At 72.3% G+C, this 57,545-nt stretch carries 49 protein-coding genes and 1 tRNA gene (1 of these 50 running past the window's edge); 39 read left to right on the top strand and 11 right to left on the bottom strand.

The genetic code is table 11. The features are described 5' to 3' along the window. From coaBC to pyk, 14 genes are all read left to right on the top strand, one after another. Positions 1–12: the 3' portion of a bifunctional phosphopantothenoylcysteine decarboxylase/phosphopantothenate--cysteine ligase CoaBC gene (gene coaBC / locus V1260_RS10720; protein ID WP_329746808.1), read on the top strand. Its footprint begins 1,263 nt before the window's first position; 12 of the gene's 1,275 nt are visible here — the last part of the coding sequence; its start codon lies off the left edge, out of view; it ends in the stop codon at positions 10–12. Then, a complete protein-coding gene (metK, locus tag V1260_RS10715) occupies positions 9–1,220 on the top strand; it encodes a methionine adenosyltransferase (protein ID WP_329746807.1) in 1,212 nt (403 codons plus the stop codon). Before coaBC ends, metK begins: the two co-directional genes overlap by 4 nt. After that, positions 1,217–1,597: a phosphoribosyl-AMP cyclohydrolase gene (gene hisI / locus V1260_RS10710; protein WP_329746806.1), complete on the top strand. Its 381-nt coding sequence runs from the start codon at positions 1,217–1,219 to the stop codon at positions 1,595–1,597. Before metK ends, hisI begins: the two co-directional genes overlap by 4 nt. Further along, positions 1,594–3,216: an anthranilate synthase component I gene (locus V1260_RS10705; protein ID WP_329746805.1), complete on the top strand. Its 1,623-nt coding sequence runs from the start codon at positions 1,594–1,596 to the stop codon at positions 3,214–3,216. The genes hisI and V1260_RS10705 overlap by 4 nt, the downstream gene beginning before the upstream one ends. Further along, positions 3,213–3,923 (top strand): Trp biosynthesis-associated membrane protein, encoded by a 711-nt coding sequence (locus V1260_RS10700; RefSeq protein ID WP_329746804.1) that lies wholly within the window; start codon positions 3,213–3,215, stop codon positions 3,921–3,923. The genes V1260_RS10705 and V1260_RS10700 overlap by 4 nt, the downstream gene beginning before the upstream one ends. Before the next feature lie 71 nt (positions 3,924–3,994). Then, the gene (locus V1260_RS10695; protein WP_329746803.1) at positions 3,995–4,264 is read left to right on the top strand and encodes an HGxxPAAW family protein; all 270 of its coding nucleotides are present in this window, start codon (positions 3,995–3,997) and stop codon (positions 4,262–4,264) included. After that, a complete protein-coding gene (locus tag V1260_RS10690; RefSeq protein WP_329746802.1) occupies positions 4,261–4,776 on the top strand; it encodes a DUF2752 domain-containing protein in 516 nt (171 codons plus the stop codon). Before V1260_RS10695 ends, V1260_RS10690 begins: the two co-directional genes overlap by 4 nt. 62 nt (positions 4,777–4,838) lie before the next feature. Beyond that, positions 4,839–5,672, top strand: a complete 834-nt coding sequence (gene trpC, locus V1260_RS10685) for an indole-3-glycerol phosphate synthase TrpC (protein ID WP_329746801.1) — start codon at positions 4,839–4,841, stop codon at positions 5,670–5,672. Next, positions 5,669–7,012, top strand: a complete 1,344-nt coding sequence (gene trpB / locus V1260_RS10680; RefSeq protein WP_329746800.1) for a tryptophan synthase subunit beta — start codon at positions 5,669–5,671, stop codon at positions 7,010–7,012. Before trpC ends, trpB begins: the two co-directional genes overlap by 4 nt. Further along, on the top strand, positions 7,009–7,842 hold the full coding sequence (gene trpA, locus V1260_RS10675) for a tryptophan synthase subunit alpha (protein WP_329746799.1): 834 nt from the start codon (positions 7,009–7,011) through the stop codon (positions 7,840–7,842). The genes trpB and trpA overlap by 4 nt, the downstream gene beginning before the upstream one ends. 110 nt (positions 7,843–7,952) lie before the next feature. Continuing rightward, on the top strand, positions 7,953–8,885 hold the full coding sequence (gene lgt, locus V1260_RS10670) for a prolipoprotein diacylglyceryl transferase (protein WP_329746798.1): 933 nt from the start codon (positions 7,953–7,955) through the stop codon (positions 8,883–8,885). 113 nt (positions 8,886–8,998) lie between these two features. Next, positions 8,999–13,579 (top strand): glutamate synthase large subunit, encoded by a 4,581-nt coding sequence (gltB, locus tag V1260_RS10665; RefSeq protein WP_329746797.1) that lies wholly within the window; start codon positions 8,999–9,001, stop codon positions 13,577–13,579. Next, complete coding sequence (locus V1260_RS10660) at positions 13,572–15,059, top strand: glutamate synthase subunit beta (protein ID WP_329746796.1); 1,488 nt, start codon at positions 13,572–13,574, stop codon at positions 15,057–15,059. Before gltB ends, V1260_RS10660 begins: the two co-directional genes overlap by 8 nt. Before the next feature lie 106 nt (positions 15,060–15,165). After that, positions 15,166–16,638, top strand: coding sequence for a pyruvate kinase (pyk, locus tag V1260_RS10655; protein ID WP_329746795.1), 1,473 nt, complete (start codon positions 15,166–15,168; stop codon positions 16,636–16,638). Positions 16,639–16,753: 115 nt separating this feature from the next. Here pyk and V1260_RS10650 read toward each other — a convergent pair. Further along, a tRNA-Leu gene (locus V1260_RS10650) sits at positions 16,754–16,836 on the bottom strand. Positions 16,837–16,946: 110 nt separating this feature from the next. Here V1260_RS10650 and V1260_RS10645 point away from each other — a divergent pair. Beyond that, positions 16,947–17,594 (top strand): ANTAR domain-containing response regulator, encoded by a 648-nt coding sequence (locus tag V1260_RS10645; protein WP_329746794.1) that lies wholly within the window; start codon positions 16,947–16,949, stop codon positions 17,592–17,594. A 56-nt stretch (positions 17,595–17,650) separates the two neighbouring features. Continuing rightward, on the top strand, positions 17,651–19,012 hold the full coding sequence (locus tag V1260_RS10640; RefSeq protein ID WP_329746793.1) for an ABC transporter substrate-binding protein: 1,362 nt from the start codon (positions 17,651–17,653) through the stop codon (positions 19,010–19,012). 78 nt (positions 19,013–19,090) lie between these two features. On the opposite strand, the gene V1260_RS10635 is transcribed toward V1260_RS10640, so the two are convergent. Continuing rightward, a complete protein-coding gene (locus tag V1260_RS10635) occupies positions 19,091–19,567 on the bottom strand; it encodes a PaaI family thioesterase (RefSeq protein ID WP_329746792.1) in 477 nt (158 codons plus the stop codon). A 92-nt stretch (positions 19,568–19,659) separates the two neighbouring features. Between V1260_RS10635 and polA the strand changes: the two genes are divergently transcribed. The 7 genes from polA to aroD all read left to right on the top strand — a co-directional run bounded on the left by polA (position 19,660) and on the right by aroD (position 28,877). After that, positions 19,660–22,371: a DNA polymerase I gene (gene polA / locus V1260_RS10630; RefSeq protein ID WP_329746791.1), complete on the top strand. Its 2,712-nt coding sequence runs from the start codon at positions 19,660–19,662 to the stop codon at positions 22,369–22,371. 258 nt (positions 22,372–22,629) lie between these two features. Next, entirely contained in the window at positions 22,630–24,114 is a 1,485-nt protein-coding gene (gene rpsA, locus V1260_RS10625) for a 30S ribosomal protein S1 (protein ID WP_329746790.1), read from the top strand. Between the two features lie 115 nt (positions 24,115–24,229). Then, positions 24,230–25,060: an HAD-IIA family hydrolase gene (locus tag V1260_RS10620; protein ID WP_329746789.1), complete on the top strand. Its 831-nt coding sequence runs from the start codon at positions 24,230–24,232 to the stop codon at positions 25,058–25,060. A 91-nt stretch (positions 25,061–25,151) separates the two neighbouring features. After that, the gene (gene aroC, locus V1260_RS10615; protein WP_329746788.1) at positions 25,152–26,390 is read left to right on the top strand and encodes a chorismate synthase; all 1,239 of its coding nucleotides are present in this window, start codon (positions 25,152–25,154) and stop codon (positions 26,388–26,390) included. Beyond that, entirely contained in the window at positions 26,387–26,926 is a 540-nt protein-coding gene (locus tag V1260_RS10610) for a shikimate kinase (protein WP_329746787.1), read from the top strand. Before aroC ends, V1260_RS10610 begins: the two co-directional genes overlap by 4 nt. Next, entirely contained in the window at positions 26,923–28,005 is a 1,083-nt protein-coding gene (gene aroB / locus V1260_RS10605) for a 3-dehydroquinate synthase (protein WP_329746786.1), read from the top strand. The genes V1260_RS10610 and aroB overlap by 4 nt, the downstream gene beginning before the upstream one ends. 5 nt (positions 28,006–28,010) lie before the next feature. Beyond that, positions 28,011–28,877 carry a type I 3-dehydroquinate dehydratase gene (gene aroD / locus V1260_RS10600; RefSeq protein WP_329746785.1) on the top strand — a complete coding sequence of 289 codons (867 nt, stop codon included), beginning with the start codon at positions 28,011–28,013 and terminating at the stop codon, positions 28,875–28,877. Between the two features lie 83 nt (positions 28,878–28,960). On the opposite strand, the gene V1260_RS10595 is transcribed toward aroD, so the two are convergent. Further along, positions 28,961–29,854 carry a trimeric intracellular cation channel family protein gene (locus V1260_RS10595; protein WP_329746784.1) on the bottom strand — a complete coding sequence of 298 codons (894 nt, stop codon included), beginning with the start codon at positions 29,852–29,854 and terminating at the stop codon, positions 28,961–28,963. Positions 29,855–29,932: 78 nt separating this feature from the next. On the opposite strand from V1260_RS10595, the gene coaE reads away from it, so the two are divergent. Both coaE and uvrB read left to right on the top strand, forming a co-directional pair. Next, the gene (gene coaE / locus V1260_RS10590; RefSeq protein WP_329746783.1) at positions 29,933–30,568 is read left to right on the top strand and encodes a dephospho-CoA kinase; all 636 of its coding nucleotides are present in this window, start codon (positions 29,933–29,935) and stop codon (positions 30,566–30,568) included. A gap of 77 nt (positions 30,569–30,645) precedes the next feature. Then, the gene (gene uvrB, locus V1260_RS10585; protein WP_329746782.1) at positions 30,646–32,748 is read left to right on the top strand and encodes an excinuclease ABC subunit UvrB; all 2,103 of its coding nucleotides are present in this window, start codon (positions 30,646–30,648) and stop codon (positions 32,746–32,748) included. A gap of 21 nt (positions 32,749–32,769) precedes the next feature. Here the strand turns inward: uvrB and V1260_RS10580 are convergent, their stop codons facing one another. Beyond that, positions 32,770–33,075, bottom strand: coding sequence for a helix-turn-helix domain-containing protein (locus V1260_RS10580; RefSeq protein WP_329746781.1), 306 nt, complete (start codon positions 33,073–33,075; stop codon positions 32,770–32,772). Between the two features lie 112 nt (positions 33,076–33,187). Beyond that, a complete protein-coding gene (locus tag V1260_RS10575; protein WP_329746780.1) occupies positions 33,188–34,048 on the bottom strand; it encodes a LysR family transcriptional regulator in 861 nt (286 codons plus the stop codon). 81 nt (positions 34,049–34,129) lie between these two features. On the opposite strand from V1260_RS10575, the gene V1260_RS10570 reads away from it, so the two are divergent. Then, a complete protein-coding gene (locus V1260_RS10570) occupies positions 34,130–35,107 on the top strand; it encodes an EamA family transporter (RefSeq protein WP_329746779.1) in 978 nt (325 codons plus the stop codon). Continuing rightward, positions 35,104–35,556 (top strand): NAD(P)-dependent oxidoreductase, encoded by a 453-nt coding sequence (locus V1260_RS10565; protein ID WP_329746778.1) that lies wholly within the window; start codon positions 35,104–35,106, stop codon positions 35,554–35,556. The genes V1260_RS10570 and V1260_RS10565 overlap by 4 nt, the downstream gene beginning before the upstream one ends. A 7-nt stretch (positions 35,557–35,563) precedes the next feature. Here the strand turns inward: V1260_RS10565 and V1260_RS10560 are convergent, their stop codons facing one another. Continuing rightward, positions 35,564–36,010, bottom strand: a complete 447-nt coding sequence (locus V1260_RS10560) for a pyrimidine dimer DNA glycosylase/endonuclease V (RefSeq protein ID WP_329746777.1) — start codon at positions 36,008–36,010, stop codon at positions 35,564–35,566. 204 nt (positions 36,011–36,214) lie between these two features. On the opposite strand from V1260_RS10560, the gene V1260_RS10555 reads away from it, so the two are divergent. The 3 genes from V1260_RS10555 (at position 36,215) to V1260_RS10545 (ending at position 38,624) form a co-directional block, all read left to right on the top strand. Continuing rightward, the gene (locus V1260_RS10555) at positions 36,215–36,664 is read left to right on the top strand and encodes a hypothetical protein (RefSeq protein ID WP_329746776.1); all 450 of its coding nucleotides are present in this window, start codon (positions 36,215–36,217) and stop codon (positions 36,662–36,664) included. A gap of 103 nt (positions 36,665–36,767) precedes the next feature. Further along, on the top strand, positions 36,768–37,985 hold the full coding sequence (locus V1260_RS10550) for a VOC family protein (protein WP_329746775.1): 1,218 nt from the start codon (positions 36,768–36,770) through the stop codon (positions 37,983–37,985). Positions 37,986–38,069: 84 nt separating this feature from the next. Next, complete coding sequence (locus tag V1260_RS10545) at positions 38,070–38,624, top strand: AAA family ATPase (RefSeq protein ID WP_329746774.1); 555 nt, start codon at positions 38,070–38,072, stop codon at positions 38,622–38,624. Here the strand turns inward: V1260_RS10545 and V1260_RS10540 are convergent. Together V1260_RS10540 and V1260_RS10535 are read right to left on the bottom strand one after the other, a co-directional pair. Beyond that, on the bottom strand, positions 38,599–40,338 hold the full coding sequence (locus V1260_RS10540; protein ID WP_329746773.1) for a bifunctional 3'-5' exonuclease/DNA polymerase: 1,740 nt from the start codon (positions 40,336–40,338) through the stop codon (positions 38,599–38,601). The two genes, V1260_RS10545 and V1260_RS10540, sit on opposite strands and share 26 nt — an antisense overlap. Positions 40,339–40,343: 5 nt before the next feature. Next, positions 40,344–41,066: an MBL fold metallo-hydrolase gene (locus V1260_RS10535; protein WP_329746772.1), complete on the bottom strand. Its 723-nt coding sequence runs from the start codon at positions 41,064–41,066 to the stop codon at positions 40,344–40,346. A 75-nt stretch (positions 41,067–41,141) separates the two neighbouring features. Here V1260_RS10535 and uvrA point away from each other — a divergent pair, with 75 nt between their 5' ends. The 9 genes from uvrA (at position 41,142) to secG (ending at position 52,743) form a co-directional block, all read left to right on the top strand. Then, the gene (uvrA, locus tag V1260_RS10530) at positions 41,142–44,009 is read left to right on the top strand and encodes an excinuclease ABC subunit UvrA (protein ID WP_329746771.1); all 2,868 of its coding nucleotides are present in this window, start codon (positions 41,142–41,144) and stop codon (positions 44,007–44,009) included. Positions 44,010–44,012: 3 nt separating this feature from the next. Then, positions 44,013–46,025, top strand: a complete 2,013-nt coding sequence (gene uvrC / locus V1260_RS10525; protein ID WP_329746770.1) for an excinuclease ABC subunit UvrC — start codon at positions 44,013–44,015, stop codon at positions 46,023–46,025. A gap of 169 nt (positions 46,026–46,194) precedes the next feature. Continuing rightward, entirely contained in the window at positions 46,195–47,040 is an 846-nt protein-coding gene (rapZ, locus tag V1260_RS10520; RefSeq protein ID WP_329746906.1) for an RNase adapter RapZ, read from the top strand. Further along, the gene (locus V1260_RS10515) at positions 47,037–48,116 is read left to right on the top strand and encodes a gluconeogenesis factor YvcK family protein (protein ID WP_329746769.1); all 1,080 of its coding nucleotides are present in this window, start codon (positions 47,037–47,039) and stop codon (positions 48,114–48,116) included. Before rapZ ends, V1260_RS10515 begins: the two co-directional genes overlap by 4 nt. Continuing rightward, complete coding sequence (whiA, locus tag V1260_RS10510; protein ID WP_329746768.1) at positions 48,100–49,098, top strand: DNA-binding protein WhiA; 999 nt, start codon at positions 48,100–48,102, stop codon at positions 49,096–49,098. The genes V1260_RS10515 and whiA overlap by 17 nt, the downstream gene beginning before the upstream one ends. 105 nt (positions 49,099–49,203) lie before the next feature. After that, positions 49,204–50,208, top strand: a complete 1,005-nt coding sequence (gene gap / locus V1260_RS10505; RefSeq protein ID WP_329746767.1) for a type I glyceraldehyde-3-phosphate dehydrogenase — start codon at positions 49,204–49,206, stop codon at positions 50,206–50,208. Between the two features lie 157 nt (positions 50,209–50,365). Next, on the top strand, positions 50,366–51,568 hold the full coding sequence (locus V1260_RS10500; protein WP_329746766.1) for a phosphoglycerate kinase: 1,203 nt from the start codon (positions 50,366–50,368) through the stop codon (positions 51,566–51,568). Beyond that, positions 51,565–52,338, top strand: a complete 774-nt coding sequence (gene tpiA, locus V1260_RS10495; RefSeq protein WP_329746765.1) for a triose-phosphate isomerase — start codon at positions 51,565–51,567, stop codon at positions 52,336–52,338. The genes V1260_RS10500 and tpiA overlap by 4 nt, the downstream gene beginning before the upstream one ends. A gap of 162 nt (positions 52,339–52,500) precedes the next feature. After that, entirely contained in the window at positions 52,501–52,743 is a 243-nt protein-coding gene (secG, locus tag V1260_RS10490; RefSeq protein WP_329746905.1) for a preprotein translocase subunit SecG, read from the top strand. A gap of 189 nt (positions 52,744–52,932) precedes the next feature. Here the strand turns inward: secG and pgl are convergent, their stop codons facing one another. From pgl to tal, 3 genes are all read right to left on the bottom strand, one after another. Further along, positions 52,933–54,651, bottom strand: coding sequence for a 6-phosphogluconolactonase (pgl, locus tag V1260_RS10485; protein ID WP_329746764.1), 1,719 nt, complete (start codon positions 54,649–54,651; stop codon positions 52,933–52,935). Continuing rightward, positions 54,648–56,210, bottom strand: a complete 1,563-nt coding sequence (gene zwf, locus V1260_RS10480; RefSeq protein WP_329746763.1) for a glucose-6-phosphate dehydrogenase — start codon at positions 56,208–56,210, stop codon at positions 54,648–54,650. The genes pgl and zwf overlap by 4 nt, the downstream gene beginning before the upstream one ends. A gap of 83 nt (positions 56,211–56,293) precedes the next feature. Continuing rightward, positions 56,294–57,406 carry a transaldolase gene (tal, locus tag V1260_RS10475; RefSeq protein ID WP_329746762.1) on the bottom strand — a complete coding sequence of 371 codons (1,113 nt, stop codon included), beginning with the start codon at positions 57,404–57,406 and terminating at the stop codon, positions 56,294–56,296. Positions 57,407–57,545: the final 139 nt, after the last annotated feature.

Below are 57,545 nucleotides of genomic sequence, written 5' to 3'. Positions count from 1 at the left end.
TCGACCCCATGACCTCGAGCGAGCTGCGCACCTTCACGTCCGAATCGGTCACCGAGGGGCATCCCGACAAGATCTGCGACCAGATCTCCGACGCCATCCTCGACGACCTCCTCGCCCAGGACCCCGGAGCCCGGGTCGCCGTCGAGACCATGGTCACCACCGGACTGGTGCACGTCGCGGGCGAAGTCCGCACGAGCGGCTACAGCGACGTCTCCACGATCGTGCGCGACGTGATCCGCGAGATCGGCTACGACTCCTCGGAGAAGGGCTTCGACGCCGACTCCTGCGGCGTCGAGGTCTCGATCGGTGCGCAGTCCCCGGACATCGCCGCGGGGGTCGACGACTCCTTCGAGTCCCGCTCCGGCACCGGCGACCTCGAGGACTTCGCCCGCCTCGGTGCGGGCGACCAGGGACTGATGTTCGGCTACGCGTGCCGGGACACCGCCGAGCTGATGCCGCTGCCGATCCACAGCGCGCACCGCCTCACCCAGAACCTCGCCCGCGCCCGTCGCGACGGCGTGCTGCCGTACCTGCGCCCGGACGGCAAGACCCAGGTCTCGATCGGTTACGACGAGTCCGGTGTCGCCCGGTCCGTCGAGGCGGTCGTCGTCTCGACGCAGCACAGCGCCGACGTCGACCTCGTCTCGCAGCTCGCCCCCGCCATCGACCGCGTGGTCATCGCCCCGGTCCTCGAGGACCTCGCCGCCCAGGGCCTGGACATCTCAGGGGTGGTCAAGCACATCAACCCCTCGGGCCGCTTCGTGCTCGGCGGCCCCAAGGGTGATGCCGGCCTCACCGGCCGCAAGATCATCGTCGACACCTACGGCGGCATGGCCCGCCACGGCGGCGGAGCCTTCTCCGGCAAGGACCCCAGCAAGGTCGACCGCTCCGGCGCCTATGCGATGCGCTGGGTCGCGAAGACCATCGTCGCGGCGGGCCTCGCCGACCGCTGCGAGGTGCAGGTCGCCTACGCCATCGGCGTCGCGGAGCCGGTCGGCCTGTACGTCGAGACCTTCGGCACCGGGAAGGCCCCCGCGCACCAGATCGCCGCCGCCGTGCGGAAGGTGTTCGACCTCCGCCCTGCGGCGCTCATCCACGAGCTCGACCTGCTGCGTCCGATCTACTCCCTGACCTCGGTGCACGGCCACTTCGGCCGGGAGCTGCCCGAGTTCACCTGGGAGCGCACGGATCGCGCCGAGGAGCTGGAGCGCGCCCTGTGAACGTCCCCTCACCGCTGCCCGCCGAGCTCGCCGCGCGCCTCAAGCGCGACGGCGCCGGCCTGATCACCGCCGTCGTCCAGGACGCCTCGACCGAGCAGGTGCTCATGGTCGGCTGGATGGACGACGAGGCGCTGCACCGCACCCTGACCACCGGCCGCGCCACCTACTGGTCCCGCTCCCGGGGCGAGTACTGGCGCAAGGGCGACACCAGCGGCCACGTCCAGTGGGTGCGATCGGTCGCCCTGGACTGCGACGGCGACACCCTCCTGGTGCGGGTGGACCAGGTCGGTGCGGCCTGCCATCGCGGCACCATTACGTGCTTCGACGGCACGGACCTCGGAGCCGTCGTGCTCGACGCCGCGGAGCGCACCGCATGAGCGCGCCGTTCAGCGGGCCCGATTCCGGGACCCCCGAGGTGACAGGGGCCGATGCGGGGATCACCGCCTATCCCGAGCTCGTCGGAGGGCTCGAGGGGGACGCCCTGGGTCGCGTGGTCCCCGACCGCGAGACCTTCCGCGCCCTCGCCTCCCGGCAGCGCGTCGTGCCCGTGAGCGTGCGCCTGCTCGTGGACGAGGACACCCCCGTCTCCCTCTACCGTCGGCTCACCGACGCCGGGGACGGCCGCGGCACCTTCCTCCTCGAGTCGGCCGGCGAGGGCGGCGACAGCCGCTACTCGATCATCGGCACGCGGGCGCGGGCCGTGCTCACCGAACGGGAAGGTCGCGCCCACTGGATCGGTGACGTGCCCGCCGGGGTGCCCGTCGACGGCAGCCCCGTCGAGGCGCTCCGCGCGGTCACCGAGGCCTTCCGCGCCGCCCGGCAGCCCCATCTCCCGCCCTTCTCCGGAGGGATGGTGGGCTTCGTCGCCTACGACGCGGTCCGCCACTGGGAGAAGCTCCCGGATGCCCCGCCGGACGAGATCGACATCCCCGACCTCTCCATGCTCCTCGCCCAGGACGTCGCCGTGCACGATGCGCACGACGCGACGGTGGTCCTGGTGGCGAACGCCCTGAACCTGAACGCGACCGACGAAGGCGTCGACGCCGCCTATGACGACGCCCTCGCGCGTCTGGAGACGATGCGGGAGGCCCTGCGCCGCCCGCTCACCACGAGCGCCATGGTGTACGAGACGGTGCGGGACGCCGAGCCGAAGGCCCGCACCGCCCAGCTCGAGTACGAGGCCGCGGTGCGCGAGGCCGTCGCCGACATCGTCGACGGCGAGATCTTCCAGGTCGTCCCCTCGCAGCGGTTCTCCCTGCCCACGGCGGCGGATCCGCTCGACGTGTACCGGGTGCTGCGACGGATGAACCCGAGCCCCTACATGTACCTGCTGCGCACCACCGACGCCGAGGGCCGCGCGATCGACGTGGTCGGCGCGAGCCCCGAGTCGCTCGTGACCGTGCGCGGTCGCACGGCGACGACCCACCCGATCGCCGGCTCGCGGCCGCGCGGCGCGACCCCTGAGGAGGACGAGCGCCTCGCCGAGGAGCTCCTCGGCGATCCGAAGGAGCGCTCCGAGCACCTCATGCTCGTCGACCTCGCCCGCAACGACCTGCAGAAGTTCTGCGATCCGGGGACCGTCGTGGTGCGCGACTTCATGCACATCGAGCGCTTCTCGCACATCCAGCACATCGTCTCGACCGTGACCGGGAGGATCCGCGAGGGGGCCCTCGCCTACGACGCGCTGCGGGCGACCTTCCCCGCGGGGACCCTCTCGGGGGCTCCGAAGCCGTCCGCGATGCGGATCATCGACCGCCTCGAGCCGGTGCGCCGCGGCGTCTACGGCGGGACGGTCGGCTACATCGACTTCGCCGGCGACATGGACATGGCCATCGCCATCCGCACCGCGGTGCTGGTCGACGGCGACGCCCATGTGCAGGCGGGCGGGGGAGTGGTCGCGGACTCGCAGCCCACGATGGAGCATCGCGAGACCCAGTCCAAGGCGGCCGCTGCCCTGCGCGCCGTCGCCTCGGCCGACACCCTGCGCGGCGCATGAGCGAGCGGACGGGCGATGACCCCGCCGTGGACCAGCCGGGCGCGGACGAGCAGTCGGAGGGCGCGGCGGCCGCCGCCCGCCCGACGCGCCGTACCGCGGTGCTGCTCGGGGTGGCCGCCTCCGGCCTGCTGCTCGGCGTGACCCGTCTGACGTGGGTGGACGCCCTCGCCGCGAACCTCACGGGGACCGCCCAGGCCCTCGAGGTCGGCGGCTCCGACGCCGCGCCCGCCGTGGTCGCGCTCGCGGTCGTCGCCCTCGCGGCCTCGCTCGCGACCTCCCTGTCCTCGAGCTGGGTGCGCTTCGTCACCGGTCCGGTGCTGATGTTCGCCGGCATCGCGGCGGGCGCGGCGGCGTTCGGCCCGCTCCGCGATCCGGTCTCCGCCGCGCGCGGCACGGTCGCCGAGGCCACCGGGGTGGTGGGCGGCACGATCGAGGCCGAGGCCACCCTGTGGCCGTGGCTCACCGTCGTCCCGGCCCTGCTGCTGGTCCTCGTCGGCGCCGCCACGGTGCTCGTGGGCGGGCGCTGGCCGCGGCGCAGCCGGTATCGCAGCGCGGCGGCCGCCGTGGCCGTCGACGTCGATCCGCAGGCGGATCCGGCCGCCGCCTGGGACGCGCTGACCCGCGGCGAGGACCCGACCGAGCAGACGGAGCCCGCCGAGGCTGCGGAGGCATCGGAGGCCGCCGACCGGACCGGCTCCGGGGACTGAGCGCCTCGCCGGGTGGAGACCCTGCTCGTGGCACAATGAGTGCCGATCAGGCCACCGACCGGAGAAGGACCATGACCAAGACCTACACCGTGCCCCCGCAGCCGCACCACAACGAGGGCAAGACCGTGGCCGCCTGGACGATGAACATGGGCATCGTGATCGGCTCGGTGGTTCTGGCCCTGGGCATGATCCTCCCGGATGCCGCCGCGCAGCCGCAGCTGTCGATCCTGGTGTGGATCGGCGCCGGCCTCGTCGTGCTCGCCATCCTCGCGGGCGTCGGCCTGTCGCTGGCCGGGCTCGGCCAGCCGCGCCGCGCCGCCGCCGAGTCCGAGGCGCGGTGACCGCCGCGGCGTCGGAGCAGCACGGCCAGCCCGTGCCGCACCGCGCCGCCGCAGATCACGGCCCCGTCGGCCGCGAGGACGGCACGACCCCCGGCGTCCGCGGTCCGCGCGCCCTGCTGCTGCCGCTCGGCATCGGGCTGGGAGGACTCGCCCTCGCCCTCGGCGTGCAGCTCGTGTTCGATCCCTTCCGCACCGATGTGCCGCTGTGCATCGTGTACCACCTGACCGGGCTGCACTGCCCCGGCTGTGGGGCGACCCGCGCTGTCCACGCCCTGCTCGACGGCGATCCGCTGCTGGCCCTGCGCAACAACGCCCCCGTCGTGCTGGCCCTGCCCGTCGTGGCCCTCGGCCTGCTCGCCTGGGCCGTCCGCCGGGTGCAGGGACGGACCCTCGCCTGGCGCCCCCCGATGCCGCTGCTCCTCAGCGCGCTCGCCCTGCTCGCGCTGTACACCGTGGCGCGGAACCTGCCGCTGTTCTGGTTCCTCGCCCCGACGTCCCTCGTCGGCGCCTGACCCGCGCCGACCGTGACGGGCGCCGGCCCCGCCGCCCCGTCCCCACCGCCCAGGAGGCCTCCGTGACCACCACCGGAACCGTTCTCGACGAGATCATCGCGGGCGTGCGCGAGGACCTCGCGCCGCGCCGTCAGGCGGTGCCCGCGGAGGAGATCGCCCGACGGGCGCGCGCCGCCTCCCCCGCCCGCGACGCACGCGCCGCCCTCGAGGGCGATGGCACCACCCTCGGCCTCATCGCCGAGGTCAAGCGCGCCAGCCCCTCCAAGGGGGAACTCGCGGAGATCCCTGAGCCCGCCGTGCTCGCCGCCGCCTACGCCGGCTCCGGCGCCTCGGCGATCAGCGTCCTCACCGAACAGCGCCGCTTCCGCGGCACCCTCGCCGACCTCGACGCGGTGCGCGAGCGGGTGGACGTCCCGGTGCTGCGCAAGGACTTCGTCGTCGACCCGTACCAGGTCTTCGAGGCGCGCGCCCACGGCGCGGACCTGGTGCTGCTCATCGTCGCGGCGCTCGAGGACGGCCTCCTGCGCGAGCTGCACGACCTCACCACCGCCCTCGGCATGCAGGCGCTCGTCGAGACCCACACCGAGGAGGAGCTGGACAGGGCCCTCGCTCTCGGCGCCGATCTCATCGGCGTGAACGCCCGCAACCTCAAGACCCTCGACGTGGACCTCACGCGGGCCGCCGAGCTGATCGGCCGGATCCCCGCGGGCCCGCTCGCGATCGGGGAGTCCGCGGTGGCGAGCGTCGCGGACGTCGAGGCCTATGCCGCCGCCGGGGCCGATGCCGTCCTGGTCGGCGAGGCCCTCGTCACCTCCGGCGACCCGGCCGCCGCCGTCGCCTCGTTCCGTCGCGTGCCCCGCCGCGGCCGTCCCCAGACCGAAGGAGCTCCGGCATGAGCACCCCCGCATCGCCCCTGCCCGTCCCCGACATGGACCGGCCCGACGGAGAGCTCCGCTCGGAGGCCGGGCCCTACTTCGGCGACTTCGGCGGCAGGTTCCTGCCCGAGGCCCTCGTCCCCGCCCTCGACGAGCTGAACGAGGTCTACCAGAAGGCGATCCTCGACCCCGAGTTCGTGGCCGAGCTGCGTCGCCTCGCCGCCGAGTACACCGGGCGCCCCTCGCTGCTGAGCGAGGCGCCCCGCTTCTCCCGTCTCGCGGGAGGTGCCCGGATCCTGCTCAAGCGCGAGGACCTCAACCACACCGGCTCGCACAAGATCAACAACGTGCTCGGCCAGGCGCTCCTGACCCGGCGCATGGGCAAGACCCGGCTGATCGCCGAGACCGGCGCCGGCCAGCACGGCGTCGCGACCGCGACCGCCGCCGCCCTGTTCGGCCTGGACTGCACGATCTACATGGGGGAGGAGGACACCGAGCGGCAGGCCCTGAACGTCGCCCGGATGCGCCTGCTCGGTGCGGACGTCGTCGCCGTCTCCCAGGGATCCCGCACCCTCAAGGACGCCATCAACGAGGCCTTCCGCGACTGGGTCGCGAACGTGGAGACCACCCATTACCTGCTGGGCACGGTCGCGGGGCCCCACCCGTTCCCGGTGATGGTGCGCGACTTCCACCGCATCATCGGCGAGGAGGCCCGTGCCCAGGTCCTCGACCGTACCGGCCGTCTGCCCGATGCGGTCGTCGCCTGCGTGGGCGGCGGCTCGAACGCGATGGGCATCTTCCACGCCTTCCTCGACGACACCGACCCGCTGGTCCGCCTCGTCGGATGCGAGGCCGGGGGAGACGGGATCTCCTCGGGACGGCACTCGGCGACCATCGGCGGCGGCAGCCCCGGGGTGCTCCACGGTGCCCGCTCCTTCGTGATGCAGGACGAGGACGGCCAGACCATCCCCTCCCACTCGGTCTCCGCGGGGCTCGATTACCCGAGCGTCGGCCCGGAGCACGCCTGGCTCGCAGATATCCGTCGCGCCGAGTACCGGGCGATCGACGACGGTCCCGCGATGGACGCCTTCGCGCTGCTGTCCATGACCGAGGGGATCATGCCCGCCATCGAGTCGGCGCACGCCCTCGCCGGGGCCCTCGAGCTCGGCCGCGAGCTGGGGGAGGACGCCGTGATCCTGGTGAGCCTCTCGGGCCGCGGGGACAAGGACGTCGACACCGCCTCGCGGTGGTTCGGCCTCGTCGGCGGGGACGAGGACGCCGTCAGCGGGGACCTCTCGGCGCTGCGCGCCATGGCCCGGGGCACCCTCGCCGCCACCGACACCCCGGAGGAGATCCGATGAGCACCCCCGACACCGGCCGGCTCCGCTCCGGTGACGCCCTGGACCGGGCCCGCGGCGAGGGCCGCGCGGCCCTCATCGGCTACCTCCCCGTCGGCTACCCGGACCTCGACCGCTCGGTCGAGGCGGCGAAGGTCCTCATCGACCACGGCGCCGACATGATCGAGCTGGGCCTTCCCTACTCGGACCCGGTCATGGACGGCCCCGTCATCCAGCGGGCGGCCGGCGCGGCCCTCGCCGGCGGGGTCCGCACCCGGCACGTCCTCGAGGCCGTGGAGCGGCTCTCGGGCCGCGGGGCCGCGATCCTCGTCATGTCCTACTGGAACCCCGTGCTCGCCTACGGGCCGAACGCCTTCGCACGGGATCTCGCCGCCGCCGGTGGTGCCGGGGTGATCACCCCGGACCTCATCCCCGACGAGGGCGCCGACTGGATCGCCGCCTCGGACGAGCATGCCGTCGACCGTGTGTTCCTGGTCGCTCCGAGCTCGCCGGCGGACCGGCTCTCCTATGTGGTCTCGCACACACGCGGATTCGTCTACGCGGCCAGCACGATGGGTGTCACCGGCACCCGGGCGAGCGTCTCCACGGCCACCGAGGGCCTGGTGGAGCGCACCCGGGCGGCGGGCGCGCGGAACGTCTGCGTGGGTCTGGGCGTCTCAAACGGTGAGCAGGCCGCGCAGGTCGGCGCGTACGCTGATGGAGTGATCGTCGGGTCCGCCTTCGTGCGGGCTCTCCTGGACCACGAAGGCGATGACGCGGCGGCCCGCACCGCGCTCTCCGCGGTGGCCGATGATCTCCGCGCCGGCGTCGAGCGGGCCCAGCGTCCCCAGTGACGAGCCGCCGCCCCTGAGGCGGCGGAGCAGGACCCCGACACCCCGTAACCGGACCGGCCGGGCGCCCCCTCGAGGGCGCGCCCCCGCAGCGCAGAGAGGAGACAGCACCGATGATCCCCAGCTCGCCGATCTCCGCCGTCTCCCTCGGCCCGCTCACCATCCACTTCTACGCCCTGTGCATCCTGGCCGGCATGGGGGTGGCCCTCTGGTGGGGCACGAAGCGCTGGGTCGCCCGCGGCGGCAACGGCGACGACCTCTTCGACATCGCCTTCGCCGGGATCGTCGCGGGGATCATCGGGGCGCGGATCTGGCACGTCCTCACCTCTCCCGCGCCCTTCTTCGGCCCGGGCGGCGACCCCGTCGCCATCCTCTACATCTGGCAGGGCGGCCTCGCGATCTATGGCGGCATCGCCGGCGGCGCCGTGGCCGTGTGGTTCATGGCCCGCCTCAAGGGCGTCTCCTTCACCGCTCTCGCGGACACCCTCGCCCCCACCCTGATGGTTGCCCAGGCGATCGGCCGCTTCGGCAACTGGTTCAACCAGGAGCTGTACGGGCCGGCCACCGACGTCCCCTGGGCATGGACGGTCACCTGCGTGACCAACGGCGAGACCATCCCCGGCTGCGTGCCGGGCACCTACCACCCGACCTTCCTCTACGAGCAGCTGTGGAACCTCCTCGGGGTCGTCCTGCTGCTCTGGCTTGCGCGCCGCTTCGACCTCGCGGGCGGCCGCGTCTTCTGGAGCTACGTCGCGATCTACTCGATCGGACGCGCCTGGATCGACGCGATCCGCTCCGAGCCCGTGCTGATGGTCGGCCCGCTGCGCATCCACACCCTGGTCGCGATCGTGATGGCCCTCGTCGGCATCGCCATGGTCGCCCACCTCACCCGCCGCCGGCGCCGCCGCGGGGGAGAGGTCGTCGCCGCTGACGGCTCCTTCGAGCTGCCCGCCCAGACCGAGGGCAACGGCCCCGACGAGGACCACGTCGAGAAGTCCGGCACGCCGCCCTCCGCGGCCGACGACTCCGCTACACCCGGCTCCTAGCTCCAGGGGACCCGTGACCGCCATCGAGCGGCGCACGGCACCGAGGGAGGGGACCCGGGATCCCGTCGACCATCGACGGCCGCCCGGCCGTCGTCCCTGGAAGGGCCCTCCGCATGATCCCCCTCAGCTCCCGCTTCTCCTCCCTCCCCGGCCCGCAGGCCCTGTACCGCCCCGACAGCGAGGTGGACTCGTGCGGCGTCGCGCTCATCGCGACCCTGCGCGGCGAGCCCGGCCACGACATCGTCGAGCACGCCCTCACCGCCCTGCGCAACCTCGAGCACCGCGGCGCGGTCGGCGCCGAGGAGTCCACGGGCGACGGGACCGGCATCATGGTCCAGCTGCCCGACGCCTTCCTCCGCGAGGTCGCCGGGGTCGAGCTGCCCGCGCGCGGGGCCTACGCCGCGGGCACCGCCTTCCTCCCGCGGGAGGAGGCCGAGCGCGAGCAGGCGCTCGCAGCCCTGGAGGAGATCGCCCGAGAGGAGGGCCTCACGGTCCTCGGGCGGCGTCCGCTGCCCACCACCGACGGGCTCGTCGGCCCCTCCGCGGAGGCCGTGCGCCCGGTCATGGAGCAGGTCTTCCTCGCCGACGAGGCGACCGGCCGCACGGGCCTCGACCTCGAGCGGGCCGCCTTCGCGGTGCGACGCCGGGTCGAGCACGCGACGGGCGCCTACTTCCCCTCGCTGTCCACCCGGGTGATGGTCTACAAGGGCATGCTCACCCCCGGACAGCTCGACGAGTTCTACCCGGACCTGCGCGATCCGCGCTTCGCCTCCGAGCTCGCGATCGTCCACTCGCGCTTCTCCACGAACACCTTCCCGGCGTGGCCGCTCGCGCACCCCTTCCGCACCCTGGCCCACAACGGCGAGATCAACACCGTGATCGGCAACCGCAACCGGGTGCGGGCCGCCGAGGGCAGCATGCGCACCGACGTCTTCGGCGAGGACCTCTCGCGGCTCTTCCCGGTGAACACCCCCGGCGCCTCGGACTCCGCGAGCCTCGACGAGGTGCTCGAGCTGCTGCACCTCTCGGGCCGCTCCCTCCCGCACGCGCTGATGATGCTGATCCCCGAGCCCTGGGAGTCCGACGACTCCATGGACGAGGACCTCCGCGCCTTCTACCGCTTCCACTCCGCGCTGCAGGAGCCCTGGGACGGGCCCGCCTCGGTCGTCTTCACCGACGGCACCCAGGTGGGAGCGCGCCTGGACCGCAACGGCCTGCGCCCGCTGCGCTACTGGATCACCGAGGACGACCTCGTGATCCTCGGCTCCGAGACCGGTCTCGTCGACGTGCCGCACAGCGCGATCGCCCGCACCGGCCGCGTCTCCCCGGGCGAGATCTTCCTGCTCGATCTCGCCGAGGGCCGCATCGTCCCGAGCGACGAGCTCAAGCACCAGGTCGCGACCGAGCGCCCCTACGCCAGCTGGGTCAAGCAGCAGACGGTGAAGCTCGCCGATCTCCCCGAGCGCGAGCACGTGACCTACTCGCCCGCCTCCGTGGTGCGGCGCCAGCAGGTGTTCGGCTACACCGAGGAGGAGCTGCGGGTGCTGCTCGCCCCGATGGCGGCCAAGGGCGCCGAGCCCCTCGGCGCCATGGGCACCGACACCCCGATCGCCGCGCTGTCGGACCGCCCCCGGCTCCTGTTCGACTACTTCACGCAGATGTTCGCGCAGGTCACCAATCCGCCGCTGGACTCCCTCCGCGAGGAGATCGTCACCTCGCTGGGCGTGACCATCGGCCGCTCCCGCAACCTGCTGGACGCGACCCCGGAGCACGCGCGCCAGCTGGTGCTCGGCTTCCCGATGCTGGACGACGACGAGCTCGCGAAGATCCTCGCGGTCGACGCGAACCCCGAGACCGCGGACTTCCACGCGGTGCGCCTGCGCGGCCTGTACCCCGTGGCCGGCGGGACCGCCGCCCTCGAGGCGCGGCTCGAGGAGATCTGCGCGGAGGCGGTCGCCGCGATCGACGAGGGCGCGACCTTCCTGGTCCTCTCCGACCGCGACGCCAACCAGGTGCTCGCCCCCATCCCCTCGCTGCTGCTGACCAGCGCCGTCCAGCACCACCTGGTGCGCACGGGCCGCCGCACCGCGGCCGCGCTCGTGGTCGAGGCCGGGGACGTGCGCGAGGTGCACCATGCCGCGCTGCTGATCGGCTACGGCGCGAGCGCCGTCAACCCCTATCTCGCGATCGAGAGCGTCGAGGACCTCGTCCGCCGCGGCGTGGTCTCCGACCTCACCCCGGCCGAGGCCGTGCGCAACCTGCTCACCGCCCTTGGCAAGGGCGTCCTGAAGATCATGTCGAAGATGGGCATCGCGACCGTCGCGTCCTACCGCGGGGCGCAGGTGTTCGAGGCCGTCGGCCTCTCCCAGCACCTGGTCGACACCTGGTTCCCCGGGACCGTCAGCCGCATCGGCGGCATCGACCTCGACGTCATCGCCCAGGAGAACGCGGCCCGCCACGCGCTCGCCCATCCCGTCGACGGCGTCCAGCTGCCGCACCGTCAGCTGCCCGTGGGCGGCGAGTACCAGTGGCGCCGCGAGGGCGAGCCGCACCTGTTCACGCCCGAGACGGTGTTCCGCCTGCAGCACTCCACGCGGAACCGTCAGTACGACGAGTTCCGTCGCTACACCGATGCGGTCGACGAGCAGCACGAGCACCTCATGACCGTGCGCGGCCTGATGCGCCTGCGCACCGAGGACCGCACGCCGATCCCGCTGGACGAGGTGGAGCCGGTCGAGTCGATCACGCGCCGCTTCATGACCGGCGCGATGAGCTACGGCTCGATCTCGCAGGAGGCGCACGAGACCCTCGCGATCGCGATGAACCGTCTCGGCGGCATGTCCAACAGTGGCGAGGGCGGCGAGGATCCGGAGCGGCTGCGCGACCCCGAGCGCAGCAGCGCGATCAAGCAGATCGCCTCGGGCCGCTTCGGCGTCACCAGCGAATACCTGACCTTCGCGAAGGACATCCAGATCAAGATCGCCCAGGGCGCCAAGCCCGGCGAGGGCGGTCAGCTGCCGCCCGAGAAGGTGTACCCGTGGATCGCCCGCACCCGGCACTCGACCCCCGGCATCGGCCTGATCTCCCCGCCGCCGCACCACGACATCTACTCGATCGAGGATCTCGCCCAGCTGATCCACGACGCGAAGTCCGCGAACCCTGCGGCCCGTGTCCACGTGAAGCTGGTCTCGCGCTTCGGCGTGGGCACCGTCGCGGCGGGCGTCTCGAAGTCCCACGCCGACGTCGTGCTCATCTCGGGCCATGACGGCGGCACGGGCGCGAGCCCGCTGAACTCCCTCAAGCACGCCGGCACCCCCTGGGAGCTCGGCCTCGCCGAGACCCAGCAGACCCTGCTGCTGAACGGTCTGCGTGACCGCATCACCGTCCAGGTCGACGGGCAGATGAAGACCGGTCGCGACGTCGTGATCGCCGCGCTGCTCGGCGCGGAGGAGTACGGCTTCGCCTCGGCGCCCCTGGTCGTCACCGGCTGCGTCATGATGCGGGTCTGCCATCTCGACACCTGCCCCGTCGGCGTCGCGACCCAGAACCCCGAGCTGCGGGCCCGGTACGCCGGCAAGGCCGAGCACGTGGTGACCTTCTTCCAGTTCGTGGCCGAGCAGGTGCGCGAGCACCTCGCCGCCCTCGGACTGCGCAGCCTCGACGAGGCCATCGGCCGCACCGACCTCCTCGGCCTGCGGGACGACGCCCCGGCCCTCGGCGCCCTCGGCACCGCGAAGCGCAAGGGGCTCGACCTCTCGGCCATTCTCGAGCCGCCGACGGTCTTCCCCGGCGACCACCCGCAGCGCCGCCGCGGGCAGGACCACCAGCTGGAGAAGGCGGCGGACCATCCGTGGATCGCCGCCGCGGCCCCCGTCCTCGACGGCGCCGAGCCGAGCGTCCGCGTGCAGGGCGAGGTCCGCAACGTGCAGCGCTCGACCGGCACCCTGCTCGGCCACGAGGTCACCCGGCGCACCGACGGCGAGGGCCTCGCCGAGGACTCGATCCTCGTCGAGCTGACCGGCACCGGCGGCCAGTCCTTCGGCGCCTTCCTCCCGCGCGGCGTGACCCTCCACCTCACCGGCGATGCCAACGACTACGTCGGCAAGGGTCTCTCGGGCGGCGTGATCGCGATCGGCCACGGCGCCGGCACGGCACCGTCCCTGACCTCCTCGACGATCGCCGGGAACACCTGCGCCTACGGGGCCACGAGCGGCCGGCTGCTGCTCGCGGGCTCCGCGGGCGAGCGCTTCGGCGTGCGCAACTCCGGCGCGACCCTGGTCGTCGAGGGCATCGGCGACCACGGCGCCGAGTACATGACCGGCGGAGCCGTGCTGATCCTCGGCCCCACGGGCCGCAACCTGGGCGCCGGCATGAGCGGCGGCACCCTGTTCGTCCTCGATCTCGACCCCGCGGACCTGAACCCCAAGGACGCCGCCGGCTTCGAGATCACCCCGGTCCGCGAGGAGCACCGCGAGTTCGTGCTCGAGGCCCTCACCGACCACGCCGAGCGGACGGGGTCCGACCGGGCCGCCGCCCTGCTCGCCGACCCGGCGGAGCTCTTCGACCGCCTCACCGAGGTCGCCCCCCGCGCGTTCCTGCGGATCACCGGCATCCGCGAGGAGGCCGTCGCGCAGGGCGTGGACCCCGACTCCCACGACGTCTGGAACGAGATCATGGAGGCCACCCATGGCTGATCCCCGCGGATTCCTGCGGTACCGCGAGCGCGAGCTCCCCGCCCGTCGGCCGGTGCCCCTGCGCCTGATGGACTGGCGCGAGGTCTACGAGGCCCGCGAGAAGGGCGGCCCCGACGCCCTCAGCGTCGTCTCCCGGCAGGCCGGACGCTGCATGAACTGCGGCATCCCGTTCTGCCACCAGGGCTGCCCGCTCGGCAACCTCATCCCCGAGTGGAACGACCTCGTCTACCGCGACGACTGGCAGCAGGCCTCGGAGCGCCTCCACGCGACCAACAACTTCCCGGAGTTCACCGGCCGCGCCTGCCCCGCCCCGTGCGAGTCGAGCTGCGTGCTGGGGATCAACCAGCCGCCGGTGACCATCAAGAACGTCGAGGTCTCGATCATCGACCGCGCCTTCGAGGAGGGGTGGGTCAAGCCCGTGGAGCCGACCCGGCACACGGGCCGCACCGTGGCCGTCGTCGGGTCCGGGCCCGCTGGCCTCGCGGCCGCGCAGCAGCTCACCCGCGCCGGCCACTCGGTGGTCGTGCTCGAGCGCGACGACCGCCTCGGCGGTCTGCTCCGCTACGGCATCCCCGAGTTCAAGCTCGAGAAGCGCCACGTGGACCGCCGCCTGCAGCAGATGCGCGAGGAGGGCACCCGCTTCCGCACCGGCGTCGACGTCGGCGGGACCGGCGAGAGCGCGCTGAGCGTCGCCGACCTCCGCAGCCGCTTCGACGCGGTGGTCCTCGCGACCGGCGCCTCGACCCCGCGCGACCTCGCGGTTCCGGGCCGCGAGGCGACCGGCATCCATCCCGCCATGGAGTACCTCACCCAGGCCAACCGCCTGGTCGAGGGCGACTGGGTCGAGGACGCGATCTCCGCCGAGGGCAAGGACGTGGTGATCATCGGCGGAGGCGACACCGGAGCCGACTGCCTCGGGACCGCGCTGCGCCAGGGTGCCCGCTCCGTGACCACTCTGGCGATCGGTACCCAGCCGCCGGTAGAGCGCGACGAGAAGCAGCCCTGGCCGGTGCACCCGGTGCTCTTCGAGGTCTCCACGGCGCACGAGGAGGGCGGCGACCGCTCCTACCTCGCCTCGACGACCGGCTTCGAGGTCGACGAGAGCGGCGCGGTCACGGGACTGAAGGTCGCCCGCACCCAGTACCTCGACGGCTCCCGCGTGCCGACCCCCGGCACGGAGACCGTGCTCCCCGCCACCCTCGTGCTCGTCGCGATGGGGTTCACGGGCACCCAGGAAGAGGGCCTGCTGGCCGATCTGGGTGTGGAGATCACCTCACGCGGCAACATCGTGCACGACCAGGACTGGCAGACCTCGGTGCCCGGCGTCTTCACCGCGGGCGACTGCGCCCGAGGCCAGAGCCTCATCGTCTGGGCGATCGCCGAGGGACGTTCCGCCGCCGCGGCCGTCGACCGCCACTTGATGGGCTCGACCTCTCTGCCCGCGCCCGTGGACCCGGGAGAGAAGCCCGTCACAGTGTGAAAGACTGTGCCCAGATCACGCGATGCTGCGGCGCCTCCGGCGGAGCACGTCCTGTGCTCGCCCGAGAAGGCGCCGCGGCCCTTACTCGAACTACAGATGGGTTGACATGCGTAAAGCGAAGATCGTCTGCACACTCGGTCCGGCGACCAACACCTATGAGCAGATCCGGACCCTGATCGATGCAGGCATGAACGTGGCTCGGATGAATCTGAGCCACGGCTCCCACGCCGACCACGAGCAGGTCTACGCGAACATCCGTCGCGCGGCCGACGATCTCGGTCGCAACGTCGCCATCCTGGTCGACCTCCAGGGCCCCAAGATCCGTCTGGGCAAGTTCTCCGACGGGCCGCATCAGCTCGAGGTCGGCGACTCCTTCGTGATCACCACCGAGGACATCGTCGGCACCCGCGAGCGCGTGTCCACTACCTTCAAGGGCCTGCCGGGCGACTGCCGCCCCGGCGACGTGCTCCTGATCGACGACGGCAAGGTCTCGGTGCGCGTCACGGACGTCACCGACACCGATGTCACCACCGTGGTCGAGGTCCCCGGGCCCGTCTCCAACAACAAGGGCATCAACCTGCCCGGCGTCGCCGTGTCCGTTCCCGCCATGAGCGAGAAGGACATCGACGACCTCCGCTGGGGCCTCAAGCTCGGCGCGGACCTCATCGCGCTCTCCTTCGTGCGCGACGCCCACGACATGGACGACGTGCTGCGGATCATGCAGGAGGAGGGGCGCCGCGTTCCCGTCATCGCGAAGATCGAGAAGCCGCAGGCCGTGCGCGCGCTGCGCTCGATCGTCGGCGCCTTCGACGGCATCATGGTCGCCCGCGGCGACCTCGGCGTCGAGCTGCCGCTCGAGCAGGTGCCGCTGGTGCAGAAGCGCGCCATCGAGCTCGCCCGCCGCAACGCGAAGCCCGTCATCGTCGCCACCCAGGTGCTCGAGTCGATGATCGAGAGCCCGCGCCCCACCCGCGCGGAGGCGTCCGACTGCGCGAACGCGATCCTCGACGGCGCCGACGCGGTCATGCTCTCGGGCGAGACCAGCGTGGGCAAGTACCCCTTCGAGGCGGTCCGCACCATGGCCCGCATCGTCACCAACACCGAGGAGAACGGCGCCGACCGCATCCTCCCGCTGGGCACCATCCCGCACACCCGCGGTGGCGCCATCACCCGCGCGGCCGCCGAGATCGGCGATCAGCTCTCCGCGCAGTACCTGGTCACCTTCACCGAGTCCGGCGACACCGCGCGCCGCCTCTCCCGCCTGCGCCCGACCATCCCCCTGCTGGCCCTGACCCCGTACCCCGAGGTCGCCCGCCAGCTGTCCCTGACCTGGGGCATCGAGGCGCACCTGGTGCCGATGCAGAAGGAGACCGACGCGATGATCTCCGTCGTGGACGAACTGCTGCGCGAGCACAAGGGCCTGCAGAAGAACGATCTGGTGATCGTCGCGGCCGGCTCGCCCCCCGGCGTCCACGGCTCGACCAACTCCCTGCGCGTGCACCGCATCGGCGACCTCGACGGGACCGAGTCGGCCCGCATCGAGTCGGCGAGCATCGCGGCGGGTCCGCAGCCGGCCTGATCCGGCCGCTGCTGCCACACGGACACGGCGCCCCTCGACCGATGGGTCGAGGGGCGCCGTATCTGTTGTGGCCTGTCGTGATCTGTCGCGTCTGTCATGATCGATCGCGCTGAGGTGCCGGATGCGGGACTCGAACCCGCACGCCCGTGAGGACAGCGCATTTTGAGTGCGCCGCGTCTGCCATTTCGCCAATCCGGCTCGCACCCCCGGGACGGAGGCCTGGACTAGGATACCGCTGATGACCACCGGTCCCGGCGGCGCGACGGACCCCGTCCCCGCCGCGGACACCCACGAGACAACAGGGCGACATGACTGAGCAGAATCCTTCCCTTCCCACCGACGACCAGGATCTCGAGGTCCAGGAGACCGGCGGCGTCCGCCGCACCGCGGTGGTGGCCGAGGACGAGAGCCTCATCCGCATGGACATCGTCGAGACCCTCACCGAGGCCGGCTACGAGGTCGTCGCCGCCGTGGGCGACGGCGAGAGCGCCGTCGAGAAGGCGCGCGAGCTGCGCCCCGACGTGGTCGTGATGGACGTCAAGATGCCGAAGACCGACGGAGTCTCCGCGGCCGAGCAGATCGGCCAGGACAATCTCGCCCCGGTCGTCATGCTCACTGCCTTCTCGCAGGCAGAGCTCGTCGAGCGCGCCCGCGACGCCGGCGCCATGGCTTACGTCGTCAAGCCCTTCACCCCTGCGGACCTGCTGCCTGCGATCGAGATCGCGATCTCCCGCTACCAGCAGATCACCCAGCTCGAGGCGGAGATCGCCGACCTCGGAGAGCGCTTCGAGACCCGCAAGCGCGTCGATCGCGCCAAGGGCCTGCTGCAGACCAACATGGGCCTCAGCGAGCCGGAGGCCTTCCGCTGGATCCAGAAGACCTCGATGGACCGTCGCCTCACCATGCGCGAGGTCGCGGATGCGGTCGTGGACCAGCTGGGCGGCGGCAAGGACTGACCGCCCGGCGACGGGGGCGTCGAACGGGCGAGACGACGGACGGGGGAGGTCTCGACATGGGCATGTCGCGGCGCACGATGGTGCAGGGCCTGGGGGCGGGGATCCTGGGTGCGGGACTACTGAGCGCCTGCGGCACCGGCGGCATCCGCCGCGGCCGCGGGCGTCGGGCCACCACGACGGCGCCGACGGGTGATGCGCTCGCGGAGCCGGACACCGCGCTCACCCTCGGGTCGATCGGGGCGAGCTACGGCCGCTCCGCGCCCTTCGAGAACGCGATCGCCCTCGCGGTGCACGAGGCCTGGATCGACGTCAACGCCGAGTGGAAGGGCCTCTTCGGACACGACGTCGGCCTCGTGGACCGGCATGTCGTCACGGAGGCCGGCGCGGATCTCACCGAGGTCATCGAGGGACTCGCCGAGGCCGGGGTCACGGCCTGCCTCACCTCGGTGGACGAGGAGACTCTGGTCGCCGCGATCCCCGCCTTCGTCGCCGCGGGCATCGCCGTGATCGACGTGTTCAGCTCGGGGATGAGCGTCCGCGCCCCGGAGGTCGAGACCTCCGGCATGCTCGCCCGGCTGTGCCCCAACGACAAGGCCCTCGCGGCCTACTACGCCGAGCAGTCCTGGGCCGTCTCCGGCGACCGGGCCGGAGCTCCGGGAACGGTCGCCTACGTCTCGGAGGATTCGGCGCAGGGTCGCAGCCTCCTCTTCGAGCTCACCCAGGTGCTCGGGCCGACGGGCGGCAAGGTGGTCCTCGAGCACTTCCACGCCGCGGGCGATCTGGGCGACGTGAACGCGCTGGTCGCCTCCGTGCTGGAGACCCCGCCGGCCTTGCTCATCGTCAACGGCGGCCCGGAGACGGGGCCGTTCCTCTCCGCGCTGCACACGGCGACCCTCGACGGCGGACAGCGGCCCACCGTTGAGATCGCGGCCCAGCTCTCCCCGGCCGCGAGCGTCAACTACGCCGAGGCGGACTTGGCGGCCGAGTGCCTCTCCCGGGCGAAGGGCCTCGAACCGGGGGGCGAGTACAGCGTCCGCCACGTCAACATGATGCTCAACGTCGATCCAGGGCTCTACGACACCGGGTACGCCTACTCCCAGCAGGCCTATGACGGGTTCGTGATCGCGGCGCTGGCCGCCCAGGACGCGCTCTCCGTCGAGGGCACGGCGATCGCCGCCTCGATCCCGCGGGTGCTCACCGGCTCGGGGGAGTGCAACGACTACGGGGAGTGCCGCACGGTGCTGCGCGATGCCCTGGCGGCGGGGGCCAAGGAGTCGATCTCCTATGCGGGCCGGTCGGGTCCCCTCGAGCTGGGTTCGGACCGCGATCCGCGGGTCGGCGACTTCCGCCACTACTCCTGGAACGACGCCAACGAGCTGGAGTTCGACGGGGCGGACGGCTACGAGCTGGAGGGCTGAGCGCCTCCCAGACCGGTGGACGGGACGGCGAGGATGTCGAGCCGCCCTGCTGGCGAGCCGCTCCGGCCGCGGGGATCCTCAGCGGGGCGGCAGCAGCATGGTCGAGACGGTCACGGTGCTCAGCAGCGTCCCCGCCTCGTCGTGCACGTCGACGAGGTAGGCCGCGACCTGGCGGCCCCCGTGGCGCAGGGACGCGGTCGCGGTGACCAGACCTTCTCGAGCGCTGCGGTGATGCACCGCGGAGACCGAGGTGCCCACCGCCTGGGCGCCCTCGCCGTGCACCTCGCGCGCCCGCAGGATCGCCGCGAAGGAGGCGATCGACTCGGCCAGGGCGATCGTGGCCCCGCCGTGGAGGAGCCCCGCGGGCTGGATGTTCCCTGCGACCGGCATGGTCATGATCCCTCCCTCGGAGGAGAGCTCCACCAGCTCCATCTGGCAGCGCTCGAGCAGGGTGCCGCGAGTGATCGGGCCGACGAGGGCGGCGAGCTCCTCGCCGCGCAACCGATCAGTGCCGGGAGTACCGGGGCTGCCGGAGGTATCGGGGTGCTGGTGCATGAGGTGAGCCTGCCACATCCTCGGGACACCCTCCCGGGGACCCTCGCCCCAGGGAGCGGCGCGGGGGATCGTCCCGTGCGAGACTGCTCCCCATGAGTGCGAGCGCCCCCAGCGACCAGCGGATCCTCCTCATCGACGGGCATGCGATGGCGTTCCGCGCCTTCTTCGCCCTGCCGGCCGACGGCTTCAGCGACGGGCGCGGTCAGGCCACCAACGCCGTCTACGGCTTCACCAGGATGATCATCAACGTCGTCGCCGCGGAGCGGCCCACGCACGTGGCGGTCGCCTTCGACCTGCCCGGTGGGACCTTCCGCGACCGCATCTACGACCAGTACAAGGGCGGTCGCGAGGTGACCCCGCCCGAGTTCCACGGTCAGATCGGGCTCATCCAGCAGGTCCTCGACGCGCTCGGGGTGCGCTGGCTGACCTACGAGGACTACGAGGCCGACGACATCATCGCGACCCTCGCCACGAGGGCCGCCGCGGACGGCCACGAGGCGCTCATCGTCACGAGCGACCGGGACTCGATCCAGCTGGTGGGGGAGCGGGTGACGCTCCTGCAGCCGGTCAAGGGCGTCACCGAGATGCGCCGGATGACCCCCGCCGCCGTCGAGGAGAAGTACGGCATCCCGCCGGAGCGCTATCCCGACCTCGCCGCGCTCGTGGGCGAGGCCGCGGACAACCTGCCGGGCGTGCCCGGCGTCGGCCCCAAGACCGCCGCGAAGTGGATCCTCGCCCACGGCGACCTCCCCGGTGTGCTCGCCCATGCTGACGAGATCAAGGGCAAGGCCGGGGAGAACCTGCGCGCCCATCGGGAGGACGTCGAGCGCAACCGGCGCATGAACGCCGCCGTGCTCGATCTCGACCTCCCCGCCGACCCCGAGCACTACACCCTGGGGCGCGGCGACGGCGTCGCCCTGCAGAAGGTGTTCGACGAGCTCGCCTTCGGTCCCACGATCCGCGCCGACGTCCCCGACGTCTTCCTCGATGCGGACGGCTACGGCGAGCAGGAGGTGGAGGCGGACCTCGAGGTGTCCGTCGTGAGCACCGCGGCGGACCTCGCGGACGCCCTGGGACAGTCGCCGGCGCTGCTCGCGCTCGACCTGGCCGACGATGCGCGCGGCGGCCCGCTGCTGGGTCTGGCCACCCCCGAGCGCGCCGTCGGGCTGCGCCTGTCCGCCCTGGACGAGGAGGCCACCGCCGTCCTCGCCCGGCTGCTCGAGGACACCCCGAGGATCGAGGTCGCCGGGGCCCAGGCGGCTCTCGCCTTCCTCGGCGAGCACGGGCACCGGCTGGGGGAGGGGAGGCACGACCTCGCCCTCGAGGCCTTCGTCCTGCGCCCCGGGGCCCGCACCTACGACGCGGAGACCCTCGCCGCCGAGCACGCCGGCGTGACCTTCGAGCCGCGGCCGCGCAAGCCCGCACAGGCCACCCTCGCCAAGGAGTCCGCCGAGGCCCGGGAGGAGCACGTGGTGCGCGCTGCCGAGCGCCTCGCCCGCTCCGCCGCGGCGCTGCTCACCGTCGCCGAGCGCCTCGCCGACCAGCTGACGGCGGAGCCCTGGGCCGCGAAGATCCTGCACGAGCTCGAGCTGCCGCTCCAGCGCAGTCTGGTGAGCATGCACGAGCGGGGTATCGCCCTGGATCTCGAGCGCCTCGCCGCCCTGCAGTCCGAGTTCGAGGGCTTCGTCGCACAGGCCAAGCGGGAGGCCGGCGCGATCGTCGGCGAGGAGGTCAACCTCGCCTCGCCGAAGCAGCTGCAGACGGTCCTCTTCGACACCCTCGCCATGCCCCGCACCAGGAAGATCGCCTCGGGCTTCTCGACGGACGCCGAATCCCTCGCGGATCTCCAGGACAAGGTCGAGCCGGGCTCCTCCGGCCACGACTTCCTCTCCTGGCTGCTGCGCTTCCGCGAGATGAGCAAGCTGACCGGCTACCTGGTGGGCCTCGACGCGGCCGTGGACCACGGCTCCCGCGTGCACACCACCTTCCTGCAGACCGCCGCCGCCACCGGTCGCCTGGCCTCGACCGATCCGAACCTGCAGAACATCCCGGTGCGCACCCACGAGGGGCAGCGCATCCGCGAGATCTTCGTCCCGGGCGAGGGCTACGCGGACCTGATGACGGCGGACTACTCGCAGATCGAGATGCGCATCATGGCGCACCTCTCCGAGGACGCGGGCCTGATCGAGGCCTTCAACTCGGGGGAGGACCTCCACCGCTTCGTCGCCTCGCGGGTCTTCGACGTCGCCCCCGAGGACGTCGACGCCGAGATGCGCTCGAAGACGAAGGCCGTCAGCTACGGCCTCGCCTACGGGCTCAGCGCCTTCGGCCTGGCTCGGCAGTTGCGCATCTCCCAGGGCGAGGCGACGGCGCTGCGGGACGGCTACTTCGAGCGCTTCGGTGGGGTGCGTGACTACCTGCGGGCAAGCGTCGAGAGGGCCCGCGAGACCGGGTACACCGAGACCATCCTGGGGCGGCGCCGCTACCTGCCCGACCTCACGTCGGACAACCGCCAGCGCCGCGAGAACGCCGAGCGGGTCGCGCTGAACTCCCCGATCCAGGGGAGTGCCGCGGACATCATCAAGCTCGCCATGCTGCGCGTCGATGAGCTCCTCGCGGACTCCGCGCTCAGCTCCCGCGTGCTGCTCCAGGTCCACGACGAGCTCGTGCTCGAGGTCGCCGCCGGCGAGGAGCAGGAGCTGCGGGCGCTGGTGGCCCGCGGCATGGGCGAGGCCTACGAGCTGTCGGTCCCGCTTGAGGTCGGGATCGGCGTCGGCCCCTCCTGGCTAGCGGCCGCCCACTGAGCGGCGCCGCCACGCCTCGGGGGAGCGAGGTCACATCCCGCAGCGGATCCTCACGCCCCGCGGGCCCTCGCATCGGCGCGCCCCGGCTGATAGGCTTCTGAAGGTCTGTGCGCAGGCGGCCGTCTTGAGCAGTTCGGTGGTCGTCCCCGCGTGCGGATGCCCCGCCCGGGCGAGCGCCGCGATCTGTCGGCGATCACCGGCGAGGTTGCACGTCCACCGTACCTACTCGATTCCTGTCCCGACGGAGTTCCTACCTACATGACCGACACCACGACCCCCCAGATCGCCATCAACGACATCGGCGGCGCCGACGAACTCATGGCCGCCATCGATGCCACCATCAAGTACTTCAACGATGGCGACATCGTCGAGGGCACCGTGGTGAAGGTCGATCACGACGAGGTCCTCCTGGACATCGGCTACAAGACCGAGGGCGTCATCCCCTCGCGCGAGCTGTCCATCAAGCACGACGTCGACCCCGGTGAGGTCGTCGAGGTCGGCGACGAGATCGAGGCCCTCGTCCTCCAGAAGGAGGACAAGGAGGGTCGCCTGATCCTGTCCAAGAAGCGCGCCCAGTACGAGCGCGCCTGGGGCACGATCGAGCAGATCAAGGAAGACGAGGGCGTCGTCACCGGTCGCGTCATCGAGGTCGTCAAGGGCGGCCTCATCGTCGACATCGGCCTGCGCGGCTTCCTCCCGGCCTCCCTCGTGGAGATGCGCCGCGTCCGCGACCTGCAGCCGTACGTCGGCCAGGAGATCGAGGCGAAGATCATCGAGCTCGACAAGAACCGCAACAACGTGGTCCTGTCGCGCCGCGCCTACCTCGAGGAGACCCAGTCCGCGGTCCGCTCGGACTTCCTGCAGACCCTGCAGAAGGGCCAGGTCCGCGAGGGCAACGTGTCCTCCATCGTCAACTTCGGCGCCTTCGTCGATCTCGGCGGCGTCGACGGCCTGGTGCACGTCTCCGAGCTGTCCTGGAAGCACATCGACCACCCGTCCGAGGTCGTCGAGGTCGGTCAGCACGTCAAGGTCGAGGTCCTGGACGTCGACATGGACCGCGAGCGCGTCTCCCTGTCGCTGAAGGCGACCCAGGAGGACCCGTGGCAGCTGTTCGCCCGCACCCACGCCATCGGCGAGGTCGTGCCCGGCAAGGTCACCAAGCTGGTCCCCTTCGGCGCCTTCGTGCGTGTCGAGGACGGCATCGAGGGCCTCGTCCACATCTCCGAGCTGGCCCAGCGCCACGTCGACCTGCCCGAGCAGGTCGTCACGGTCGACCAGGACGTCTTCGTCAAGGTCATCGACATCGACCTCGAGCGTCGCCGTATCTCGCTGTCCCTCAAGCAGGCCAACGAGGGCGTGGACCCGGAGGGCGACGACTCGACCTTCGACCCCGCGCTCTACGGCATGGCGGCCGAGTACGACGCCAACGGCGAGTACAAGTTCCCCGAGGGCTTCGACCCGGAGACCAACGAGTGGCTCGAGGGCTACGACACCCAGCGCGAGGAGTGGGAGGCCCAGTACGCGGCCGCCTACGAGCGCTGGACCGCCCACAAGACCCAGGTCGCCGAGGCCATCAAGGCCGACGAGGAGTCCGCGAACGCCCCGGCCGCCGCGAGCACCTCCAGCACCCCGGAGTCGGCTCCGTCCTCGCAGACCTCGTACCAGTCGAGCTCCTCCGACGAGGGCACCCTGGCCTCCGACGAGGCCCTGGCCGCCCTGCGCGCCAAGCTCACCGGCAACTGATCACCCGCTGATCACCCGGCTCGGAAGGCCCGGTCCCCGCAGGGGGCCGGGCCTTCCGGCTGTCCGGGAACGGGACGGGTTGGGTGCGCCGCCCCGCCCGGGGCACACTGGGAGCATGTTCACCGCTCTCGAGGACCACCCGATCCACACCTGGCTGACCGACATGGACGGCGTGCTCGTGCACGAGGAGTCCGCCCTGCCCGGCGCCGCCGACTTCATCGCTGCGCTGCAGCAGTTCGGACGCCCCTTCCTCGTGCTCACCAACAACTCGATCTTCACGCCGCGGGACCTGAGGGCCCGGCTGGCGCGTTCCGGGATCGAGCTGCCCGAGGAGGCGATCTGGACCAGCGCCCTCGCCACCGCCCGCTTCCTCGCCGAGCAGGCACCCGGCTCGTCCGCCTACGTGATCGGCGAGGCCGGGCTCACCAGCGCCATGCACGAGGAGGGCTTCATCCTCGCGGACACCGATGTCGAGTTCGTGGTGCTGGGGGAGACCCGCACCTACTCCTTCGAGGCGATCACCCGGGCGATCCGTCTCGTGCGCGGCGGGGCGAAGTTCATCGCGACAAACCCCGATGTCACCGGTCCCAGCTCCGAGGGACCGCTCCCGGCGACCGGTGCGGTCGCCGCGATGATCACCGCGGCGACGGGCACCCAGCCGTACTACGTGGGCAAGCCGAACCCGCTCATGATGCGCACGGCGCTGAACCGCATCGGCGCCCATTCGGAGACCTCGGTGATGATCGGGGACCGCATGGACACCGACGTGAAGTCCGGGCTCGAGGCCGGCATGCGGTCGGTGCTGGTCCTGACCGGCTCCACCCGCGAGGACGAGATCACCCAGTACCCGTACCGGCCCACCGCCGTGCTGGGCGGCATCTCCGACGTGGTGCCGCTGGTCGAGCGGCTGACCCCGCTGGAGTCGGTGGAGCTGGACGAAGACTGACGCTTCCGGACGCGGCTTGGCGTCGGCCGGCGGATCGTCCTCACCTGGACGTCCGCGTCCCGGTCGGACGGCCCGTGAGAGAATCGTGGCCATGTTGCGCTGGCTCACGGCCGGGGAATCCCACGGCCCCTCCCTCATCTCCCTGCTCGACGGCGTCCCCGCCGGGATCGAGCTGACCAGTGACGATCTGCGCGAGGTGCTCGGCCGGCGCCGTCTCGGCCACGGTCGCGGCAGCCGCCAGAAGTTCGAGCAGGACGTGGTGAGCATCCACGGTGGCCTGCGGCACGGGCGCACCCTCGGATCTCCGCTTGCGATCGAGATCGCCAACTCGGAGTGGCCGAAGTGGGAGAAGGTCATGAGCGCCGACCCCGTCGAGCGAGAGGATCTCCTCGTCGACGCCGGCACCGGCGACGAGCGCGAGATCGCTCGGAACCGGCCTCTGACCCGGCCCCGCCCCGGTCATGCGGACCTCTCCGGCATGCTGAAGTACGGCTTCGACGACGCGCGTCCGGTGCTCGAGCGCGCGAGCGCCCGCGAGACCGCCGCCCGGGTGGTCGCGGGCCGGGTCGCCGCGGCCCTGCTCGAGCAGGCCGCCGGCATCCGTCTGGTCTCGCACACCCTCTCCGTCGGCTCCGTGCGCGTCCCCGAGGACGCCCCGCTGCCCACCCCCGAGGACGCCGCCGCGCTCGATGCGGACCCGCTGCGCTGCTTCCACCCGGAGACCTCCGCGGCGATGGTCGCCGAGGTCGATGCGGCCAAGGCCGATGCCGACACCCTCGGCGGCGTCGTCGAGGTCATCGCCTACGGCGTGCCCGTCGGCCTGGGCTCCCACACCCAGTGGGACCGCAAGCTGGACGGCCGCCTGGCCCAGGCGGTCATGTCGATCCAGGCGATGAAGGGCGTGGAGATCGGGGACGGCTTCGCGACCGCGGCACGCCGCGGATCCGCCGCGCACGACGAGATCCTGATCGCCTCGGAGTCCGGGCAGTATCCGCGCGTGACGAACCGCGCCGGCGGACTCGAGGGCGGGATGAGCAACGGCCAGGTGATCCGGGTCCGCGGCGCGCTCAAGCCCATCTCGACGGTGCCCCGCGCCCTGCGCACGGTCGACGTGGCGACGGGCGCCGAGGCCACGGCGAACCATCAGCGCTCGGACGTCTGCGCCGTCGCGCCCGCTGCCGTGATCGCCGAGGCCGTGGTCGCGCTGACCCTCGCGGACGCCCTGCTGGAGAAGGTCGGCGGGGACAGCGTCGAGGAGATCCGCGCCCACCTCGAGCGCACCGTCGAGCTGCAGTCCCGTCTCCCGGGCGGAGCGGACACCGCCTCGTGAGCGGGCCGCTCGTCATCCTGATGGGGCCCATGGCGGCGGGCAAGACCAGCGTCGGCCGCGCCCTCGCCGCCCGGCTCGGCGTCGCCTTCTGCGATCTCGACGCGCTGATCGTCACGGCCGCGGGCCGGCCGATCCCGGAGATCTTCGCCGCCGACGGGGAGGAGGGCTTCCGCGAGCTCGAGGCGGAGGTCCTCGCCCGCGCCCTCGAGGAGCAGACGGGGGTGCTCGCCCTCGGCGGCGGGGCGCCGATGCGGAGCGAGTCGGGGGAGAGGCTGCGCGGCCGCCGCGTGGTCCTCCTTGAGGTCGACGAGGCCATCGCCGCCCGCCGCATCGCGCGCGGCGCAGGACGCCCGATGCTGTCGGGGGACGACCCGATGGAGAGCTGGCGCCGGCTCGCCGCGGAGCGCGGACCCGTCTACCGCGACCTCGCCGCGCTGCGCATCGACGCCGGATCCGGCCCCCCGGCGCGCGTCGCGCGCCAGATCATGGACGAGCTGGGGCTGCGGGCCGCCGGCGCCGAGGAGGAGACCGCATGAGCACCACCACCATTCCCGTGACCACCCCGACCGGCGGCTATGACGTGCTCGTCGGCCGCGGACTGCTCGCCGCGGCACCGGACCGGATCCCCGAGCGGGCGCGCCGGGTGGTGATCATCCACCAGCCGAGCCTGCGCCAGGTCGCCGACGAGCTGCGCGAGGCGATCATCGCGACCGGCCGCGAGGCCTTCGCCGCGGAGATCCCCGACGGCGAGGAGGCCAAGACGGCGCAGGTCGCCGGGTTCCTCTGGGGGGTGTGCGGGCAGGCGGAGATCGGCCGCGGCGACCTCGTGATCGGTCTCGGCGGCGGCGCCGCCACGGACCTCGCGGGTTTCGTCGCCGCGTCCTGGCTGCGCGGCATCGACGTGCTGCAGGTTCCGACCACGGTCGCGGCGATGGTCGACGCGGCCGTCGGCGGGAAGACCGGCATCAACACCTCCGAGGGCAAGAATCTCGTCGGCGCGTTCCACCCGCCGATCGCCGTGGTCGCCGATCTCGACGTGCTCGCCGGCCTCGGCGCGCACGACGTCGCGGCGGGCCTCGCCGAGGCCGTGAAGGCCGGATTCATCGCCGACACCGAGATCCTCTCGCTCGTCGAGCAGGATCCCGACGCGGTGCGCGACACCGGCAGCGACGCCTTCCGCGAGGTGATCGAGCGGGCGATCCGGGTCAAGGCGCGCGTCGTCTCCGCCGACCTCACGGAGGCGGGCGAGAGAGAGATCCTCAACTACGGCCACACCCTCGGCCACGCGATCGAGCGCAACGAGCGTTACCAGTGGCGGCACGGCGCGGCGGTCTCCGTCGGCATGATGTTCGCCGCCGAGCTCTCCCACCTCGCCGGCAAGCTCTCCGAGGCCGAGGTCGACCGCCATCGCACGATCCTCACCTCGCTCGGCCTGCCCGTGACCTACCGCGACCGCCAGTGGCCGAAGCTCGAGGACGCCATGAAGCGCGACAAGAAAACCCGCGCCGGCGTGCTGCGCTTCGTGGTGCTGGACCGCATCGGGAAGGTCTCGCGCCTCGAGGGCCCGGACCCGGCGCTGCTGCTGGCCGCCTACGCCGCCGTGACGGAGGACTGAGCGGCGTGACCGCCCATGACGCGATGCCGTCCTCGGACCGATCCGCCGCGCCGGCTGACGCGGCGGGGGGCCCGGATCCGCGGCGGCGCACCGTCACCGTGCGTGGGATCGAGCTGGGCCGGGGCCGCCCCGAGGTGATCGTGCCGCTCGTCGGCGACCACCTCGACGCGCTCCTCGGCCAGGCCGCCGCCGCGGTCGAGGCCCCCGCCCGGATCGTCGAATGGCGCCTCGACCGCTTCCGCCCCGACCTCGGGGACCCGGCGGAGCACCGCGTCGCCGTGCTCGCCGCCCTCGCCCCGCTGCGCGCCGCCCTCGGCCCGGACCGGGCGCTCCTGGTCACCTTCCGCACCGCCGCCGAGGGCGGACCGCGCCCGATCGCGGATCACGACCTCGGGGAGCTCCTCCTCGCGCTGATCACGGGCCGGCCCGCCGGGACCCAGTCCGCGGTGGACCTCGTCGACGTCGAGACCGCGCGGGACGGCGCGATGGTCGCCCGCGTGATCGAGGCGGCGCGCCGCAACGGCATCGCCGTCGTCGGCTCGTTCCACGACATGGAGGCGACGCCCACCCGGGAGCGGATCGTCGAGATCCTTCGCGGGCAGCGCGAGCTCGGCGCGGACGTGCCGAAGATCGCGGTCACCCCGCGGAGCCCGATGGACGTGCTGACCCTGCTCGCGGCGAGCCTCGCCGTGGCCGGGGACCGCCACGGTCCGCACCTCGCGATCAGCATGGGCACGCTCGGCGCCGCGAGCCGCGTCGCCGCGGAGACGTTCGGCAGCGCCGCGACATTCGCGACGGTCGGGGAGGCCTCGGCGCCCGGTCAGCTCGACGCGGTCGACGTCGCGCGGATGCTCGAGCTGCTGCGTCCCTGAGGGCGTCGCGCGCGGCGGCGCCCCGCGACGATCCCGCGGCGCCCCGCGCGGCGGCCAGGCTCCCCGCGCCGTGCCCCGGCGCGTCAGCGCGCCGCGGCGGTCCCGGGGTCCCGGCCGTGGCGCTGCTCGTGCTCGATCGTGCCGGGGAGCGCCTCCGCCTCCGGGAAGACCCGCTCCTCGAAGTAGTGCGCATCGCGGTCCTCGGCCGCGCTGTCCTCGGCGAGGTCGTCGTGGTCCACGTCGACGACCGGGATCGCGCCGGTCTCGAGCGCCACCCGCTCCCGCTCGTCCTTGCGGGTGCGGCGCACGAGCCGCTTGAGCTGGGTCGCGGACAGGGTCACCTGCCATTCCTGATGGGCCGGCAGCGACCAGCGGCGCCAGGCCGCGACCCCGGCGAGCAGCGAGCCCGCGGCGACGGCGATCAGCACCGTGGGGGAGGGGAGGCCGAGGGCCAGCACCAGCCAGGTCATCACCGCGGTGACGAGCGCCCCGGTCGCGTACAGGGGGCCGCCGCCGAAGATCTGGGGGATCCGCCCCACGAGGACGTCGCGGATCACGCCGCCGCCGACGGCGCTCGTGACCCCGAGCAGGATCGCGGGCAGCACGTCGAGGCCGTAGCCGAGGGACTTCGCCGTGCCGGTCGCCGCCCACAGCCCCATCGCCGCGATGTCGAGCACCGTCACCAGGCGGCGCCACCACGGGCCGTCGGCGTGGATGAGGAAGGTGAACATCGCCCCGGCGAGGGCGCACGCGAGGTACCAGGGGCCGTCGAAGGCGGCGGGGGTGCCGTAGTCGAGGATCAGGTCTCGCACGAGCCCGCCGCCGAGGCCGGCGACGATCCCGATGACTGCGAAACCGACCGCGTCGAAGTTCAGCCGCGAGGCGATCGCTCCGGCCGCCACCCCCATCACGAACACGCCCACGAGGTCCAGCACACGGAGGAAATCGTTGGTCACGAGCAGCTGCAGAGGATCCACCCGAGCACCGTACGACCTGGGGCGCCAGCCGGGGAACAGCTCGTGACGGCTCTGACGCGCTAGCTCTACGATCGGGTCATGGACCCCGCATCGCCCCGCGTCCGCGTCGGCCTCACCGGCGGCATCGGCTCCGGCAAGTCCACGGTCGCCGCGCTCTGGCGCGGCGCCGGGATGCGCGTGATCGACCTCGACGCGCACTCCCGCGCAGTGCTCGACATGCCCGGGGACGGGGTCGAGGAGGCGATCGCGCGCTTCGGCGAGGAGCTGCGCAACCCGGCAGGCACGATCGACCGCGCCGCGATGGCGCGGATCGTCTTCGCCGATGCCGCGGCCCGCGCCGACCTCGAGCGGATCGTGCTCACCCGCGTCGACGAGGCGGTCGCCCGCGAGGAGGCCGACGCCGCCGCGGCGGGGGAGCGGATCGTCGTGCACGACAGCCCGCTGTTGCTCGAGAAGGCGCAGGACGCCGCGGGCACCTACGCCGCGGTGGTCGCGGTGCTCGCTCGGCGCGAGGACCGCATCGCGCGGGTGATCCGCGACCGCGGCAGGGACCGCGCCTACGTCGAGTCGATCATGGCCGCGCAGGTCACCGATCTCGAGCGGATCCGGCGCGCGGACCGGCTGATCCTCAACACATCGGGCCGCACGGAGCTCGCCGACCGTGCGGACCGCGCGCTCGAGGCGGTGCGCACGCTCCTGGACCGACGCCGCTGAGCGCGGCCCGTCGGCCCTGAGCGGACAGGAGACGTGCGCCATGTCGTCCGTCGGCCCCGGGTCGTAGGCTCGACCCCATGCGTCCTGTCACCGATCTGGTCCGCGCCGAGCATCCCTTCGAGGTCGTCTCCGAGTACTCGCCGTCCGGCGATCAGCCGCAGGCGATCAAGGAGCTCACGAAGCGCATCAACGACGGCGAGCAGGATGTCGTGCTGCTCGGCGCGACGGGCACCGGCAAGTCCGCGACGACGGCCTGGCTCATCGAGCAGGTGCAACGGCCCACGCTGGTGATGGCGCACAACAAGACCCTCGCCGCGCAGCTCGCGAGCGAGTTCCGGGAGCTGCTGCCGCACAACGCGGTCGAGTACTTCGTCTCGTACTACGACTACTACCAGCCGGAGGCGTACGTCCCGCAGTCGGACACCTACATCGAGAAGGACTCCTCGATTAACGCCGAGGTGGAGCGGCTGCGGCACAGCGCCACCAACTCGCTGCTGACCCGCCGTGACGTGGTCGTGGTCTCGTCCGTCTCTTGCATCTACGGCCTCGGCACGCCGCAGGAGTACGTGGACCGCATGGTGCAGCTGTCCCGCGGCCAGCAGCTGGACCGCGACGACCTCCTGCGCCACTTCGTCGACATGCAGTACGACCGCAACGACGTCGCCTTCGAGCGGGGCACGTTCCGGGTGCGCGGCGACACGGTCGAGATCATCCCGATGTACGAGGAGCTCGCGATCCGCATCGAGTTCTTCGGCGACGAGGTCGATGCGCTCTACACCCTGCATCCGCTCACCGGCGAGGTGATCCGGCAGGAGGACCACATCCACATCTTCCCCGCCTCGCACTACGTCGCGGGCCCCGAGCGGCTCGCGCGTGCGATCGGCACGATCGAGGAGGAGCTCGCCGAGCGGCTCGTGGAGCTCGAGGGCCAGAACAAGCTGCTCGAGGCGCAACGGCTGCGGATGCGCACCACGCACGATCTCGAGATGCTGCGGCAGATGGGCTCGACCAACGGCGTCGAGAACTACTCCCGCCATCTCGACGGCCGCGCGCCCGGCACCGCCCCGAACACCCTGATGGACTACTTCCCCGAGGACTTCCTGCTGGTCATTGACGAGTCTCACGTGACCGTCCCGCAGATCGGCGCGATGTACGAGGGGGACCGGTCCCGCAAGCGGACCCTCGTCGACTTCGGCTTCCGCCTCCCCTCGGCGCTCGACAACCGCCCCCTCACGTTCGGCGAGTTCACCGAGCGCACCGGCCAGACGGTCTATCTCTCCGCGACCCCGGCCGAGTACGAGCTGAACCGCGCGAACGGGGTGGTCGAGCAGATCATCCGGCCGACGGGACTGGTGGACCCCGAGGTGATCGTCAAGCCGGTCAAGGGCCAGATCGACGATCTCCGCGAGGAGATCGAGAAGCGCGTCCAGCGGGACGAGCGCGTGCTCGTGACGACGCTGACCAAGCGCATGGCGGAGGACCTCACCGACTTCCTGCTCGAGAATGGGGTGCGGGTCCAGTACCTGCACTCGGACGTCGACACGCTGCGCCGGATCGAGCTGCTCCGCTCCCTGCGCCAGGGCGAGTTCGACGTGCTCGTGGGTATCAACCTGCTGCGCGAGGGCCTGGACCTGCCGGAGGTCTCGCTCGTCGCGATCCTCGACGCGGACAAGGAGGGCTTCCTCCGCTCGCGCACCTCGCTGATCCAGACGATCGGCCGTGCGGCCCGCAACGTGTCCGGTCAGGTGCACATGTACGCGGACCGGATCACCGACTCGATGCAGCAGGCGATCGACGAGACGAACCGCCGCCGCGAGAAGCAGATCGCCTACAACACCGAGCACGGCATCGATCCGACCCCGCTGCGCAAGCGGATCGCCGACGTCACGGACATGCTCGCCCGCGAGGACATCGACACCGAGACCCTGATGGCGACCGACTACCGCTCCGGCAAGGAGCGGGTGGCGCGGGACCGCGCCCGGGCCAACGCCGTCGACTCCGTGCAGGGCCGCAAGGTCGACCTCGGTGACGATCCGGTCGGCGCGCTCACCGGCATGATCGACGAGATGACCGCGCAGATGCACCAGGCGGCGGAGTCGCTGAACTTCGAGGTCGCAGCCCGGCTGCGTGACGAGGTGCATGAGCTGAAGAAGGAGCTGCGGGCCGTGCAGCGCTCCTGACGCGCTCAGGACAGGCAGCGCTCATCGGGCGATTGCCAGACGGAGGCCGAGCACATCGACCACGGCCGGGACTGCCCGCAGGCCGGGGCCTCCGGTGCCGGACTCTATGTCGCGGATCGTGCGGTCGGGCAGCCCCGAGAGCTCGCCGAGCTGCTGCTGGGTCAGGTAAGCCTCTTTGCATGCTGCGCGAATCGCAGCGCCGATCTCGGTGGCGAGGTCCTCACCTGCGGCCGTAGCGGAAAGATCCTTCCGAAATCGTCGATTCTGGGTCCAGCACGCGATGCCAGGCAGTCTTTCGGAAAGATGCTTCCGATGAAGCAGGAGCATGGCTCCTCGCGGCGATGGACCGCAGAGCGGGACTGCAGTGCCGGAAGAGTACTTTCGACTGCTGTGGGAAGAGGGTAGGCCGACCATGGGCGGCCCGGACTCCGACAGCCGCTCAGGGCAGCAGCCGGAGGGCGGCCCGCGCGGCCGAGCTGGGCTGGAAGGCGTTCCACACCAGGTGCACCGTGCGATGCGGGCCGCTGCGGACGGTGAGCGTGCGGGCGCCGTGGGTGGGGGCGAAGGGCGCGGGCAGCAGTGCGACGGCCAGTCCTGCACAGACCAGCTCTCCGATCAGCTGCGCGGTGGAGGCCTCGTAGGGGACTCGGCGCACCAGGCCTGCGGCCCGAAATGCCCGGTCGGTCTGGGCGCGGCCGGGGCTGCCCGTGGCGAAGTCCGCGAACGGCTCCTCAGCCAGCTCGGCCAGATCCACCGTGCCGCGACGGGCCAGAAGGTGCTCCTCGGGCACCACGGCCACGAGCGCCTCCTCGGCCAGCACCCGGTGCTCGACCCCCTCGGGGATGATGCCCTGGGCGAGGCCGAGCACTGCCAGGTCGATCTCGTCCTCGCGCACCGCGGCGACGAGCTCGTCGCTGGCTCCGACACGGAGCCTCACGTTCACCTCCGGGTGGGCCTCGTGCAGGCGGCGCACCAGGGCGGGGATGTCCAGCGCCGTGACCGTGGGAATCAGTCCGATCGTCAGGGTGCCGCTGACCACTCCGACCGCCGCCGTGGCCTCCGCCGCGGCGCGCTCGGCGGCGTCCAGACTGCTGCGGGCCCATGGGAGGAACGCCTCCCCGGCGGGCGTGAGCTCGACCCGCCGGCTGGAGCGTGCGAAGAGGGGCGTGCCGATCTCGTCCTCGAGCTTGCGCACCTGGTGGCTGAGCGCCGATTGGACCACGAAGCACTGCTGCGCCGCTCGGGTGAAGTTCCGGGTCTCGGCGACGGCGAGGACGTAGCGCAGCTGCTGCAGTTCCATGCCGACAATCGTGCTACGCGATCGCTTGAACGACAAGCATGTGTTGGACTCATGCATGGAGGCAGGTGGACAGTGGAACACATGGCCACAGCCCCCTCTGCCACAACCTCCCCCTCCTCCATCTCCAGGGGTGCTCCGGTGCTCTCCACCGCCTTCGCCCCCATGGTCTGGGGAAGCACCTACGTGGTGACCACCGTGTTGCTGCCAGCGGACCACGCCCTGTGGTCGGGGGTGCTGCGGGCGCTTCCCGCGGGACTGCTGCTGTGCGCACTGGGCAGGACGCTCCCGCGCGGGCACTGGTGGTGGCGGGCGCTCGTGCTCGGCACGCTGAGCATCGGGGCGTTCTTCCCGCTGCTGTTCGTCGCGGCGTACCTCCTGCCCGGTGGTATCGCGGCGATCTTCGGGGCCGCCAGCCCTCTGCTCGTTGCGGCTCTCGCCCTCCCGCTGCTGTCCGAGCGCCCCACTGCGTGGCGGCTGTGCTGGGGAGTGCTTGCCGTGGTGGGCGTGACGATGATGGTCCTCGCTCCGGGGGTCGAGCTGAACCTGCTCGGCGTGCTCGCCGGGATCGCGGCACCGGTGAGCATGGCGGTGGGCACCGTGCTGAGCAAGCGCTGGGGCAGACCCGTCGGCCCGGTGCCCTATGCCGGCTGGCAGCTCGCCGCCGGCGGCTTCGTGATCGTGCCGCTCGCACTGCTGGTCGAGGGGGCGCCGCCTGCTCTGGATGCTCCAGCCGTTGCGGGCTATGCCTGGCTGGGACTGGTCGGTGCGGCCCTGGCGTACACGCTCTGGTTCCGCGGGGTGGGCAGGATGCCCGCGGGCGCGGTCGCCTTCCTGCCGCTGATCTCGCCGCTCGTCGCCGCCGTCCTCGGGTGGTGGGTGCTCGGCGAGGGTCTCACTGCGTTCCAGAGCGTCGGATTCGTCCTCGCGCTGATCGCCGTCGCGAGCGCCCAGCGGTCGCCCACCCGGCCGACCCGATCGGGCACCGAGTCCGAGACATCCCACGATCCCCGCCCTGCCGCCACGACGACGAACACCCCGACGAAGGAACACGCCGCATGAAGATCCTCATTCTCGGTGCGACCGGCGCGGCCGGGACTCGCCTCACGGCCGAGACGCTGCGAAGAGGTCACGAGGTCACCGCAGCATCCCGCAGCATCCGCCCGGGCTTCATCGGACGGGCGCAGTCCGCCGTGCTCGACGGCTCCTCGGCCGCTCACGTCGCAGATCTCGCGCAGGAGCACGACGTGGTCATCGGGGCCACCCGTCCGGCTCCCGGCCGGGAGGAGGACATCGATGTCGTCACCGCAGGGATCGCCGAGGGCACCCGCCGGGCGGGTCGACGGCTCGTCGTCGTCGGTGCGGCACCCCTGCGAATCCCCGGAACCTCCTGGAGCGCGCTCGAGGACCCGGTGTGGGTGCCTCGGCGGTTCCGTGCGTTCGCAGCCCCCAGCAGCCGCCAGCTCGAGAGCCCGACCACCCCGCGCGGCATCCTCTCGATCGGGCGCTGAGCCCGTCTCAGGCGGGTTCTCGCTCCCACGGCTCGACGGGTCCCGGCACGACGGTGAACAGCGGATGCGGCTCCGGGCCGGACAGCTGCCGCAGCCGGTGGTGGAGGTCGGGGCTGCGGAGCTCGAGCTTGGCCAGCAGGTGGCGCCACTCCAGGGCGAGCTGCTCGTCGGTGACCGGGATCCTCGTCGCAGGCGCCTCGAGGTTCGGCGCATGGTCGATGCGGGAGCGGTCGAAACGGTAGCCGCGCGACGACGCCTCGGCGGCAAGGGCCTCGAGGTACAGGCCGACCGAGGCGAGGGGATCGGCCTGCGCGCGGAAGCGCTCGAGCTGAGGATGCGATCTGTACCCGCGCGTGCGCTCTGCCAGCACGGCCTGCGCCAGCAGCGATTCCCGCCAACAGCCCGTGAGGCCCTGGCGGTCGAGGTAGCGGGGGTGCAGTGACCAGAGGCGCATCGGGCCATTCTCCCTCATCGGCGAGCGGCGGCGAAGGTCGTGCTCCGAGGCCGACGATCGTCGGCCGTCGAGGACCGGATGTCCCGGTAGCGTCGAGGGTACGCAGCACCCTGCTCGGCGAGGTGAGCGAGGGGCGAGGTGAGCGAGGGGACCTGCCCCGCACGGACGGCTCATGCCATGCCGCAGGACGACGAGGAGGACCACGTGGCACCATCCCAGCGCATCCGCATCCGGATTCTCTCCCTGGCCGTGGGCACCGCCGCCGCGTCCGGCCTCGGGATGATCCCGGTGCACCGCCTGCCGCGACCGGTCCGGGCCGGCTACGTCCTGCTGCCCGCGGTGCTCTCCACCGGTGTCAGCCTCCTCGCTCAGCAGGGATGCCTGGACCCGTCGGGCGACGACGATCCGATCCTGCACGGACTGCGGCCCCCGACGGTTCCCGAGGCGGCGCTCTCCCTCGCCCTCGGCGGCCTGATGGTCTGGGCGGGCGTAGCGGGCCTCCGCCTGGACCGTGGGGCGGAGGGCTTCCTGCGACGCCGGGAGGTGCCGGCGCCCCGGCTGTGGATCGGGCTCGCGACCGGTGCGGTGACCCTCGCCTCGACTCTCCTCGACACCCGGGACCCGGGCCGCGACGACCCCTCGAAGCAGGCGTAGGCCCTGCTCGAGGCGCTCCCCGCGCGAGCACCGGGAACCCCCGGCTCTCGGGTGCCGTCACGGCCCCTTGAGACCCCCGGAGCCGGGCAGTAGCTTTGCCGCCATGGCCACCATCGGCGGGGATGCAGAGGACTGGCGCACGCTCGGCGGCGTGCGGACCGCATGGTTCACCGCGCCGTCCCTCACGGCGTCCGCGGCGCTGGGCGCGCGGCTCTCACCCGACCCGGACGTCCTGGGCTGCGACCTCCGATCCACCGGGCTGCGGGTGCGCGTCCGGTCCCTCGCCGCCGCCGAGAGGGTCTCGGCGACGGCCCGGGGGATCGGGCTGCTCGCGGACCCGAGCGTCCTGCAGGAGATCTCCCTCGTGACCGAGTCGCCCCGTCCCGGGGACATCGAGCCCTTCTGGCGGAGCGCCCTCGGCTACGCCTCCTCGGAGGGAATGGCGGCAGAGGACCCGCCGGCGGACGGCATGACGCTGATCGACCCGCTGCGGCGGGATCCACGGCTCCGCCTGTGCACCGCGGAGGACCCGCGACCGCTCCGTCAGCGACTGCATCTCGACATCGTCCGGCCGGAGCCCGTGCTGGCCGGCCTGGATCTCGGCCCGGCGGGCGGTCCCTACGGCGTGCGACATGCCGATGCCGACGGCAACGAGATCGATGCGGTGCCGGGCTCGCCCCTCGGCGGGACGCCGGAGTCGGCGGACTGGTGGCAGGTGTTCGGCGCCATGGCGTGCTACCGCCTGGCGAGCGCCGAGGGGCGGGCCGAGCTGGTCACCGCCGCCGCGGCCCTCGCCGAGGAGGCCGGCGCGCCGCTCCTCGTCGACCTGCGCGCCGAGCTGGTGCTCCTGGACAGCGGCAAGGACCAGTGGGAGGAGGGTGTGTACCCCGCAGGCATGGACGTCCTCGATCTGGCCGCCCGGATCCAGGCCGCCGCGCGCGGGCTCGGCGCCGTCGCGGTCCCCGACATGCCGCGCTTCGTCCAGCTGTTCCTCGACGCCGCGGATGTCGCCTCGGTCCGCGACTTCTGGGCGGCGGCGCTCGGCTGGCGGAGGGATCCGCGCGACGGCGTCACCGACCTCGTCGATCCCCGACGCCTGGGCCCCGCGCTCGTGCTCCAGGGGCTCGACCCGGTCGACGACGCGCGGCGACGACAGCGCAGCCGCACCTGGCCCGTGCTCGAGCTGGCTCCCGAGGCAGTGCACGCGCGGATCGAGCAGTCCCTCGCCGCCGGGGGCAGTCTCCTCGAGGGCGCGGAGCCCGGGCGATGGCTCCTCGCGGACCCCGAGGGCAATCCGCTCGAGATCCTCAGCGCCCGCTGACCGCCGCGCCGCCGAGGGGTCTCGGTCGACGGGCACCGGCCGGTCCTCACGGCGGAGGGTCCCGTTCTCTGCCAGGATGGAGCGATGGGGATCCCTCGAGGCGTGCCGCCGTTCATCCTCCTGCGCGGGAACTCCGCCTCCGGGAAGTCGACGGCGGCGCGACGGCTACAGCGCGCCCTGCCGCGCGGCGAGGTCGCGGTGATCGGGCAGGACCACGTGCGCCGCGAGCTGCTGTGGGAGCGCGAACAGGGTCAGGGCGACACCATCGGCCTGCTCGAGGCGATGGTCCGGCACTGCCTGGGGATCGGGCGCATCACCGTCCTGGAGGGCATCTTCGGTGCCGTGCGCTATCACGGCATGATCGAGCGGATGCTCGAGGCGGCACCCGGTGCGGCCCTCGTGTACTACCTCGACGTCAGCCTCCCGGAGACGCTGCGCCGTCACTCCGGCAAGCCGATCGCGGGGCACGTGCACGGCGAGGTGGTCGCGTCCTGGTACCGACCCCACGACGTGCTCGGCGTCCCGGGGGAGCAGGTCCTCGGGGAGGACCTCTCGGAGGATCAGCTGGTCGAGAGGATCCTCGGCGACCTCTCCAGGGTCCTCGCCGAACCGCTCACTTCTCCGCCGAGCGCTCCGTGATCGAGAGGTCCAGCGGGAAGTCGATCGCGCTGCCGGGGAAGAGCAGCCGCCCCGCCGCCTGAGCGGTGTTGCGGATCGCCTCCGCGGCGGCCTCGGCCTGCTCCTCGGGGGCGTGCACGATCACCTCGTCGTGCAGGAAGAACGCCAGGTGCGGCCGCCGCGCGAAGACGGGTCCGGAGGCCCGGGCGGCCCGCCCCTCGGGCACCTCCTCGAACCGGCTGAGGGCGAGGCGCAGCCCCGCCATCCAGGACAGCGCCCACTCGGCCGCCGTGCCCTGCACGACGAAGTTCCGGGTGAATCGCCCCCGGTCCCGTGCGGCGCGCCGCGCCCGCTCACCCTCCCCGGCGGGGGCGTCGGCCCCGTGCGCCGCGGCCTGCGCGCGCGTCCACTCCTGCTCGGGGGCGGGGGAGGAGCGGCCGAGCCACGTGGTCACCGTCCCGCCCCGTTCCCCGGTCGCGGCCGCTCCGTCCACCAGCGCCATCGCCGCGGGGAAGCGCTGCCGCAGCCGCGGCACCACCCGTCCGCTGTCCCCGGCGGTTCCCCCGTAGAGCGCCCCGAGCACCCCCACCTTCGCCTCCTGCCGGGTCGCGACGATGCCGGCCTCGACGATGCCGGCGTAGAGGTCGCGGCCGGCGCCGGCGGTGATCATCGCCTCGTCCGCGGCCATGGCGGCGAGCACCCGCGGCTCGAGCTGGGACACGTCGGCGCTGACCAGCATCCAGCCGGGATCGGCGCGCAGGGCCGGCCGCAGCTGCCGCGGGATCTGCAGGGCGCCCCCGCCGCTGGACGCCCACCGCCCGGTGACCACGCCGCCGGGCACGTAGACCGGGCGGTACCGGCCCTCGTGCACCCACTCGTCGATCCACGCCCAGCCGTTCGCCGTCAGCAGGCGGGACATCTTCTTGTAGCGCAGCAGCGGCTCGATCGCCGGATGCTCCTGCTCCTGCAGTTCCCACTGCGAGGTGGAGCGCACGTCGATGCCGGCCCGGTGCAGGGCCCGCAGCAGGCGGGGCGGGGAGTCGAGGGACAGCTGCGGGTCGCCGAGGGCCGCACGCACCTCCGCGCCGACCTCCGCCATGCGGGCGGGCGGCGACCCGGCGGACGGGCGCGGCCCGACGGCCGCCGTGAGGATGCGGTCGTGCTCGGCCACGTCCCAGGGGATGCCGGCGGCCTGCAGCTCGGCGGCGATCAGCGCCCCGGCGGACTCCGCCGCCGCGAGCAGCCGCAGCCGGCCCTTGTCCCGTGCGCCGTCGAGCGCCTCCCGCTGGCGGCCGAGCTCGGCGAGCACCTCGTCGATGTCGTGGGGCACGCCCTGGTCACGCGTGGCCGACGGGTCCAGGTCGAAGAGCGCGTCCCCGCGCCGATCGACCTCCGGTGCGGGATCGACGGGCGTGTCCCAGGCGGTCGCCGCGCGCAGCGCCCGCACGTCCGCGACCAGCTGCGAATGGCGCAGGATCCGGTGCACGAGGCGCAGGTCGAGACAGCGCTCGAGGGTCACCCCGGCGGCCAGCAGGCGCGGATACCAGGTGCGCACGTCCGGGAGCACCCAGCGCGGGCGCACCGCGGCCTCCTGCGCGGCGACGGCCTCCGCGAGTCCCTCGAGGTCGACGGAGGCGGTCGCGAGGACCGTGCCGTCCTCGGCGAGGTCGACCTGGGCGATCCGCCCGTCGGCCGCCCGCCCCAGGGCGGTCCAGACCGGTCTGTCGGCCTCCATCGGGTTCACCAGCCCCGCGCGCGCCAGGCCGGCAGCTCGGGCCGCTCGGCGCCGAGCGTCGTCGGCGCGCCGTGACCGGGGTGCACGGCGGTCGCGTCGGGCAGCACAGCGAAGACCCGGTCCTCGACGTCGCCGAGAAGCTGGGCGAAACGCTCCGGGTCCTGCTGCGTGTTGCCGACCCCGCCGGGGAACAGCGAGTCCCCGGTGAACAGGTGGTCGCCCGCCTCCCCGCCGCGCCACAGCAGCGCGATCGAGCCGGGAGTGTGTCCCCGCAGCGCGATCACCTCGAGCTCCGCCGCGCCGACGCGGATCCGGTCGCCGTGGGCCAGGGGCTCGTCGATCGCGATCCCGGTCTGCTCGCGGATCGACTCCGCGTCCTCCGCGCCGGCGGCGGTGCGCGCTCCGGTCGCCGCGACGACGGCCGCGAGAGCGCCGATGTGGTCGTGGTGGCGGTGGGTGGTGACGATGCGCTCGAGGCGAGCCGGCCCCGCCGGGGCGGAGCCCGCCTCGCCCCCGTTGGGTGAGGCGCCGGTCGGCCCCGCGGGTCCGTCGGCCGCCCCCTCGGCGACGAGGGCCAGGAGCCGCTCGGGCTCGGCGGCCGCGTCGATCAGCAGCTGCGCGCCGGTCGCCCGGCAGGTGAGCAGGTAGGCGTTGTTGTCCATGGGGCCGACGGACAGCGAGCGCAGCGCGAGGGCGGGGGAGGGCGAGGCGGGGGTCTCGGGGTTCATGGGCACCAGGGTATGTCGCACAGCTCTCCTCCGAACAGCTGTTCGAGCGTCGGGCCGCGCCACTACGATGGCCCGGTGACTGAATCGCTGGTCGTCCGTGGTGCGCGCGAGCACAACCTCAAGAACATCGACATCGACATCCCCCGCGACAGGCTGGTGGTGTTCTCCGGCCTGTCCGGCTCGGGCAAGAGCTCCCTCGCCTTCGACACGATCTTCGCCGAGGGGCAGCGGCGCTACGTCGAGTCGCTCTCCGCCTACGCCCGGCAGTTCCTGGGCCAGATGGACAAGCCCTCCGTCGACCTCATCGAGGGGCTCTCCCCGGCGGTCTCGATCGACCAGAAGTCCACCAACCGCAACCCGCGCTCGACCGTCGGCACGATCACCGAGATCTACGACTACCTGCGCCTGCTCTTCTCCCGCACCGGCGTGCAGCACTGCCCGGTGTGCGGCGAGGTCGTCACCTCCTCCTCGGCCGAGCAGATCGTGGACACACTCCTCGACCTCGACGAGGGCACCCGCTTCCAGCTCCTCGCCCCCGTGGTCCAGGGCCGCAAGGGCGAGCACCAGGACCTGCTGTCCTCCCTGCGCTCCCAGGGGTACGCCCGCGCCCGCATCGACGGAGCGACCCGCCGCCTCGACGAGGAGATCTCCCTCGACAAGCGCTACAAGCACACCATCGAGGTGGTCGTCGACCGTCTCGCCGCGAAGCCCGACGCCCGCCGCCGGCTCACCGACTCCGTCGAGACCTCGCTGCGTCTGGCCGAGGGCGTCGTGTTGGTCGAGTTCGTTGACCGCCCCGAGGACGACGAGGACCGCATCCGCCGCTTCTCCGAGAAGCGCGCCTGCCCCAACCAGCACCCGCTCTCGATCGACGACATCGAGCCGCGCACCTTCTCCTTCAACGCCCCCTACGGCGCCTGCCCCGAGTGCACCGGCCTCGGCCAGCGTCTCGAGGTCGATCCCGACCTGGTGATCCCCGACGAGGACCTCACTCTCGCCGAGGGCGCCATCGCCCCCTGGGCCATGGGCTCGACCGACCACCACCAGGAGGTCATGGCGGCTCTCGCCGAGGAGCTCTCCTTCTCGATGGACGTGCCCTGGCGCGCGCTCCCCGAGCGGGCCCGCGAAGCACTGCTGAACGGCAAGGACCACCAGGTCCACGTCCGTTACCGCAACCGCTTCGGCCGCGAGCGCACGTACTCGACCGGCTTCGAGGGCGTCATGACCTTCCTCGAGCGCCGCCACTCGGACACCGAGTCCGACTGGGCCAAGGAGCGCTACGAGCAGTTCATGCGCGAGGTGCCCTGCCCCGCCTGCCGCGGCGCCCGCCTGCGGCCGGAGGTGCTCGCCGTGCGCGTCGGCGGCAGGTCGATCGCCGAGGTCGCCGACATGTCGATCCGCGACGCGCTCGCGTTCCACGAGGGCCTCGAGCTCGGCGTGCGAGAGGCCGCGATCGCCGACGAGGTGCTGCGCGAGATCCGCTCCCGCCTCGGCTTCCTGCTCGACGTGGGCCTCGACTACCTGACCCTCGCCCGCGCCGCCGCGACCCTCTCCGGCGGCGAGGCGCAGCGCATCCGCCTCGCCACCCAGATCGGCTCGGGGCTCGTCGGCGTGCTCTACGTCCTCGACGAGCCGTCGATCGGCCTGCACCAGCGCGACAACGAGCGGCTCATCGCGACGCTCGAGCGGCTGCGCGATCTCGGCAACACCCTGATCGTCGTCGAGCACGACGAGGACACGCTCAACGCCGCCGACTGGGTCGTCGACATCGGCCCGCTCGCCGGCGAGCACGGCGGGAAGGTCGTCCACTCCGGCACGGTCGAGGAGCTCAAGACGAACGCCGAGAGCCTCACCGGCCGCTATCTCTCCGGCGCCCTCGAGATCCCGCTGCCCGACGCCCGCCGGCCCCTTGACCCGGGCCGGACCGTGACCGTCGTCGGCCCGCGCGCCAACAACCTGAAGGGCCAGGACGTCACCTTCCCGCTCGGCGTCCTCACGGCCGTCACCGGCGTCTCCGGCTCGGGCAAGTCCTCCCTGGTCAACGACATCCTCTACGCGGTGCTCGCGAAGGAGCTGAACCGGGCACGGATCGTCCCCGGCCGGCACAAGCGGGTCACGGGCCTCGAGCACCTCGACAAGGTCGTGCACGTGGACCAGTCGCCCATCGGCCGCACTCCACGCTCGAACCCCGCGACCTACACCGGCGTGTGGGACCGGGTGCGGACTCTCTTCGCGCAGACCCACGAGGCGAAGATGCGCGGCTACACCGCCGGCCGCTTCTCCTTCAACGTCAAGGGCGGCCGCTGCGAGGCCTGCTCGGGCGACGGCACGCTGAAGATCGAGATGAACTTCCTGCCGGACGTCTACGTACAGTGCGAGGTCTGCCACGGCAGGCGGTACAACCGCGAGACCCTCGAGGTGCACTTCAAGGACAAGAACGTCGCCGAGGTCCTCGACATGTCGATCGCGGAGGCGCTCGAGTTCTTCGACGCGGTCCCCGCGATCCGCCGGCAGATGCAGACGCTCGTCGACGTGGGCCTCGGCTACGTGAAGCTCGGCCAGTCCGCGACGACGCTCTCCGGCGGCGAGGCGCAGCGCGTCAAGCTCGCCTCCGAGCTGCACAAGCGCTCCAACGGGCGCACCGTCTACGTCCTCGACGAGCCGACCACCGGTCTCCACTTCGAGGACGTGCGCAAGCTGCTCGAGGTGCTCGGCGGACTCGTGGACAAGGGCAACACCGTCATCGTCATCGAGCACAACCTCGACGTCATCAAGACGGCCGACCACGTGATCGACCTCGGCCCCGAGGGTGGATCCGGCGGCGGCACGGTCGTCGCGACCGGCACTCCCGAGCAGATCGCGGCGCATCCCGACTCCCACACCGGCCGCTTCCTCGCCCCGCTGCTGCAGTCAGGACGCTCCGGCCGCGCCGTGCGAGGCTGAGGCATGGCAGATCCCTCGACCTACCGTCCCGCGACGCGGGACATCCCCACCCGTCCCGGGGTGTACCGCTTCCGGGACGAGCACGGCCGCGTGATCTACGTCGGCAAGGCGAAGAACCTCCGCCAGCGCCTCGTGAATTATTTCCAGGACCTCGCGGTGCTGCATGAGCGCACCCGTCGCATGGTCACCACGGCCGCGAGCGTCGAGTGGACCGTCGTCGGCACCGAGGTCGAGGCGCTCACGCTCGAGTACACCTGGATCAAGGAGTTCGACCCGCGGTTCAACGTCAAGTTCCGTGACGACAAGTCCTACCCCTATCTCGTGCTGACGATGGGGGAGGCGGTGCCGCGGGTCCACATCACCCGTCGGCCCCGCCCCAAGGGCGACCGCGTGTTCGGGCCGTATCCGCAGGTGGGCGCGATCCGGGAGACCCTCGACCTGATGCTGCGGGTCTTCCCGGTGCGCTCCTGCAGCGCGGGCGTCTACCGCCGTGCCGAGCGCTCCGGGAGGCCGTGCCTGCTGGGCTTCATCGGGAAGTGCTCCGCGCCCTGCACCGGAGAGATCTCCGAGGCGGAGCACCGGCAGCTCGCCGAGCAGTTCGCGGACTTCATGGCCGGGAACACGGCGACCTACACGCGCCGCCTCGAGCGGCAGATGCGTGACGCCGCCGCGGCGATGGACTACGAGCGCGCCGCCGCCCTGCGCGACGATCTCGCGGCCCTCGACGCGGTCATGTCCAAGAACTCGGTGGTCCTCTCCGACGCGACCGACGCGGACCTCATCGGCCTCGTCCAGGATGAGCTCGAGGCGTCCGTGCAGGTCTTCCACGTGCGCGGCGGCCGGATCCGAGGCCAGCGCGGCTGGACCGCGGAGATCCTCGACGAGTCCACCGCCCCGGATCTCGTCGAGCGCGCCCTGACCACCCTGTACGCCGAGGGCACCGCCCCGCGCGAGGTGCTCGTCCCCGTCCTGCCCCCCGACCTCGAGCAGGTCCGCGAGCTGCTGGGCCGCACCGTCGACCTGCGCGTCCCCCAGCGCGGCGAGAAGAAGGACCTCCTCGCCACCGTCACGGAGAACGCCGAGGAGGCGCTGCGGCTGCATCGGCTGAAGCGCACCGGCGACCTCACCGCCCGCACGAAGGCCCTCGAGGACCTGGGGGAGGCGCTCGGCCTCGACGACGCCCCGCTGCGCATCGAGTGCTACGACATCTCCCACTCGCAGGGCACCAACGTCGTCGGCTCCCAGGTGGTCTTCGAGGACGGTCTGCCGAAGAAGAGCGAGTACCGCCGCTACTCCGTGACCGGCACCGCCGCCCGCGACGACACCGCCTCGATGTACGACGTCATCACGCGGCGTCTCAAGCACCACCTCGATCCGCCGGACCCGGCCGACGACGACGCGACCCCGGGACGGCACCGCCGCTTCGCCTACCCGCCCTCGCTGATCCTCGTCGACGGCGGACCGCCCCAGGTCGCCGCCGCCCAGCGCGCCATGGACGACCTCGGCATCACCGACATCGCCCTCGCCGGCATCGCCAAACGGCTCGAGGAGATCTGGCTGCCGGGCGAGGAGTACCCGGTGATCCTGCCCCGCACCAGCGAGGCGCTGTTCCTCGTGCAGCGTCTCCGCGACGAGGCCCACCGCTTCGCGATCACCTTCCACCGGTCCAAGCGCGGGCGGGCGATGCAGGCGAGCGCCCTTGACGGCATCCCGGGGCTCGGCCCCGCGCGGCGGCGCGCGCTGCTGGACCGCTTCGTCACCGTCTCCGCGATCCGGGCGGCGAGTGAGGAGGACCTCGTCGAGGTCGACGGGATCGGTCCCGCACTCGCCGCGTCGATCCTGGCCGCGCTAACATCCGAGGGGGCAGCGGTCGCCTCCGACGAGGGGGCGGCCCCGGAGGACCAGGGGCTCGACGTGGTCATCGACATGGCCACCGGCGAGATCCTCGACCGGGAGCCGACGGCCCGCGCCGCCGCCCCGGACCCCGACTCGGAAGGAGCCCCCGGTGACCGCTGAGGAGTCCCGCGACGGCACGGATCCCGTTCCGCCGATCGACCCCGCCCCGCCCGCGCAGAACCGCTCGGAAGAACCCCCGGAGCGCGCTCCGCGGGCCGATCCCCCGGAGCCGTCCGCGCCCGACCATGCACGGGACCGCGACGAGGAAGGTGATCCGCGCGGCGACGTCGTGATCATCACCGGTCTCGCCGGCGCCGGCCGGGAGACCGCCGCCCACGCCCTCGAGGACATGGGCTGGTACGTCGTCTACAACATCGTCCCGCAGCTGATCCCGGCGATGCTCGAGCTGCAGGCCTCCGCGAAGGGTCGCGACTACCGCGTCGCCGTGGTGGTCGACCCCCGCTCGGGCCCGTTCTTCTCCGAGCTCGGGGACGTGGTCGCGGAGCTGCGCCGCACCCAGCACCGGGTGCGCCTGGTGTTCCTCACGGCCGACGAGAGCACTCTCGTGCGCCGCTTCGACTCGGTGCGCCGCCCCCACCCCCTCGCCGGGGAGGAGGGCGTGCTCGAGGGCATGCGCCGCGAGCGCGAGATGCTCGCCGCCTATCGTCGGATGGCCGACCTGGTCATCGACACCTCCCCGCTCAACGTCCACCAGCTGACGATGAAGATGCGCACCGTCTTCGGGACGGTGCAGGAGCAGCGGCTGACTGTCACGATGCTCTCCTTCGGCTTCAAGTACGGCATCCCGCTCGAGGCCGATCACGTCAGCGACGTGCGCTTCATCCCCAATCCCTACTGGGTGCCGGAGCTGAAGCCGAAGCGCGGCACCGACCCCGAGGTCGCCGACTTCGTGCTCTCCGACGCCAATGCCGCGGAGTTCGTGGACCGCTACCTCGAGATGATCACCCCGGTGCTGCGCGGGTACAGCGCCGAGAACAAGCACTTCACCACTCTCGCGATCGGCTGCACCGGCGGGAAGCATCGCTCCGTGGCGGTGAGCGAGCGGATCGGCGACGAGCTGCGCCGCGCCGGCCACGCCGTGCGGATCCGGCACCGGGATCTGGGGCGCGAATGAGCATCGCCCCCCGCTCCCGACGCGGCAGCTCGCCGCTCGTCCCCGGCCGCTCGCTGCGCGCCCGCCGCGGTGGCCGCGGCGCCCCGGACCGCCCGCTGCGGGTCGTCGCCCTCGGCGGCGGCCACGGTCTCGCCGCGAACCTGCGCGCCCTGCGTCTGCTGGCCGACGACATCACCGCGGTGGTCACCGTCGCCGATAACGGCGGCTCCTCCGGCCGCATCCGCACCGAGATGCCGGTGCTGCCCCCGGGCGACCTGCGGATGGCCCTCGCCGCCCTGTGCGAGGACTCCGATTGGGGATCGATCTGGGGCGATGTCATCCAGCACCGCTTCCAGACCGACGGCGAGCTGGACGGGCACGCCCTCGGGAACCTCCTGATCGTCGCGCTCTGGCAGATCCTCGACGACCCCGTCGAGGGGCTCGAGCAGATGGCGGCGCTCCTCGGGGCCCGCGGCCGCGTGCTGCCCATGGCGCTGGACCCGCTCGACATCGAGGCGGACGTACGCAGCGCCGACGGCACCCTGCGCACCGTGTCCGGCCAGTGGCAGGTCGCCACGGCGGAGGGCCGCGTCCAGGAGGTGCGGCTGGACCCGCCGCGCCCCCGGGTGCCCGAGGAGGTGATCGAGGCGATCCAGCGCGCCGACTGGGTCATCGTCGGGCCGGGGTCCTGGTACACCTCCGTGATGCCGCACCTGATCATCCCGGAGATCGCGGAGGCGATCCGCACCACGTCGGCGCGGCGCTGCATCACCACAAACCTCTCCAGCGGCTCGCAGGAGTCGGAGGGCATGACCAGCCTCGACATGCTCGATGTGCTGCTCGAGATCGCTCCGGGCATCCGCTTCGACGCCCTGCTCGCCGATCCCTCCGCCCTCGAGGACGCGCTCGGCCTCGCCGAGGCCGCCGGCCAGCGGGGCATCCGTGCCCTGCTGCGCCAGGTGAGCGTCGGCGACGGCACACCCCATCACGACCCGGTGCGCCTCGCCGCCGCGTACCGAGACCTGTTCGACGACGCCTACGGCGACGTCGAGTCCGCAGACGCCCCCCAGGAGGACACCCATGGCGCTGACCGGTGAGGCCAAGGAGGAGCTCAGCCATCTCGAGGTGACCCGGCCCTCAGCGCGCAAGGCCGAGGCGGCGGCGATGCTCCGCTTCGCGGGCGGACTCCATCTCGTCGCCGGCCGGGTCGTGGTCGAGGCGGAGCTGGACTCCGCGGCGGTCGCGCGCCGTCTGCACGGGATCATTGCCGAGATGTACGGGCACCGGGCCGAGCTGGCGGTCCTCGCACCCTCGGGCATCCGGCGCACCACCCGCTACCTGGTCCGGGTGGACCGCGAGGGCGGCATGCTGGCCCGGCAGGCGGGGCTGCTCGACGCCCGGGGGCGCCCGGTGCGGGGGATGCCGCCCTTCGTCGTCGGCGGGGCGATCGCCGACGCGGAGGCCGCATGGCGCGGGGCCTTCCTCGCCCGGGGGACCCTCACCGAGCCGGGGCGCGCCTCGGCGCTCGAGCTCTCCTGCCCCGGACCGGAGGTGGCGCTGGCGATGGTCGGCGCGGCGCGCCGCCTGGGTGTCGCCTCGAAGGCGCGCGAGGCTCGCGGAGCGGACCGCGTGGTGCTGCGCGACGGCGACGCGATCTCCGCCCTGCTCACCCGGATGGGTGCCCACGACACCGTCCTCACCTGGGAGGACCGTCGGACCAAGCGGGAGGTCAAGGCCACCGCGCACCGGCTGGCGAACTTCGACGACGCGAACCTCCGCCGCTCTGCACGGGCCGCGGTGGCCGCCGGGCAGCGGGTCCAGCGGGCGCTGGAGATCCTCGGCGACGAGGTTCCCGAGCATCTCGGGCACGCCGGGCGTCTCCGGCTCGAGCACCGTCAGGCGAGCCTCGAGGAGCTCGGACGGCTCGCCGACCCGCCGCTCACGAAGGACGCCGTGGCCGGTCGTATCCGGCGCCTGCTCGCCATGGCGGACAAGCAGGCGGAGGAGCTCGGCATCCCCGGGACCGAAGACGGAGTGGACGAGGACCAGTTACCCCCGTCACCCGACGCCGGGCATTGATAGGATCACAGCGGTCGTCGGTCACATCCGGCGCCGTCCGAGCGTACGAGGGCGTGCGCGCCAGTGTTCATATTTCACAGAGGACCTGTGAATCTAGGAGGAACCGTGACCATTAAGGTCGGAATCAACGGGTTCGGTCGCATCGGCCGCAACTTCCTGCGCGCCGCGCTCGAGCAGAAGGCAGACATCCAGATCGTCGGTGTGAACGACCTCACCGACAACGCCACGCTCGCGAACCTGATCAAGTACGACTCGATCGGCGGCGTGCTGCCCTACGACGTCTCCCACGACGAGACCTCGATCACCGTCGGCGACAACACCTTCAAGGCGTACGCCGAGCGCGACCCCAAGAACATCCCGTGGGGCGAGATCGGTGCGGACGTCGTCATCGAGTCCACCGGCATCTTCACCGACGCCGAGAAGGCCAAGGCCCACATCGAGGCCGGCGCCAAGAAGGTCATCATCTCCGCTCCGGCGAAGAACGAGGACGCCACCTTCGTGATCGGTGTGAACGAGGGCGACTACGACCCCGCCAACCACCACATCGTCTCCAACGCGTCCTGCACCACCAACAGCCTCGCGCCGGTGGCCAAGGTCCTCAACGACGAGTTCGGCATCGTCAAGGGCCTCATGACCACCATCCACGCCTACACCTCGGACCAGGTGCTCCAGGACGGCCCCCACAAGGACCCGCGTCGTGCACGCGCCGCCGCCCTGAACATCGTTCCCACCACGACCGGTGCGGCCAAGGCCGTGGCGCTCGTGCTCCCCGAGCTCAAGGGCAAGCTCGACGGCTACTCGCTGCGCGTGCCGGTCCCCACCGGCTCGATCACCGACCTCACCTTCGAGGCGTCCCGCGAGGTCACCATCGAGGAGATCAACGCCGCGGTGAAGAAGGCGGCCGAGGGCCCGCTCAAGGGCATCCTCCGCTACACCGAGGACCCGATCGTCTCCAAGGACATCGAGGGCGACCCGCACTCCTCGATCTTCGACGCGCAGCTCACCAAGGTGAACGGCAACCTCGTGAAGATCTTCGCCTGGTACGACAACGAGTGGGGCTTCTCGAACCGCCTCGTCGAGCTCTCGCAGCTCGTCGGCAAGTCCCTCTGACCTCCTCGTCCTTCGACGAGCTGGACAGCTCAGGAGCCCGCCGGCGCCAACCCGTAGGGTCGGCGCCCGGCGGGCTCCTCTCGTCACGGCTCCTCGCCGGGCGCGAGCGAGCCCCCGGCCCCGGCGGGGCCCCTGCCCCTCAGCAAAGGAAGCACCAGTGCTCAAGACCTTCGAATCGCTCGGCGACGTGCGCGGCAAGCGCGTCATCGTCCGCGCCGACCTCAACGTGCCGCTCGACGGCACCACCATCACCGACGACGGCCGCATCCGTGCCGCGCTGCCCACCCTGACCCGGCTGGTCGAGGGCGGCGCCCGCGTCGTCGTGATCTCCCACCTGGGTCGCCCGAAGGGCGCCCCGGAGGACAAGTACTCGCTGCGCCCCGTCGTGGCCCGCCTCGGCGAGCTGCTCGGCCAGGAGGTCGCCTTCGCGACCGACACCGTGGGCGAGTCCGCCCGCTCGGTCGTCGACGCCCTCGAGGACGGCCGCGTCGCGATCCTCGAGAACCTGCGCTTCAACGCGGGCGAGACCGCGAAGGACGACGCCGAGCGCCTCGCCTTCGCCGAGCAGATCGCCGCCCTCGGCGACGCCTTCGTCTCCGACGGCTTCGGCGTCGTGCACCGCAAGCAGGCGTCCGTCTATGAGCTCGCCACCCTGCTCCCGGCCGCCGCCGGCGAGCTGGTTCTGCGCGAGGTCGAGGCGCTCCGCAAGGTCACCGACGAGCCCGAGCGCCCCTTCGTGGTCGTCCTCGGCGGCGCGAAGATCGCCGACAAGCTCGCCGTCATCGACAACCTCCTCGGCAAGGCCGACCGCATCCTCATCGGCGGCGGCATGGCCTACACCTTCCAGAAGGCCCAGGGCCTCGAGATCGGCAAGTCGCTGCTCGACGAGTCGAAGATCGATGTCGTCGCCGAGTACCTGCAGCGCGCCGCCGCGAACGGCGTCGAGCTCGTGCTGCCCGTGGACACCGTCGTCGCCGCGGAGTTCTCCGCCGACGCGGAGGCCACCGTCGTCCCGGCCGACGGGATCCCCGCCGACCAGGAGGGCATGGACATCGGCCCGAAGACCGCCGCGCTGTTCGGCGAGAAGATGGCGGACGCCAAGACCGTGTTCTGGAACGGCCCGATGGGTGTGTTCGAGTTCGAGACGTTCGCCGCCGGCACCCGCGCCGTCGCCGAGCACCTGGCCGACGCGCCGGGCTACACCGTGGTCGGCGGCGGGGATTCCGCCGCGGCCGTGCGCCTCCTCGGCGTCGACGAGGAGCGCTTCTCGCACATCTCCACCGGCGGCGGTGCGAGCCTCGAGCTCATCGAGGGCAAGGAGCTGCCGGGCATCGCGATCCTCGAGGAGGGCACCAAGTGACCACCCGTACCCCGCTCATGGCGGGCAACTGGAAGATGAACCTCGACTGGAAGCAGGGCCTCGCCCTCGTCGAGGAGCTCGGCGAGCAGCTGAAGGACGTCGACACCACCAAGGTCGACACCGTGGTGCTGCCCCCGTTCGTGGACCTCCGCACCGTGCAGGTCGCGGTCGACTCCGGCAAGCTCCCGATCGCCTACGGCGGCCAGGACCTCTCCGCGCACGAGTCCGGCGCCTACACCGGCGAGATCTCCGGCCAGATGCTGACGGCGCTGGGCTGCACCTATGTGGCGATCGGCCACTCGGAGCGCCGCCAGTACCACGGCGAGACCGAGGAGCTCACGAACGCCAAGGTGAAGGCCGCCTTCGCCGCGGGCCTCACCCCGATCCTGTGCGTCGGCGAGCCGCTCGAGGAGCGGCAGGCCGGCAAGCAGGTCGAGTACTCCCTCGCCCAGGTCGAGGGCGGCCTCGAGGGCCTCACCGCCGAGCAGGTCGCTGTGAGCGTCATCGCCTACGAGCCCGTGTGGGCCATCGGCACCGGCGAGGTCGCCACCCCGGACGATGCGCAGGAGGTCTGCGCCGCGATCCGCGAGTGGGTCCGCGCGAAGCACGGGGACACCGCGGCCGACGCCGTGCGCGTCCTCTACGGCGGCAGCGTCAAGTCCGCCAACGTCGCCGAGCTGATGGAGAAGCCCGACGTCGACGGTGCCCTCGTGGGCGGCGCCTCGCTGAAGGCGGAGGAGTTCGCGAAGATCGCCGGCTACCAGGGCTGAGACAGCCTCGGACGGGCCGGAGCCGCCAGAGCTGATCCTGGGGGCTCCGGCCCACCGGCGCAGCGAGAGCCTCCCCACGCGGGCCGGACCTCCCGAGGTCCGGCCCGTGCCGTATCCTGGATCGGTCCGTCCCCCACCCGGAAGGTGTCGTCCCCCGTGGATCTGTCCCTCCTGAAGCTCATCCTCCAGATCGTGATGGTCGTCAGCGGCCTTCTCGCGATCATGCTCGTGCTCCTGCACAAGGGACGCGGCGGTGGGCTCTCCGACATGTTCGGCGGCGGCGTCTCCGCCTCTGCGAGCGCCTCGGGCGTGGCGGAGCGGAACCTCAACCGGCTCACCGTGGGCATGGCCGTGATCTGGGGCCTGTGCTGCATCGGTCTCGGCATCATCGAGCGCCTGATCTGAGCCCGCGGCGCCTTCGCGTCGGCCCCTCCTTTCGAAGCCCCCGCTCCTGGCGGGGGCTTCGTCGTGTCCGGGGGCGGGCGGGCGGAGCGTTGCCGGGGCGGGGCCGCGGGCCGGAGGCGGGAACGGCGACGGGGCGGCTCCCCGGAGGGAACCGCCCCGTCGGGCGCCAGAACGTGGCGTGGGCCGCTCTCAGCCCTCGGCGAGCTGCGAGGCCGCAGCCTCGTCGAGATACCAGGTGGTCGACTCGAGACCGCGCACCGCGGAGGCCGGGACCGTCCAGGGGGAGATCTCGCCATGACCCGCGGCCACGGCAGCGGCCTTCTCCTCACCGGCGACCAGGAGAGCCACGTGACGCGCCGAGTTCAGCACCGGCCAGGTCAGGGAGATCCGGGAGGCCGGCGGCTTCGGGGAGTCGGTGACGGGGATCGCGCTGGCACCGGCCTGCTGCTGGTCCGGATGCTCCGGGAACAGCGAGGCGACGTGACCGTCGGGCCCGACGCCCAGCAGGAGCACGTCGAAGAACGCGCGTCCCCGGGTGCGGAACGGCTCGTCGCCGCCCGCCGCGTCGAGCTGCTGCCCGTACCAGGCGGCCGCCTCGTCGAGGGACATGCCGTCGGCGGGGGAGGGCATCACATGCACGTTGCGGGGGAGCAGCCCGGCCGCGAGGAGCGGCTCGATCAGGCCCGCCCGCACGGCGACCTCGTTGCGCTCGTCGGAGTCGGGGTCGACGTACCGCTCGTCGCCCCACCAGAGATGCAGGCGAGCGGCGTCCACCCCGGCGGCGGAGAATGCCGCGGGCAGGGCCGCCGCGGTCGCCGTGCCGACGGTCCCGCCGGTGACGACCAGGTGTGCGACGGTCCGCTCGGACTGCGCCTCCGCGAGCCGGGCGGCGACGTCGGTCGCGGCGGCCTCCGCCAGCGCAGCGGCGTCGGCGACGACCGTGTCGGTCGGCTCGGGCTTGCCCGAGGCATAGGTCGCGAAATCGTCGATGCCGGTGAAGGCGCTCGCGAGCACCTCCCCGTACACCTCGTCGGGATCCAGGCGGCGCAGCTCCTCGGCGAGGAGCTCGTCGAGGCTGCGGCGCGGCATGGTGACGTGCTGTCGGTTGTCGTCCCCGGGCAGGGTCATGACGATCGCCTCGTCGCTCACCCGCGTCAGCTCGATGGTGCCGTCGGCGCGGTGCAGGCGCACCCCGTGCACGCCGGGTATGTCCTTGCCCTCGCCGGTCGGCTCGACGATCTCCGCCTCGATCCCGAGGGCGTGCTCGAGCCAGGCCGACATCAGGACGACCGATGGGTTCTCGGCGGCGCCGGAGACCTCGATGCGCTGGGGCACGGAGACCGGCGGCACCTCGAAGACGCTCGCCAGCAGGCCCCGCCAGCGAGTCAGACGCGACCAGGCCAGGTCCGAGTCGCCGCTCGCATAGCCGCGGCGGAGACGCTTCAGGGTCGCGACGGGGGACTCGCAGGCGGCGGCGTCGGTGATGCGCCGCTGGGACATGGAGCCGAGCACGTCGTGCACGGGGGAGGAGGGGGCGTTCTCGGGCCACCAGGTGACGATCGGCGCATCCGGGAGCAGGAGCGCCATCACCAGGGTGTCCAAGGAGCTCATGATCTCGCCGCGGGCGCGGAGGATCACGATCTCCCCGGCGCCGGCGTCGCGGCCCACGCGGATCTCGGCGTCCAGCCCGGAGCTCTCTGCCTCGGGATCGGCGTCGACCACGATCACCCGCGCGGGGTGCTCGTGGCTCGCGCTGATCGCGGCGTGGAGCGGCTCCTCGAGGTCACCGGTGGCGATGATGATGAGCGTGAGGACCCGGCCGATGGTGTTCGCGCCGAAGGTCTCCCGCATCTCGATCATCTTCTTGTCGATGGCCGAGGCGGTGGTGTCTTGCAGGGTGGTGATCACGGTCGCCTCCAGGTACGTCCGTCGCGGGCGAGCATCTCGTGGGCGGTGTCCGGGCCCCAGGTGCCGGGTCGGTACGGGGCCGGCTTCAGGTTCTCGGCCCAGTACTCGGTGATGGGGTCGAGGATCTTCCAGGAGAGCTCGACCTCCTTCTGGCGCGGGAACAGCGGCGGGTCGCCGAGCAGCATGTCCAGGATGAGGCGCTCGTACGCCTCGGGGGACTCCTCGGTGAAGTTCATGCCGTAGGCGAAGTCCATGGTCACGTCGCGCACCTCCATCTGGGTGCCGGGGACCTTGGAGCCGAAGCGCATGGTCACGCCCTCGTCGGGCTGCACACGGATGACGATCGCGTTCTGGCCCAGGTCCGCGGTGTCGGTGGAGCGGAAGGGCAGGAACGGAGCCCGCTTGAGCACGACCGCGATCTCGGTGACGCGGCGACCCAGACGCTTGCCGGCCCGCAGGTAGAAGGGCACCCCGGCCCAGCGACGGGTGGCGATGTCCAGGCGCATCGCCGCGAAGGTCTCGGTGACCGAGTCCGCGGGGATGCCGTCCTCCTCGAGGTAGGGGCGCACCTGCTCGCCGCCCTGCCAGCCGCCGACGTACTGGCCGCGGGCGGTGTGGGCGCCGAGATCCTCGGGCAGCTCGACGGCTGCGAGCACCTTCTCCTTCTCGGCTCGGAGGTCCGAGGCGCGGAAGGAGACGGGCTCCTCCATGGCGGTCAGCGCGAGCAGCTGCAGGAGGTGGTTCTGGATGACGTCGCGCGCGGTGCCGATGCCGTCGTAGTAGCCGGCGCGGGAGCCGATGCCGATGTCCTCGGCCATCGTGATCTGCACGTGGTCGACGTAGTTCGCGTTCCACACGGGCTCGAACTGCTGGTTCGCGAAGCGCAGCGCGAGGATGTTCTGCACCGTCTCCTTGCCGAGGTAGTGGTCGATGCGGAAGACGTCCTCGGGGCGGAACGCCTTCTCGACCACGTCGTTCAGCTCGCGCGCCGAGGCGAGGTCGTGCCCGAAGGGCTTCTCGATGACGACGCGCCTCCACGAGCCGTCGCGCGGGGTGTTCAGGCCCGAGTTCGCGAGCTGCTCGCACACCTGCGGGAAGGCGTCCGGCGGGATCGACAGGTAGAAGGCGTGGTTGCCGCCGGTGCCGCGGGTGCGGTCCAGCTCGCCGACCACCTCGGTGAGCCGTTCGAAGGCGGCGGGGTCGTCGAAGGTGCCGGTGACGAAGCGGAGACCGCCGCGGAGCTGCTCGAAGACGCTCTCCGAGAAGCCGGTGCGGGAGTGCTCGGAGACGCTCTTGCGCACGTAGTCGGCGAAGTCGTCGTCGGACCAGTCGCGTCGGCCGTAGCCGACGAGGCCGAAGCTCGGCGGCAGCAGCCCGCGGTGGGTGAGGTCGTAGATCGCCGGCAGCAGCTTCTTGCGGGCGAGATCGCCGGTGACGCCGAACATCACCATGGAGGAGGGCCCGGCGATCAGAGGCAGCCGACGGTCGCGCGGATCCCGCAGCGGGTTGTCGACCTCCGGCCCCTCGGTCCCGGACGGGGGAGTGCTGGTATCGGTCACGATGGTCCTTTCTCGGACACGGACTGGCGAGAGCACGGCCCGCCCCGGAAGGGGCGGGACCGTGCTCGTGGAGCGGGAGAGGATCAGGCGCGCGCGGCGTCGACGGAGGTCGACACGGTCGCGATGAGCTCCTCCCAGGCCTTCTCGAACTTCTCGACACCCTCGCGCTCGAGCAGCGCAAAGACATCGGCCAGGTCGACCCCGGCCTCGGCGACGCGCTCGAGCACGGACTCGCCGGTGGCCGCGGTCTCGGCGGAGAGCGCGGCTGCCGGCTCGGAGTGGTCGGCGGCGGCCTCGAGGGTCTTCTCCGGCATGGTGTTCACGGTCGGATCGGCCACGAGACGGTCGACGTACAGCGTATCGGGGTAGTCGGGGTTCTTGACGCCGGTGGACGCCCACAGAGCGCGCTGCACATTGGCGCCCTGGGCCTTCAGGGCCTCGAAGCGCTGCGCGGAGAACGCGGCGAGGTACTCGCCGAAGGCGGCCTGGGCGTTCGCGACGCCGGAGCTGCCGCGGAGGGTCTCCGCCTCGCCGCCGAGGGCCTCGAGGCGCTTGTCGATCTCGGTGTCGACGCGGGAGACGAAGAACGAGGCGACCGAGTGGATGGTCGCGAGGTCCTTCCCGGCCGCGGCGGCCTGCTCGAGACCGGTCAGGTAGGCGTCGATGACCTCCTGGTAGCGCTCGACCGAGAAGATCAGGGTCACGTTCACGCTGATGCCCTCGGCGATGACCGCGGTGATCGCGGGCAGGCCGGCCTCAGTGGCGGGGATCTTGATCATCACGTTCTCGCGGCCGACGACCTCGAACAGGTGCTTGGCCTGCACGATGGTCTTCTCGGTCTCGTGGGCCAGGCGCGGGTCGACCTCGATGGAGACGCGGCCGTCGAAGCCCTTGGAGGAGGCGTAGACGTCGGCGAAGAGGTCCGCCGCGGTGCGCACGTCGTCGGTGGTGAGCTTCTCGATGACAGCGTCGACGTCCTTGCCCTCGGCGGCGAGGGTGCGGATGTCGGCGTCGTACTCGTCGGAGCCGGAGATCGCGGCCTGGAAGATCGAGGGGTTCGTGGTCACGCCCACGATGTTGCGGGTGGCGATCAGCTCGGCGAGGTTGCCGGACTCGAGCCGCTTGCGGGAGAGGTCGTCAAGCCAGATGGAGACGCCGGAGTCGGTGAGGGCCTGGGTGCGGGTGTTCTGGGACATCGTGTTCCTTCCGGGCGGGGAGCGCCCTGTCTCGGACAGATGGGAGGGGAGATGAGGTGGGGAGAGAAGTGGGGGGGGGGGGGGGGGGGGGGGACGCCCCCCCAGGGGGTAAGAAGCCGATTGTGCTCGCCCACTCCCT

Origin of the sequence: Brachybacterium sp. J144, from assembly GCF_036321705.1 — a bacterium.
In the GTDB taxonomy this organism is placed as follows: Bacteria; Actinomycetota; Actinomycetes; order Actinomycetales; family Dermabacteraceae; genus Brachybacterium.
This window is presented reverse-complemented; position numbering and strand designations above follow the sequence as displayed.

Excerpts from the sequence above, each read along its gene's own strand:
- metK (WP_329746807.1), top strand. The coding sequence starts at position 9 with ATGACCTCGAGCGAGCTGCGCACCTTCACGTCCGAATCGGTCACCGAG.
- V1260_RS10705 (WP_329746805.1), top strand. The coding sequence starts at position 1,594 with ATGAGCGCGCCGTTCAGCGGGCCCGATTCCGGGACCCCCGAGGTGACA.
- V1260_RS10700 (WP_329746804.1), top strand. The coding sequence starts at position 3,213 with ATGAGCGAGCGGACGGGCGATGACCCCGCCGTGGACCAGCCGGGCGCG.
- V1260_RS10695 (WP_329746803.1), top strand. The coding sequence starts at position 3,995 with ATGACCAAGACCTACACCGTGCCCCCGCAGCCGCACCACAACGAGGGC.
- trpB (WP_329746800.1), top strand. The coding sequence starts at position 5,669 with ATGAGCACCCCCGCATCGCCCCTGCCCGTCCCCGACATGGACCGGCCC.
- trpA (WP_329746799.1), top strand. The coding sequence starts at position 7,009 with ATGAGCACCCCCGACACCGGCCGGCTCCGCTCCGGTGACGCCCTGGAC.
- lgt (WP_329746798.1), top strand. The coding sequence starts at position 7,953 with ATGATCCCCAGCTCGCCGATCTCCGCCGTCTCCCTCGGCCCGCTCACC.
- gltB (WP_329746797.1), top strand. The coding sequence starts at position 8,999 with ATGATCCCCCTCAGCTCCCGCTTCTCCTCCCTCCCCGGCCCGCAGGCC.
- V1260_RS10660 (WP_329746796.1), top strand. The coding sequence starts at position 13,572 with ATGGCTGATCCCCGCGGATTCCTGCGGTACCGCGAGCGCGAGCTCCCC.
- pyk (WP_329746795.1), top strand. The coding sequence starts at position 15,166 with ATGCGTAAAGCGAAGATCGTCTGCACACTCGGTCCGGCGACCAACACC.
- V1260_RS10645 (WP_329746794.1), top strand. The coding sequence starts at position 16,947 with ATGACTGAGCAGAATCCTTCCCTTCCCACCGACGACCAGGATCTCGAG.
- V1260_RS10640 (WP_329746793.1), top strand. The coding sequence starts at position 17,651 with ATGGGCATGTCGCGGCGCACGATGGTGCAGGGCCTGGGGGCGGGGATC.
- V1260_RS10635 (WP_329746792.1), bottom strand. The coding sequence starts at position 19,567 with ATGCACCAGCACCCCGATACCTCCGGCAGCCCCGGTACTCCCGGCACT.
- polA (WP_329746791.1), top strand. The coding sequence starts at position 19,660 with ATGAGTGCGAGCGCCCCCAGCGACCAGCGGATCCTCCTCATCGACGGG.
- rpsA (WP_329746790.1), top strand. The coding sequence starts at position 22,630 with ATGACCGACACCACGACCCCCCAGATCGCCATCAACGACATCGGCGGC.
- V1260_RS10620 (WP_329746789.1), top strand. The coding sequence starts at position 24,230 with ATGTTCACCGCTCTCGAGGACCACCCGATCCACACCTGGCTGACCGAC.
- aroC (WP_329746788.1), top strand. The coding sequence starts at position 25,152 with ATGTTGCGCTGGCTCACGGCCGGGGAATCCCACGGCCCCTCCCTCATC.
- aroB (WP_329746786.1), top strand. The coding sequence starts at position 26,923 with ATGAGCACCACCACCATTCCCGTGACCACCCCGACCGGCGGCTATGAC.
- coaE (WP_329746783.1), top strand. The coding sequence starts at position 29,933 with ATGGACCCCGCATCGCCCCGCGTCCGCGTCGGCCTCACCGGCGGCATC.
- uvrB (WP_329746782.1), top strand. The coding sequence starts at position 30,646 with ATGCGTCCTGTCACCGATCTGGTCCGCGCCGAGCATCCCTTCGAGGTC.
- V1260_RS10580 (WP_329746781.1), bottom strand. The coding sequence starts at position 33,075 with ATGCTCCTGCTTCATCGGAAGCATCTTTCCGAAAGACTGCCTGGCATC.
- V1260_RS10575 (WP_329746780.1), bottom strand. The coding sequence starts at position 34,048 with ATGGAACTGCAGCAGCTGCGCTACGTCCTCGCCGTCGCCGAGACCCGG.
- V1260_RS10570 (WP_329746779.1), top strand. The coding sequence starts at position 34,130 with ATGGCCACAGCCCCCTCTGCCACAACCTCCCCCTCCTCCATCTCCAGG.
- V1260_RS10565 (WP_329746778.1), top strand. The coding sequence starts at position 35,104 with ATGAAGATCCTCATTCTCGGTGCGACCGGCGCGGCCGGGACTCGCCTC.
- V1260_RS10560 (WP_329746777.1), bottom strand. The coding sequence starts at position 36,010 with ATGCGCCTCTGGTCACTGCACCCCCGCTACCTCGACCGCCAGGGCCTC.
- V1260_RS10550 (WP_329746775.1), top strand. The coding sequence starts at position 36,768 with ATGGCCACCATCGGCGGGGATGCAGAGGACTGGCGCACGCTCGGCGGC.
- V1260_RS10545 (WP_329746774.1), top strand. The coding sequence starts at position 38,070 with ATGGGGATCCCTCGAGGCGTGCCGCCGTTCATCCTCCTGCGCGGGAAC.
- V1260_RS10540 (WP_329746773.1), bottom strand. The coding sequence starts at position 40,338 with ATGGAGGCCGACAGACCGGTCTGGACCGCCCTGGGGCGGGCGGCCGAC.
- V1260_RS10535 (WP_329746772.1), bottom strand. The coding sequence starts at position 41,066 with ATGAACCCCGAGACCCCCGCCTCGCCCTCCCCCGCCCTCGCGCTGCGC.
- uvrC (WP_329746770.1), top strand. The coding sequence starts at position 44,013 with ATGGCAGATCCCTCGACCTACCGTCCCGCGACGCGGGACATCCCCACC.
- V1260_RS10515 (WP_329746769.1), top strand. The coding sequence starts at position 47,037 with ATGAGCATCGCCCCCCGCTCCCGACGCGGCAGCTCGCCGCTCGTCCCC.
- whiA (WP_329746768.1), top strand. The coding sequence starts at position 48,100 with ATGGCGCTGACCGGTGAGGCCAAGGAGGAGCTCAGCCATCTCGAGGTG.
- tal (WP_329746762.1), bottom strand. The coding sequence starts at position 57,406 with ATGTCCCAGAACACCCGCACCCAGGCCCTCACCGACTCCGGCGTCTCC.